The organism is Nitrospirota bacterium, from assembly GCA_040757335.1.
In the GTDB taxonomy this organism is placed as follows: domain Bacteria; phylum Nitrospirota; class Nitrospiria; order 2-01-FULL-66-17; family 2-01-FULL-66-17; genus JBFLXB01.
On the sequence record JBFLXB010000034.1, the window covers coordinates 1 to 40825 of the forward strand.

Sequence of the window (40825 nt, forward strand, 5' to 3'; positions counted from 1 at the left end):
CCACCTGCATGCCAGCGCCCGCCGTGTCCGCCGCTCGGGAGAGAAGCTCCGCTCATTTGTCCTCGCATCGGATCTCCCATCAGCCCCGTGGCAATAGATGTTCTATTACTTACGCAAAACTCAATAATTGTTAGTGATACGCGTGTTCCCCTCCCGCTTCTCGCGTATTACGGATGTCACGCCACTCGGGTGATCTCAGCGGCTTCGTACTCGGGGAACATGATGATCGCCGGTTGGACGCCGAGGGCCGTCGCCAATTGTTGGACGCTCTCTTTCCCGATTTCGAGCCGCTGTTCGTCGTTCCAGTCGGGATGCGCACATGGTACTCGATCATCTTGCGGGTATCCCGCCACAGTGCGAATCCGATCGCCAGACGCTTCCAAGGTTCCTTGCGACGCAAGACTTCGGCGATTGCATCGTCCAGTACTTCGATCTGTCCCTCGTCTAATTGCATGCCAGTCTCCGTAGGGCCTCACCCGAGTCGAGGGCGCGCCGGGCTAGATCCGCGGCCACCTGCAACGTCTCAGCTCGTCCCACCTGACGAAGAATCATCGCCGCAGCCAGCACCAGGCTGTCGCGCGTTGGACCTGGTTTGCCCTTGAGCGCTTCGAGGCCTGCTTCAGCGGCCGGAGCTGCGAGGCGGGACAGGTCGGGTTCCTGCGACGCGTCGTCGATGGCCTCGTCCGCAGTGCTTTGATCGGCCTTTGCGGCGATCGGAACCGATCGCCGCGTGGACTCGATGCCTGCGTCTTTGGGGTTGAGTTTCCACTCCTCGTCCGGTTTGCCGCTCTGGTACGAAACGACCCGCGTCTGCGCATTGAGCGACGGGATCACGCCGCCTTCGATGCCGCGGACCACGAGCGTAGATGCGTAGCCCACGTCTCGGCCGGCGAGCGTGATCGGGCGCTCGTAGCCGGGGTGGACGTAGCCCACGATCAAGTGATTTCTGCCGCGGGCGCGAACCGGGCCGCAGAGCTTCTCCCAGGTCGAGATGCACGGGCGTTTGATGATCAGGCGGCGCAGCTCGGTCAAGGCGTAGAGTTCCGGGTGGAATTGCGCTTGGTCTACGTAAGCCCAGCCGATATTCGGATCGGCGATGCGCGCGGCGGCCTCTTCCGGGGTCAGATCTACGCGCAGACAGGCGGTTTTGAGAATCTGGTGATGCGTCACGCCGTACTTGGGGCCGAGGGTTTGGCAGCCGTGCGACACGGTCGGTACGCCGCAGGCAGCCAGCACCGCAGGGAGAACGGGTGAGGCGGGGAGGTGCCGGGCGAAGCCGTCGTAGGGATCACCCAGGTCCACGAGGTCGTCCACGTCTGCAGTCGCGGCGTGCGTGGTCTCGCGCAGTGCGGTGAGCACGCCGAGATTTTCTTCGTCGGTCTCGCGTTTCATGCGCAACGCGACCAGGAACACCCCGGATCGCACGGGATCGACCGCGCGTCGCAACACCAGCAACATGCCGTCGCGCGCTTCTTCGCGCGACAGGTTCTTGCTCATCTCGGGTCCGGTGGCGATCCGTTTGACGTAGGAGGCCATGCGGTCGTCGGGAGGGAGGGAGGCGATGTCCGGGGTCATTGGGTCCTTTGAAACCGAACTGCAAATCCCCCCTGGCCCCCCTTTTTCAAAGGGGGGATCTTAATCAGACGACTTCCCACTGGAATACGACCCTCTTAGCCCCCCTTTAATAAAGGGGGGCTGGGGGGATTTGCCTTCGGTCCGCAGCCGCACGATTCTGCGGCGCGCATTGAGTTCGTCGCGCCAGGACCCGCCCTGGGTCTGGTCATCCGGGGAGGTGGTGGTCGGTCCTTTCAAGAGCGCATGCTCCACGCGTCTCGCAGTTTCGGCATCCAGATCCGGGGACACCTCGACTCCCGCACCTTGTCGCAAGCCAGCGAATCGTCCATTCAAATAGGCTACGCACGATCCGGCTTGAGCCGGCACCAGAGAGCCGGGCGTGATGATGCCGACCAGATTGGCAGGGTCGGTCGCCGAAACAACGACAGGGGTCGATTCCGCCGGGGCCTCTCGCAGTCTCCGCAGCGGTTCGACCGCTTCCGGTAACGCATACTGCTCGCCGCCCACGCCGGACACGAAGCGACCGCCGCGGATTTCTCCGCGTGATTCGAGTCGCCTGAACGCGGACACGAGGCGGGACCACGGCGGGGCCGCGTCCTCGCGGGTGATCAATTCGCGAAACACCACGCCGTAGCGCCGGAGGAGTTGCCGCGCCCAGGCTTCGAGGACCTCGTCGGAGATCCGATCGTCTGTGGGTGTGGGTCGCGAGAGCAGGCTCCAGCGACCCAGGCCGCGCGTCACGGTTCGCGGTTGACGATGCCGGCCGCGATGCTGGCGGCGCGGGTCCACCAGCGATCGCACTCCGGCGAAGCCGTCCTGCGTGGCCAAGCCCACGGCCGCCAGCTCCCACAACGCCACTGTCACCTCGGAGGGGAGCAGGCGCGTGGCGGATGACAGGTCGGAGAGAAACGAGGCACCGTGGCGGCTCAGTGCATCCAACGCGGTCCGCGCTTTCGGGCTGACCGAGGGGATCTCCTTCGACGCGGCGCGCCATCCCACCCAGGGCAGGGCCTCGCGAGCCAGCAACGAGAGCGGAATGGTGCGGGTCGCGGTTCTGCGAGGCGCGCGGCCGTCTGTCTCGTTGTTCGTACCCGCCGGCTGCGTCACGCGTGCCCACATCAACTCCCCGGACATGCACAGCTCGTCCAGCCAGTGGGAATCGTAGTCCGCGACGCGGGCGGGGAGGATGTCGCGTTCCCACGCGACCGCGGGCATGTCGAATCCCTGCAACTGATCCAAGACTTCACGCAAACCGTGGCGTCCGATAACGTGCGAGCCTGGGGCCAAGTGCGTCCACTGCAACAAGAATCGGATAAACGTCTCAGGCGTCGCGGGTTCGATCTGGCGCCGCAAGCCGTCGAGTGTCAGCCGGTGGATGCGGGCAAGCAAGCGTCTGGAACACCACTCCGTCTGGTTGCTCCCTGGCGTGAACGTGCCACGGAGCACGAAGCCTTCGTGTTCCAGTTGGAGGAGCGCCCGATCGATACGGGAGACGGGGATTCCCACGATGTGTGAGAGATCCGCCGGGACAACCGGGCCTGAGACTTCAAGCCGACCGCGGACGAGCACGAGATCGGACTCCTCCTCCGTAAATCCTTCCTTACCCCCCTTTGACAAAGGGGGGATGGGGGGATTTTCAACTCGCAGATCCTGGCGCGAGGCCTGGATCATCGGCCAGCGTTCGATGGCTACCCACAGTCGGTGTCCGCCCTGATCCGCGGCTTCGATCGCGCGCCCGGTCCTCACCAACTCATCGAATTGTAGAGCCCACGCTTGTCCCTCATCCGCCGAGATCATGCCGATCAGCATCAGCGCGTCGTAGAGCTCGTCGGCATCCCGCACCAGCGGCCAGGCTTCGCGCCGCACGCGCTCGATCGCCTCGGGGTCCAATGTCCCCAAGTCGCGGACCGACTCCAGGGTCAACGTCCTCCGCGTGGCCACGGCGCGGGCGCGCCGTTCTTCCAGCGGCGCGTCGTCCAGGAACGCGTACGGATTGGCGTTGAGAATCTCGTAGGCGAACGGCGACGGCTCACGCGTGTCGATCGCGGTGATCGCGAGCTGGCCCCACTCGATCCCGCGCAATAGTTCAACAAAACCTTTAAGGTCGCAGGCTTCATAGAGGCAGTCGTGCATGGTCTGGTTCACGAGCGGGTGATCAGGGATCGGGATATCTCCGCCCGGGAGATTCTCCGGGCACGCCATCTGCTGGGGGAACACCGAGACTATGAGGTCATCCGACCGCATGCGCTGCAAGGGCGGCGGCACGCGGCGCCCGTGCTGCTGGCGCGGCACGGCCAACGCGCGGTTGGCGTTCCAGCGCCAGCGCGTGGCGAAGATCGGCGAGCCCAGGACCGCTTGCGTCAAGACGTGCTCAGCCTGGCGGGACGGCAGCATCGCGGGCACGTCGGAAAGAGGAAAGCTCTGCTGGGGCCCCAGCGAGAGCACGATGCCGTCGTCGTCCGCGCTGGCCTGCAGCTCGAAGTCGAACGTGCGGCAAAAGCGTTTGCGGAGCGCCAGACCCCACGCCCGGTTGATCCGGCCGCCGTACGGCGAATGGATCACGAGCTGCATCCCCCCGGATTCGTCGAAAAAGCGCTCGATCAGGATGTGGTCTTGCGTGGGCAGCAGCCCCACGGCTGCGAGTTGCGCCTGCGTGTAGGCGATCATCTGGCGAGCGGCTGATTCGTCAACGAGACATTCTTCTGTCAGCCACGACACGGCCGTCTCGGGTTCCGTCACGCGTGTGGACAGGTCGCGTCGTAACTCGGACAGAGCGGCGGACAATTCGCGGGTGCGCGACGGGGCTTCCCCGCGCCAGAACGGAATCGTGGGGGGCGCTCCGTGCGCGTCTTCCACCACCACGTCGCCCGCGCGGACGTACTGGATGCGCCACGAGGTGTTGCCCAGCAGGAAGATGTCGCCGGACATGCTTTCCACCGCAAAGTCTTCATCCACTGATCCGACCACGGTCTGTTCGGATTCAGCCACCACCCGGTAGTCCGCGAGTTCCGGAATTGCGCCGCCCGAGGTGAGCGCGGTGAGTCGCGCAGCGCGCCTCGCCTTGAGACGCTTGCCGACCCGGTCGTGGTGAAGATAGGCGCCGGCGCGCCCGACCCGGGTGGCATAGCCATCCGCGAGCATGGTGACCACCTGGTCGAATCGATCGCGCGAGAGGTTCCGATACGGCCAGGCTGCGTGAAACCGTCGGAAGAGGTCGTCTTCCGGCCATTCCTCGCACGCGGTTTCGGCCACAATCTGTTGGGCCAGGATGTCGAGCGGCGCCTCCGGGATCACGACACGATCCAGGTCGCCGCGCCGGACCGATCGAAGCAACGCCGCGCACTCCATCAGTTCGTCGCGCGTCAACGGAAACAATCGTCCTTTGGGCACGTGGCCCAACGCGTGTCCTGATCGTCCCACCCGCTGGAGGAAGACGGCGATCGAGCGCGGGGAGCCGATCTGGATCACCAGGTCGATGAATCCCACGTCAATACCGAGCTCGAGCGACGCCGTGGCCACCACGGCCTTGAGGTCTCCGGATTTGAGGCGCAGCTCGGTGTTGCGTCGAATTTTCTTTGAAAGGCTCCCGTGGTGCGACAAGACCGCACCCTCGCCCAAGCGCTCGGTGAGGCGCAGAGTGACACGTTCGGCGAGGCGCCGCGTGTTGACGAACACGATTGTGCTCCGATGCGCCGCGATCAACTCGGCCACCCGCGCGTACACCTCTTCCCACTGCTCGTTGGAACAGACCGCGGCCAGCTCTAAGGGCGGGACCTCGATGGCCAAGTCCAGTTTCCGTCGGTGGCCGACATCGACGATCCGGCAATCCGGCGCGCCGTCCGGCCTCACGCGATCCGTGCCCACCAGGAAGCGCGCGATCTCGTCGATCGGCGCCTGGGTGGCGGAGAGGCCCACGCGGATCGCCCGCCGCTCGCACAGCGCATCGAGCCGAGCCAGCGACAAGGCCAGGTGTGAGCCGCGTTTGTCGCGCGCCACGGCGTGGATTTCGTCCACGATCACCGTCTCAACGGTCCGCAGCATCGCGCGACCTTTGGCCGACGTCAGCAGTAGGTAGAGCGACTCGGGCGTCGTCACCACAATGTGCGGCGGCTTGCGTACCATCCGCTGGCGCTCCGCGGCCGGGGTATCGCCCGTGCGGACCGCCACGCGGATCGGTGAAAGGCGCCGGTCAGCCCACGTGGATGCGGCCGCGCTGATCTCCTCAAGCGGGCCGGTGAGGTTTCGCTCCACGTCGTGGCTGAGCGCCTTGAGCGGCGAAACATAGAGTACGCGCGTTTCATCCGCCAGGCGTCCGTCAAGGGATCGTCTCAGCAGGCGGTCGATCGACGCCAAGAACGCGGCCAGGGTCTTCCCCGATCCGGTCGGCGCCGCGATGAGCGTATTCCGTCCCGCGACAATGTGCGGCCAACCCTGTTGCTGCGCGTCGGTCGGCGGGCCGAACCGGGTCTTAAACCAGTCGGCGACAACGGGATGAAAAGCTGAAAGGGGCATAACGACCCCTGTATCATACCGGCTTCGGGGTGGGAAAGGCACGGGCGGTAGGCATAGGATGGGGGGATTTGTGCCTCTTCGGTTGACACGGTCTCCCATGCCGACTACGATCGGCCCGCGTTTTTTGTTCGGTCGATCTATTCCAGCAGTTCACGATCGGAGGACGTATGAGCGACCTGTTGACGACGTTGTGCCCAATGTTCAAGGAAGAGGTCTACCGCCGGACGGCCCGCATCAGCAACATCGCGATATTCGGAGGAGCGGGGTTGGTCGGCGGCATGTTGTGGTACGCCATATGGGCCGACGAGTTCGGGGTGATGGAGCGCCTGTTGTGTGCGGCGGCGGTGGCGATCTTTATCGGTGCGTTGCTGTATCAGGTTTCGCGCGAGGCCGCGCGCTACGCGGGAGCCAAGGAAGCGCTCATCCGGATTGAGCGCGCGTTGGGCTTGTTCGAGCCCGGCCGACACATTCCCGCGGCGGCGATCTACCCCGAGACCTGGATGGTCCTGCCGCCCAAGTCCCGCTCGACGCGCGCGGCGTATGTTGTGCTGCCGTTGCTCGGGGTGCTGTTCGTCATCGAGATTCTCGTTGCCTAGCCTGAAGTGGCGGGGGCGGCGTGTTTGCGCCGCCCCCGCTTGCTCATCTTTGACGTGAAGTGATCCGGTTACGACCCGGCCGCGTGCACTTCCGTGGCCACAAGAGCGATGTTCAGACGGTCGATAATGGAGAGAAGTCGCAGTCGAGCCGTAATGACTCCTTCCACCGTGACGGTTTGGCCCTCCAATGCCGTGGAGAATTCCAGGCCTTCGTCGAATTCGGTGGACGCGGTCACCACTACCGTAATGTCGCCGCTCAACGGCCGTCCGTCGCGGTCACAGAAGAGTTCGGCGTTTGCCGCGACGGTCAAGACAAACGTGCCGATGCCGGGGTTGTCGGTGTTCGGCGTGACCGTTCCCACGGTTCCGGTGACCGTGGCCTGAGGGAGCACCACGATGATCCCGGTCGCGCCGCCGTGCCACGGCAGCACGGACCGGTTCACGACCAGGAAACGAACCGGGTTGGGGTCGGTGGCATCCGGCACGTGAGGCGTGAGGCGGCCCAAGACGCGAATCCGTACGCCATCGGCGACTCCATCGCAGGAAAATTCGCTCGGCAGATCAAGCCCGATCGTGTTCTCGGGCGACAGCGTGATCCCGGCCGCGGTAAACCGCGCCAGGATGTGCGCGGCCCTGATCTCCACCGACAAAGTGCCGGTGGCGCATCCACTGGCATCGACCACGGTGCCGGTCAGTCGATCGGGACGGATGCGGATCACGGCGGCGTGTACGATCGTGGGATCGGTGGTGTCGACTGATCCCCGTACATACACGATTTGACCGTTGGACAGGTCGGCGGTGTTCAGTGCTGTGCCCAGGAAAAAGACCTGGGTCGACGCGTCAAAGGTCACGGGCGTGGTGGTTTCGTCGCGGTGCAGCAGGGTGAACGTCCCCAGGGTGGGGTCGAGCTGGGTCACCAAGCCCCGCGTGAGTCGCCGGTCGACATCCACCTGGATCAGCGACGCCACAACGTGGCCCTCGGTGTCCAGCGTGCCCTCGACGTGGACGAACGTCCCCACGTTCAAGTCGGTGAACAGGACTGCGCTTCCGTCTTCGTCCACGATGACCGTGTCGTCGGTCGTCTCAACCACCACCTGGAGGAACCGACGGACGTTGAGCGTCAACGTGCGCTCTGTGTCGTCCCGGCTTGCGATCACGCCAGCTAGGTTGTCGATGGGCGGGGTGGTGCCGTCGTCGCTGGTGGGGGTGGTGCCGACGAAGATCTGCGGCCGGAGGATGAGGCGGCCGGAGCCCGTGGTCGTAAGCTTGATCGAGTCCGCCGCGGAGAAATCGAGTTGGATGGCGGTGGTCGAGTCCGAGGTGATGGTGATCGGGCCGCGGAAGTTCAGGTCAACCTTGCCGTTGGCGACCAGGTCGACCGATTGGGTGGTGCCGTCGGCAAAGGTCACGGTGGCCGCGGTGACCTGCAACCGCAGCTTGGCATAGGTGCCTTCAGGAATCGACGTAGTGGCCAGGATCTGGTTGATTCCGTCCAGGTCCAGCAGATCCACGGTAATGGGCTCACCGTCCGGGAACGGAATGTCGACGGAACCGGAGTCGCCGATCAACGCGGCCGACGACATCGTCACCGCGACCGCTTGGAACGCGTCACTGGGTGAGTCGGTTATGGCCAGGGTCACCGTGCCGGCGGCCGGTGAGTCTCCCCCGCCCGAATCGGCGCAGCCTGACAGGCCCACGAGGGCGAAGAGTCCGATGACGGCACCCAGCAGTCGGGCGCCTTTGCTGTTTAGTAGCTGTTTCATGGCGTGGTCTCCCGTGAAAAGGACGTTCGTCCCTTTCAACACCTCACGCGGGGAAAAGTTTCAGCGTCTGGGAGGGCGGTTCAGACGATTGAGCAGGCGCTGCTGGTCGCTGGGTGGGAGCTGCTGAAACCGGGGTGACCGTTCCAGGACCTGGCGGCGTTGCTCTGCGGGAAGCTGCCTGAGTCGTTCGAGTCGCTGCTGAATTCGCTCGCGCTGTTCAGGCGGCATGTTGCGCCAGGCCTGGAAGTTCTCTCGAATTCGAGTCTGCTCTTGGGGGGGGAGCTCTCGGAAGCGCTGATAGCGCTCGGCTAACTCCCGGCGCTCCCGGGGCGAGAGTTGCTGATACTTCCGCCATCGCTCGCGAAGAGCCTCGCGCTCAGCGGGAGAAAGACGCTCCCACCGTGCCCGGTTGCGTTCCAGGGCCGATGTGTCGCCTCCGCTGGCGGAGCCGCTGGCTTCCTGGGCGGAGGCCACACCGGATGGGAGCACCGGTCCCAGCGTCAGCACGCCGAGCATGCAAAGCAGCACGAGTATGCGACTCATATCAAAACTCCTCTTCAGGCGTGTTCGGCGTACCCACGGCGCCGAGCACGTCCACGGTGTCCAGCAAATCGAGATTTTCGATCAAGTCCAGGTTCTTGATGAGTTCGTCGTCCGCCGAAGGCTGCTCGCCTCCCCCGTGTTTCGTCGCGGCCGGACTCGCGTCGTCCGGCCTGGGCTGTGGCGCGGAAGACGAATCTGCTTCCGGCTTGGGTTGTGCGGCCGCCGGTGCCGCGGTTACGGTCCACGCGATCAGCACCACGAGCAGAACACGGCTTACCACGCGACATCCGTTCCGATGGCCAGCTTGTAAACCGGCTCCGGGTCCAGGTCAGTGCGGTAAAACGATCCTGGAACCAACACGTCGGCCTCGAGACGGGCGGTGAGCCAGTCCGTGAGCGCGTACGCCCATTCGGTGTCGATCTCCACTCCGTAGTGGCGGCCCGAACCGTCCGTGGCTGGAAATTCCGACCAGAGATCCGCGGCGACCACGCGCAGCGTCGCGCGTTCGATGGCCATGTTGGCCGTCAGCACCCCGGCCAACACGCCGCGGCCCAGCACGCCGGAAGCGGTGGGGGTGCCGGAGGTGAAGGCCGAGTCGATCCCGCCGTTGAAGAACAGGTTGGTGGCGTCGATCAGCGGGTAGATGCCGACGAAGGCCTCGTATCGTCGGTCGCGCAGCACGGCGATCGGCCCCCTGGAGTCGCCGCCGGTATACAGGCCCGTGGCGCCGAGGGTCAGACGATGGTTCACACGGTATGTGGCCGAGGCCTCGGCCGCTTTTCCCAGCAGGGTGATGGTTTCCTCGCGGGCCAGCTGCGGGATCGACGGGTTGACGACCCCGCTCAGCGTGCCGGTTTGCAGCACGGCGAGCGCATCGAAAGTCCAGTCACCGCTCCGCGCCGCGCCGTCCACGATCCAATACATCAGCGACCCATCGTCCGGCCGGAACGGTGCGTTGTCGAGGGCCAGGCGAATGTTGGTGGGCAACAGGGTGGGAATCGTGGCGTTCCGGTCCCACAATCGGGAAACGGACACGGATACGCGGCCTGCGAACGGGAACGACAGGTCGACGCGTCCTCCGGCATACAGGCTCTGGTCCTCGCGCAGGACGCCGTCTTCATCCAGCCCCGCGCTGAACGCCTTGACGTCAACGCGGGGGCTCGTTGTCCCGACCGCGAGGTTCCCGGCCACGGCGGGCTGATACGAATCCAGCACCAATCCGCGGCCGATCACCAGGCGCTGCTTGCCGGCTTTGATCCACGACGAGCCGCGACTGGCCTTGAGCCAAGCCTCGTCGATGAAGCGGGTGGTTCCCCACCGGTCTTCGACCGAGCCGTCATCCAGCGTCTCGCGCGAAATCTCGCGCGAGGCCAGGGTGAGGACCCCTTCAAGCGCGTCGAGGGGGCGGACCGACAGGGTGGCCGTGACATAGCCCAGGAGCCTGGACTCGTTGTGATCGAGTGATTGATCGAGCGCGGGGTTGATGTTCCACACCGCCTCGTAGCGACCTGCCAGCAGGCCGCTCACCGAGTACCACGACCGCTTCGGCTCGGCGGAGGGCGTTTCGGCGGCCGACTCGGTTCCGGTATAGATCAACATGAAGAGCGCGCCCATGGTCGCCAGCCGGCTACGGATCATCAAGCAGCAACAATACGTCGAGATCCTCGACGACCTCAATATCCGTCAGCATCTCTCGCGATTCCACGAGGTCCAACTGTGCGACCAACTCGGGGCGCTCGTGCCGGTCTTGTTGCCACACGACGACCGGGATCACGGCCGCGAGGGCAACGGCCAGGACTGCGGCGGCCCGTAGGGACCAGACCGGCAGGCGGCCCCAACCCAGACTTGGCGTACCGGGGGCCGCGGCAATCTTAGTCCAGACGCCTCGGGCAAATTGCGACGACGGTTGCGGTGGCTCAACGACCTTCAGCAGCGCCCAGGTAGCCCCCAGCCGATGCGCTTCAGCCCGGCAGGCCGTGCAACCCGCCAGATGCGCGGCCACATCGGGCGTCGGACTGTCCAATTCTGCGCCAAGTTGACGGCGTACCGCCCGACATTTGGGAGCCAAGGCAGCGTGGTGTTGATCAGGAGCCATTTTTCTGCATCCTTTCATGAGTCAGAACCCGCAAGTGCCCAAATAGTTTCATGGTTTCTCCCGAACGTAGGGGGCCAGGCGGTCGGCCAACAGCGCGTTGGCTCGGTGCACCCGCAGCTTGGCCGCGGTCACGGAACAGCCCAGAATGTCGGCGATCTCGTCATAACTGAGTTCCTCGTAGCGCCGGAGAATCACGGCAAAACGCAGGCGCTCGGGGAGAGCGGCCACCGCTCGAGCCACGACACGCTGGAGCTCCCGGCGTTCCAGGTCGGCTGCGGGATCCGGGAATCGAGTATCGGGTGGATCAGGGGCGGAATCTTGCGCGTCGGCGTCGTCGCCCGCAAAGGGAAGCCATCGTCGGAGTGCTTGTGCTCTCGCATGATTCAGGCACACCCTGCGGGCAATGGTGTATAGCCACGTGGAGAACTTCGCGTTCGGTTCATACCGCGTCGCGGCACGGTAGACCCGGACGAACACGTCCTGGGCCAGATCCTCGGCATCCGCGTCGCGACCGATGGTCCGGGCGATGACGTTCAGCAGCGGCCGTCGATACTTGTCGATCAACACATCAAACGCCGCGCGGTCTCCGTCGCGGACGCGCAACATGAGGACCACATCGGGATCGGAGAGAAATTCCATGCGCCGCAAGGATAGGGAAACGAGCCGGGTATGGCAAGCTGCTCCCTGCAGGCTGTTGAAAAAGTCCGTCCGCTGCGTTCTCGGACCCGTCGGAATCCTCACGTACGCACCCAGTACGCTCCGGTTCCGGCGGGTCCTGCGGCCTTGCGGCCGGAGCTTTTTGAACAGCCTGGACGCGTTGTCTCAACGCGCGCTAGAACAATCGTCCAGCGCCGTGGTAGGCTAGGCCCGCACACCCACCAGGAGAGACGTCATGGCTCAGGCGTACGGCATCCGAACGACAGTGAAGACATCCTACGACGACACCATTCCCCGCGTGACCGAGGCGCTCAAACAAGAGGGCTTCGGGATTCTCACGCAAATCGACGTGAAGGACACGCTGAAGAAAAAACTCAACGTGGATTTCCCCAAATACATCATCTTGGGCGCGTGCAACCCGCCGCTGGCCCACAAGGCGCTGTCGTCGGAGACGGAGATCGGCTTGTTGTTGCCGTGTAATGTCATCGTGTACGAGGGCAAGGACGGCCAGACGGTCGTGGCCGCGCAGGACCCCGATGCCGCGCTCGGGATCGTGGGCAACCCCGCGCTCGCGCCGATCGCCAAAGACGCGCGCGAGCGCCTGGCCCGGGTGATTGCATCGCTCAAAGCCTGAGCCGGCTAGGCCGGCTAGCGACAAATTTGTCTGACAAATTTGCCTGACAAGTTTGTCAAAACCCTGATTCTGACGCCAAACTCTCTGGCGCTCGATCGATCGACCAAAATCTGAAACCCACCGAACTTTGTGATTTAGAAAAGGAATATCCTCGCTAGGCCCACGGCGTTCGCGGCCCGTGGTTGGTGGCACATTGCTTGCGTTTTTTTTTAGAGCGTAGAGCGGGGTCAGCCCCTGACTTGTGACAAGTGTCGCATGTACGCGGTCGGCTGAAACTCGAATATAGATATGGCGAGACCACTGCGGATCGAGTACGAGGGAGCGTTCTACCACGTGACCTCGCGCGGCAACGATCGCCAGCCAGTTAGTTTCGGAGCGCGCGACGTCGCGCAGTGGCGGGAGTACCTCGGCGAGGCGATCGTGAGATACGACTGCCGCGTGCATGCCTACGTCTTCATGACCAACCACTACCACCTCGTGATCGAGACTCTGCGGCCGAATCTGAGCCGCGCCATGCACTTTCTCAATGGTTCGTACACGACGTACATCAACACCAAGCACCGGCGCAACGGGCACTTGTTTCAAGGGCGCTTCAAGGCGTTGGTGGTGGATCGCGACGCCTATCTGCTCGCCCTGTCGCGCTACGTGCATCTCAACCCGGTGCGGGCCGGGCTCGCGGCGCGGCCCGAGGCCTACCCCTTCAGCAGCTATCGCGAGTTCGTGACGGGGACAGGCGATGGATTGGTCACCACCGACGTGACCCTGGGCCTGATGCCGGGCGATCGGCACCGCGCGGCGGATCGCTACCGCCGGTTTGTGGAGGACGGGATGAAGCAGCCGCCGGCCGACCCATTGGCTCAGCGCCACGGCGGGCTCATCGTGGGCAGCGAGGCGTTCGTCCGCCAGGTGCTCGGCCGAGTGGACCGCGGGCGATTGGCGCGGACCGAGGTGTCAGGGCGACGCGCGTTGACGCGGGACGTGAACCGGGAGGAGGTCGTGCGGGCGGCGAGCGAGGTGTGTCAGGTGTCGCGGTCTGAGATCTTGGCCTCGCGAACACCGCGTGCCGACGCTCGGAGCGTGGCCATCTACGTCCTCAAAAGAACGACGGGCCTGACGAACCGTGATTTGGGGCAGTTCTTCGGCGGCGTCGGGCCCTCGGCGATCGCCCAGACCGCGCGACGAGTTGCGGCGCGTCTGGGTGGGGATCAGCGGCTGGCGGAGACGGTTGACCGCGTCCTGTCACAAGTCAAGGGCTGACCCCATTGAAGTCGGGATTCAGGTCTAGTATGGTTCGCGGTCTCACCTGCTGGAGTGCCCGTGGTGGAAGGCTTCCTCCCAGCCTCCCGGCCTTCGAAGGCGGTCAGCGTCGCGCACCTCGGCCTCGTCGGAGCGCTGCTGGGGGTCCTGCCGAACCCGGCGTGGGCTGGGACCTTCTCCTTGTTCCAGAAGACGTATACCCGGGGGACCGGCGCGCCGATCACCGAGGTCGATACGCTCGCGGTACGTGATCCCAGCACGACCTATCTCCTGAGGGTCTACAACGGCGGGCTGGTCGATGCGCCCACGGAGTTTGTCTCCAGCTCGGTGATCGCGATCAACGGCGCCACCGTGCTGGGGCCCAGCGAGTTCAATCAGAACGTCCAGTACATTGAGGAACCGGTCTCGCTGACCGCGTCCACGACCCTGAGCGTGGAAGTGCGGGGCAAGCCTGGCGGCCTGATCACCCTGGTCATCGAGGGCCGGGACGATACCCCACCGATGATCACCGCGAGCGTGACCCCCGGGCCCAACGCGGCGGGCTGGCACCGGATAGCGCCGACGGTCTCGTTCTCCTGCGTTGATGCCACATCAGGCGTCGCCTCGGTGACGGACCCGATCACGGTTGCGGCCGAGGGCGTCAACCAACCGATCACCGGCACCTGTACGGATGTGGCTGGAAACAGCGCGCAGGCTCAGGTGACGATCAACCTGGATCTCACCGCGCCGGTCATGAGTTTCGCGACCGATCCTGCTCCGAACGCAGCGGGCTGGCACCGGACCGATCCCACGGTGAGCTTTGGTGCGACCGACGCGCTCTCGGGTATCGACACGATCTCGCCGCCCGTGACCGTCACGACCGAGGCCGGCAATCAGGGGATCACGGGAACCGCGACCGACCGCGCGGGAAACTCGGCGTCGCTGACCGTACCCGTGTCCCTGGACAAGACGCCGCCTGGCGTGCAGATCGTCGCCCCCACCCAGGGCCAGTTCTTTGCCGCGTCGCCCATCACGGTGTCGGGGACCGCGAGCGACACCCTATCGAGCTCCACCGTCACGCTGAGTGGCCAGCCGGTCACCGTGGCCGGGGAGCAGTGGAACACGAGTATGGCGCTGGCGGGCGGGCTCAACACGATCACAGCGGTTGCGCAGGATGCGGCCGGCAACCAGGCCTCGGCCAGCGTGCTGGTCACGCTGGACAATGTGCCGCCGGTGATCACGCTCGATACGCCGGTGGATGGCAGCGCCACCAATCAGCCCACGCTGGCCGTACGCGGCACAATTACAGACAACGGCCTCTTGGCCTCGGCCGAGCTCCGGTGTCCTGGAGCGGCTGACAGCACGCCGTTGGACGTGCAGGCTGGCGACTTTACCGCCTCGTGCACGCGTTCCGACGATGGGCCCGCCGCGCTGACCATCGTGGCGGTGGACGCGGCAGGCAATCGCGCGGAACAGGGCGCGACCGTGACGCTGGATCGCGTGGCACCCGCGATCACCGCATCGATCACGCCGGCACCGAACGCGGCCGGCTGGCACCGCGCCGACGCCACGGTCACCTTTACGTGCACCGACGCGCTTTCGGGGATCGCCACCTGCCAGAATCCCGTTACGGTTTCGACTGCAGGCGCTGGCCAGATTATCTCCGGCACCGCGACTGATCGCGCGGGCAACAGCGCTTCAACCTCGATGACCGTCAACCTGGACCGCAAGCCTCCCACCATCACGGCCGCGGTCAGTCCTGCGGCCAATGCCGTGGGCTGGCATCGCACCGACCCAACCATCACTTTTACGTGTCTGGATGATCTGAGCGGTGTTGCCGTGTGCCCGCCGGCGCAGATCGTGGGCACCGAGGGAGCCGGTCAAACTGTGACTGGCACGGCGGAGGATGCGGCCGGCAATGCGGCCACCACCACGGTCAGCATTGCGCTGGACAAGACGCCTCCGGCGCTCACGGTCACCACGCCAGCGGATGGCCAGTTCGTAGCCAGTTCTCCGGTCACCATTTCGGGCACGGTGAGCGACGCGCTCTCCGCGCCAGTCGTCACCGTGAATAGCCAGCCGGTCTCGGTCACCAACGGGCAATGGACAGGCCAGGTCGCGTTGGCCGGTGGCGCGAACACCATCGCGATCGTGGCCACGGACGCGGCGGGCAACCAGACCACAGCCACGCGCACCGTGATCTTGGATCACACGCCGCCGGTCATCGCGCTCGACGCGCCGGCAGACGGCCTCATCACGAACCAATCCCCGGTGGCGGTGCGCGGGACGGTCAGCGACGATGGCCAGATCGCGTCGATTGAGCTTTCTTGCGCAGGCGCGCCGCAGGCAGTGCCCGCCCAGTCAGGAGCGTTCGTGGCGTCGTGCCCGCTGGGTGGGGAAGGCCCGAAGGTCCTGTCGCTGACCGTGCGTGATGCCGCGGGCAACCAGGCGTCGGTCGAGCGGCATCTGGTTTACGACACCACGCCGCCTGGTTTGACCGTGACCAGCCCTGCGAATAACCTGCTCACCAACAATCCCGCAGTGCGCGTTGCGGGCACGTTGGATGACCCCACTGCCAGCCTGGTGGTGGGCGGGGTCTCCGCGCCGGCCGCAGCCTCGTGGAGTGCGGATCGCCTGCTGAGCGACGGCCCGCACACCCTCGACATCGTGGCCACGGATCCGGCCGGCAACGCCAGTACTGTCACCCGCACCGTGACCATCGACACCGCACCGCCGGTGATCACGCTGGATGGAACGGATCGTGCGGTGACGGCCACAGCCGCTCTCACCGTGTCGGGAGGCGTGAACGAGGCCATCATGGCCATCACGGTGAACGGGGTGACGGCTGTTGTCAGCGGGTTGCGCTTTGAGGCGAGCGTCACGCTGACCGAGGGCGATAACTTGCTGACCGTCGTCGCCGCGGACGTGGCTGGCAACTCCGCCACCGCTATTCGGACCGTCACGCTGGACACCCAACCACCGCACCTGATCATCACGACTCCGGCCCCGGGCGCGCTGACCAACAGCCGCACGATCCGTGTGGCTGGAACCGTTGACGACCCCAGCGCCACTGTGACCGTGAACGGCCAGCCAGCGCCCATCACCGGGAGCGCCTGGGAATACACCGTGTCCCTGGCCGAGGGCGATAACGCGGTTGCCATCCGGGCGGTCGATGCGGTGGGCAACGGCGCGACGCGAGCTCTCTCCATCGTGGTGGACTCGATCCCTCCGGTCGTGCAGGCGAACGCGCCCGCCGACGTGGCCGCGGGGGAGAATGTCACCCTGGTCGGCTCGGCCGACGATGCGGGCGGGCTGGTGCGCCTCATCTTGGCGATCGGCAACGTGACCGTGGCCGACGCCACGCTGGCCGACCCGCACGCCTCGCGCCAGGGCGCGTACACCATCCCGGTTACGGCCGCGGTAGGGGACACCGTGACCTTGACCGTGACCGCCGTCGACCGCGCGGGAAATTCAGGCACGGCCACCGCCACGTTGCGGGTGACCGCCGCAGCCACGCTGCCAGGGTTTGTCCATGGGGAGGTGTTCGACGATTCGCTGGGGCTACCGATGGCCGGCGCGAACGCATCGGCCGCCGGAGCGACCACCTCGGTGGGTGACAACGGCATCTACCTGCTCACACAATCAGCCGGCAGCGTGGTCGTGCGAGTGACCAAGCCAGGCTATACCGCATCGGAGCGCAAGGGCACGGTTCAAGCCGGCCGCAAGCTCACGCTCCTGGATGCGCGCCTCACGCCCGTCGATCCCAACGAGGTCACCCTCGATGCAGGGGGCGGGGTGGCGCCCGGCGCGTCGGCGCCGATCCGACTCGACGTGCCGGCCGGCTTGTTCCAGGTCCCGACCGCGGTTCGGGTCACCACGCTCTCACGCCAAGGCCTCGTCGCACCCCTGCCATTGGGGTGGACGCCGATCGCAGCCGCCCAGATCGACGCGTCGATCACGACGTGGACCATTCCGGCGACGTTCGTCGTCTCGCGCGCCGTGCCCTCGACCGCGGCCGTTACGGTGGTGCGCTACGATGAGGCCAGCCACCAGTGGGTGGTCGTGGGGCCCGCGCGCTGGTCGGCGTCCACCCTGGACATCGATCTGTCCGGCCCGGGGCAGTTCGCGATGGTGCTGCCCGATTCCGGAACCGTGGCGCCGCCCGCACCCATCGCGGGGCAGCCGTTGGCCGGGAGCGTTAGCGCGGGCTATCCTGACGGCATCGCAGCCACGGGCAGCGTGGTGCCGCGCGCCGCGCCACCGAGTACGGAGGGGCCGATCCAGCCCGCAGCCCAGGGCACGGTGACGCTGACCCAGGCCGCAGGCACCGCGCCACTCCCCAGCGGGATGGTGCTGACCGCCGCAGTCACCGAGCGCTTCGATCCGCGCCAGGGCGAGGTCGTGATCGGCCCGGGCTACCGGGAAGATCTGATCCTCTACCGGATGACGGACGACGGCGTGCACGGCAACCTGACCGCGACGTTCCCCATCACGCCGTCGCAGCGCTATAGCTTGAGCGAGTTGCTCCTGGGCACGATCACGCTGGACATCCGCACCCACGAGGGCGACACGCCCGCGGCCGTGGTGGGGTCAGCCGGCGCCACCGTAACCACGCCCGAGGGCGCGTATCTGTCGATCCCGTCCCTGGCCCTGACAGCGGACATCCCCGTGGGGTTCACGGTGCTGCCCGCGCCCTCGGTGCCGGTCCCCAGCGAGTGGCAGGCCTTGGCCGCAGTGGCGTTGGACCTCCCGCAGACCGTGTTGGGCTCGCCGGCTACGTTGACGGTCCCAACCCCCGCGACGTACCAGCCGGGGAGCCAACTCCTCATCGCCCAGATCGTGCCGATCGGGGGCAGCCAACGCCTGCGTCTGGTGGCGGTGGGCCGGGTCAGCGGGGGACTGGTGACGACCGAGACCACCGTTTCCGGAATCACACTGCCCGGCATTCGGCAAGGCGGAGAATACGTGATCCTCCGACCGCCGGCACCCGTGGGGTTCATCAGCGGCGTGGTGCGCGGCAACGACCAGGCCGCGCGCGCGGGAGCGGTGGTTGACGCGAGCGGGCTCCCGCTGGTGGATCAGACCGGCGCGGATGGTCGCTACGTGGTGGTCGGGGTGGTGGGTGCGAACACGGTCACGGCCCAGGATCCGACCACCGCGGAACAGGCATCGGCCGCCATCGAGATCTCGCAGCAGGATGCGGTGGTGGTCCGCGACCTGACGCTGGCCGTGGTGCCCTTTGCCGTGACCACGATCGAGCCCGCGCAGGGCGCAACCGGCGTGTCGATCCGCGCCATTCTGCGGGTCACGTTCAACCGCGCCGTGGACACCGCCTCCCTCACCGCGACCGCCATCACGCTTCGGGATACCGCCTCCGACGTGGGCGTGCTGGCCATTGCCAGTGCGGATGGCACCCAACTCACCCTCTACCCCCGCGCCCTGGTGGGCAACACCACCTACACCCTGACGTTGACCACCGGTCTCAAGGACCGGCTCAGTCGCCCGCTGGCCGCGGCCGCGACCACATCCTTTGCCACCGCCAATGTCATCCCGCCGCCGCGGCCTGCGGCCGGGCGGATGAACGTGAGCTTCCCGGACGACGCCGGGATGATCACGGTGACCGCCACACAAGGCACCGTGGACCCGGTGTACCCCGTGGTGCTCTTGAACCTCGCCACCGGCGAGACCACGTCCGTCACCGTCTTGGCCGACGGCAGCTTTACTGCCCGCATCTTCGGCTCCATCGGCGACGAGCTGCAGCTCTTGATTCGGGATGCCGACGGCAACCAAACGGTTGCAGACCTCCCGCCCATGCGGGCAGCCGACGGCCGGACGTTCGTTGGCACTACCGGCGGCGAGGTGGGCGGCCCGGATGACTCTCGCCTCGTCATCCCTGCCCAAGCGCTCAAGGTCCCCGCAGTCTTTACTCTGACGCCTGTCTCGTTGTCTGATCCGAGCGCCCCCTCGCCCCCTCCCCCGCTCCCCCCATCGGTGTTGACGATCGGAGCCTGGCGCATCACCAGCCAGGGCATCCCGTGGCGGGTGGAGGCCACCTTTGCCGTACCCAAGCCGGCTGATTTTCCCACCGGCGCACGGCCGTTTGTCCTCAAACGGCTCACGTTGCCGGATGGGACGGAGCGCTGGGCCATGATCACCACGGCCAAGGTCGTGGGCAACGAGATCGTCACTGCGAGCCCGCCGTTCCCGGGCGTCACCAGCGAAGGCACCTATGCCGTGGTTGCCTATCCCGCGGGCGTACAAACGGTCGTGGTCTCGGGCATTGTCTTCCGGGACAGCAACTCCAACGGCGTGTACGACGGGGGCGACGTGGTGGCCGCCGGGGCCTATGTCGGCGAGGGCAGCTTTGCGAGCCTTGCCGCCGCGCCCTCGCCGCTGGCGGTGGCGCAGGCCGACGGCACCTATGCGCTGCTCTTGAGTGCGCCAGGCGGCAGCACCTCTTTCACCGCCCCCGTGACCGCGCTCGATCCGCGGGGCACCTTGAGCCGTACCGAAACCTTGCCCACCATTGACCCGACCACGACCAGTTCGTTGGCGGCCAATGTGCTGCTGGAAGACCTCGTGGTGAGTCGGCAACAAGATCAGGCTGCGCCGACACTGAGCCTCGCGGCCAAGGGGCCAGAGCTGTTCGCAGGCACCAGCCTGGTGAACAGCCCCCTCACGCTGAGCCTGACCGCCCAGGACGACCAGCTCGTGGCGAGCCTCGCGCTTACGCAGAACGGCCAGGTGCAGACCCTGGCACCGCAAGGCTTGGGCACGGAGCGAACCACGGCGGACGTGACCCTGACGCCGCTCGATCCCGGCCTGCTGACCTTGGTGGCGACCGTGGACGACCTCACCGGCAAGCGCGCGACGCAGCGGCTCACGCTCCGGATCGTGACCGCCAGCGAACGCAGCCAACTGCCGCCGCCGATCCCCAACACGCCGCCCACGGCCGTCACCGCCGGGATTTCCCCGCCGGATGGCTCCACGGATCTCACCATCGACACGGTGGTCCGGATCCCGTTCTCCGAGCCGGTGCAGGCCACGGCCACCGCTCTCTATCTCCAAGACCGGGCGACCGGCCAGACCGTGCCGGCTGAAATCGGTGGGACCGGGGCCGAGATCATTCTGACCCCCACCGGCTATCTGCACTACGGCGCGACCTACGACGTCGTGCTCACAGATCAGATTACCGACACCGAGGGCAAGCCGTTGGCCAACCCGCTCTCCGTGAGCTTTTCCACTATGCCGCTGAGCGTCGTGAGTCGCACCCCACTCGCCAACGGCCGCGGCGTGTCTCTCGACGGGACCACGCTCATCGGTCTGGAACAGACCCAGGGACTCGTGACCCTCGATGTCAGCGAGCCAGGCGCGCCCATGGCACTGGGACGCCTCGATCTCTTGGGCCAGACCAACAATGGGTTCGCGCTGGGCCAGGAAGCCGTGGTCGTCGCGCACAAGTACGGCACGCAGACCTTCGGGACGGGCGCGTTAAGTCTCGATACGTTTGACGCGGGGTTGGCGGCCGGCACGTTCGGCGGGTCGTCCGGCTTTCCCGTGGATGTGTCCTCCTCGGTCAGCGCCTCGGCGCTCTTCGGGCTCATTCGCCTGGTGGATGTCGGCACGCCGACGGCGCCGACCTTTGTGAAGGGGGCCGCCATCACCTGGCCGCCGAACCCCGAGATCGAGCAAGTCTTTGGCCGGAGCCCGGGCGAAGGGATCCCGTTGCGGGTCGCGGTGGTCGGGCCGACTGCGTATGTGGCCGTCGTGCCGACCGGCATCCAGGTGGTGGACCTCGCCACGCTCAAGACCCGCACCGACCGCCGCACCCCGATCGTGCAACAGACCGTGAGCATCGGCGGCGCCCCGCGCGACGTGGCCGCGGCGGGCGACCTGGTCCTGGCCGTGAGCAACCAAGGCCTGACCGTACTCAACGGCGCGGCCTTTGGCGAGCGCCTGGCCACGCTGCCCCTGCCCGGCGCCTTCCGCGTGAGCGCTGCCTCGGGGTACCGCGTGCTCGATCCGCTCACCGGCGCTGAGCAGGACAAGACCCTGGCCCTGGTCACCGCGGGCTCTGTGCTCCATGTCGTGGACGTGACCGCCCCCGCGTCGCCCACGGTGCTGGGCTCGCTCAATCTCGGCGAACCGCTGTTCAGCATCATCGGCATCCCCGGAAGGCGAATGGCCTTTGCAGGCAACGGGTTCAATACCCTGCATGCCATCGACCTGACCGATCCCACGAAGCCCAAGCGCATTGGCCTGCTCAAGGGCGAAGTGGCCCCGCGGTATTTGGCCGCGGATGAACAAACAGTGTTCCTGTCGGACGATGTGGTGGCCGTGCAGTATTGGGCGGAGGGGACGGTGAAGTTTGTGGATCCGACAAACGACCAGCAGACGTACGACGGGGCGGTGACAGATGGGGTGACACGGCTGAAGGTGCGGGTCACCGGCCAGGTCTTGGAGGGCCGCGACACGGTGTCGCTGCAGCTTAAGGACCCCGCGCACCGGAGCACCGACGTGGGCCTGGGCGGGCTCTGCGTGCTCGGCACGGCCGCCGGCCAGGCATGCGGGGCCACCCGCTTACCGGTCCCCGTCACACGACCTGCCGGCGAGCCGGCCTATGCCGAAGCCCTCTACCAGGTGCCGGAGACGTTCGTGCGGTTTGGGTCGGATGACCTCAAGGCCAAGGACGAGCCGGCGGCCAGCCGGTTTGTGGATGTCACGGTGTTGGACACCAGCAACATGGAGTTGGTGTCTCGGGTGCTGCGGCTCAAACGACCGCCGGTGCTGCTGGTGCATGGGGTGTGGGCGGATCCCACGACGTGGAGCTTCTTGGATACTTCCTTGAAGGAAGGCGGGAAGTTTCGAACGCTCCTGGCTGATTACAGTACTAACAACGCGGGTCATTTTAGCGAGAATTACGGCGTAATTGGTGAGTATTTAGAGCAACTGGTGGGCGACGTCACGGCTCAACGGCTCGCGGGGACCAAGGCCGACATCATTGGCCACAGCATGGGCGGTCTGCTGGTTCGTGAATATTGCCGAAACGAGTCGGATATCTGCAAGAGGCGTCTCCGCAAATTGATTACGATCGACACCCCCCATAAGGGCAGCGAAGCGGCCAAGGTCGTCCAGGCGGTCCGCGACCAGCGCGCTCCGACGAGTCTCGGCCTCCCTGATTTCACATACGATAATCCCACCTGCCGGCTTTTGATTCCCCTCCTACATAAGAACGGGATGGTCACCACGGGTGGCGCGGTGGATGATCTGGCCTCCGGAAGCTCAGCCTTACAAGCAAGTAACCAGGAGCGACTGGGCGTGCCAAGTCATGCCGTGGTTGGCCTCACCGACCCTGGAATCATCTCCCATAACCGGCAAGTCCGCGGTCTGTGGATTGGCCTGATGCTCTTCTGCGGATTGCGGGCGGACCCTGAGATGGGCGTGACAGCAGACCAGCTGCCCGTCTTTGCTCGGGACGTGGGCCGCGTGGTCGAAGACCTCATTACCGTGGGCCAGACGACGGTCGAAGTCGGCGGCATCATGTTTAACGCCCTACGAGATTGTGTCGGTGTGACGGCCGACTCGGGCGGGACGTTTCTAGGTCTCGTTCAAGCAGGGATTGTGTGCGCTGACAGCACCGCGTGGGCCGCGCTCAACGTCCCAGCGGCTATTGTGCAAAATGTTCGCGACTACTTGACGGCGGTGTCCCAAGGAGGGAATATCGGCCTCCCAACCCTATGGAACGAACCCAACGACCGTATCGTGTCGCGAACCAGCGAGCAGGGCGGACTGGCCTCCGGAGCAGTCCACGAAACTCCCAGCGTTGACCATCTCACGGTCCACCAATCTTCCGCGGTGGCGTCACATGTCCAACAGCGGTTAGAGGAACCTGCGACAATGGCAGCACCAGGATCGTTTGTGTTGGAAGGCTTCGGACCATAAGGAGCGATACATGCAAAAACGGATAGGGCCACTGGCGAGTGGCTTCCTTCTCTGGACGGTATGCTTCTGGCCAGTCGATGGGTGGGCCTTTCGGTTGACAAGCCCAGCAAGCGGAGCCCAGGTTGAAGCTGGCAGCACGGTCACGGCCCGGTTGGACCCAGAAGGTGCCGGCGTACTCATCGGTGTGCTGTTTAGCTCGTCGGGAAGGGGAACTAGCGTGGACGATCCGGCCAACAATTCGGAGGTCGACGTCCTGCCGCCGTACACCTGGACCTTTCAAGTCCCGCCCAACTACGTCGGCCCCCTCACGATTTCAGCAATCGGGCGCGTGCTGGGTCAGAAGACCGGTACGGCGCCTGAAGCGGAGGTGACGATTCAGGTGGTCCTGCCAGCCAACGTGACCTTAAACGCCATTCGCGTGCGGGATGATCAGCGGATCCTGTTCATGCGTGTTGGAGGCAAGCGGAAAAGTTATGTCTATGGCCAGTTCTCGGATGGGGTTGAGCGTCTGGTGTCGTCGACGACAAGTGGAACCCGATACGAAGTTGCCGATCCGAGTATTGCCGTCGTCGATGGCGAGGGTGTTGTGACCATGTTGGCGACCGGAACCACCACGATCACGATCACGAACGGCGACAAACGGCTACAGATTGAAGTGCGGCCGGCGCCCGCTCTGTAGCTATGCCAGGAACCGAAAAGGGAACCGGAACCAGAAAAGGAACCAGAAAAGGGGGAACCAGAAAAGGACCAGGGGACAGGACAGGCTACTTTTCTGGGGAGGGTTTATGAGGGCGACCGCGAGCGCGGAGCGTCGGGACCGAAAAGGGGACAGGCTACTTTTCGAGGTGTGGTTTGGGTGGCCTCCCGCGTGGGCGAATGGTGGGTTGCAGGCCAAGGGTGCGGGCGACCCGCGCGATCCAGTCGGGCGCGCCAAACGGGGCTTGGCGGTTCACGCAGGTGCGGAGTTGACTGAGGTCATCATCCGGGAGCGGGGTGGCGAGCCAGCGGAGCCCCCAGTCGTCGGGCGGGGTGACGGGCCACGGATCGGGGGGATACGCCGCATTCAGGCTGGACCAGGGCCAGTACGCGGCGTGGGTCACGAGCCCCGCCCGCACGGGGTTGAGTAGGACATAGCGGAGCACCGTGAGTACGTGAATGTCTTGTTGAATGGGAAAGCTCTTGAATCGCCCTTGCCAGACATGGCCGCTACTGTGGTCGTGCCGATGGTAGCGGCGGACGTGACTGGTCAGCCACCACGGCATCAGCGCACGGAGCGCGTCGGGCGTCTGGGGTTGCAGCACGAGGTGGAAGTGGTTCGGCATCACGCAGAAGCCGAGCAGCGCCACCTGGAACGTGTGCTTGGCAGCGTAGAGGAGGTCGCAGAACACGCGGTAGTCAGTGTCCTTGTGAAAAAGGGTGGCGCGACCGTTGCCGCGATTGAGGACATGGTAGGCGAGGCCGGGCATCTGCCCGCGGGGGATGCGAGGCATGGCCGGGATCGTACCGCATCACGGGATGGGGGGGCCAGAAAAAGTAGCCTGTCCCCTTTTCGGTCCCCTGGCCGGGATCGTACCGCATCACGGGATGGGGGGGCCAGAAAAAGTAGCCTGTCCCCTTTTCGGTCCCCGTTTGCCCAATTCCTAAGCGACGCGAGAGAGGAACTTGGGTACGAGCCATTTCTTGGGCCAGCCCACGATGAGCAGGCTGTCGGTAGCCAAGCGCTGCAAAGACTGGCAAGTTTCACACTCCCGATTCCGATGCATGCGGTAGTCGGTAAGACACCCGACAATCACTACGGATACAAGCTTGGTCTTATGTGGCATCTACTCTGGCAGTATTTCTACCTCGTTCCGGATGACTCTTTTCCGCTGACAGGTCAGAGGGTAATTGTGCCACCTGAGGGTCAGCCCGTAACCATAGATGTAGACTATAGGCCGGTCTTTCAGGTGATATGGGATCCGGATCACTTTCCAGTAGGTGGCGATCCGGATCACGGTCGAAGCGATCGGCTGGTCTCCATGAGAAGCCAGCGGGATGGGAGTCACGACCATGCATCAGTCATTGCGGGGGTAGATCATGTCACCTTACACGGCGACCCAGAGTATCCACTAAGAAGGAACCAGAAAAGGGGACAGGCTACTTTTCTGGGGAGGGTTTATGAGGGCGACCGCGAGCGCGGAGCGTCGAGTGCAGGCCGAGGGCGGTGGCCATGCGCGCGATCCAGTCGGGCGCACCGAACGGGGCTTGGCGATTCACGCAGGTGCGCACCTGCGTGAGGTCCTCCTCGGGCAACGGACTGGCGAGCCAGCGGAGGGCCCAGTCATCGGGCGGGACCAGCGGCCACGGATCGGGCGGATACGCGGGGTTGAGGCTGGACCAAAGCCACTGCGCGGCACGCGTGACCAGGCCCGCCCGAACCGGGTTGAGCAGCACGTAGCGGATGACCGTGAGTAAGTGGTCGTCTTGCTGGATCGGAAAGCTCTTGAACCGGCCTTGCCAGACATGCCCGCTACTGTGGTAGTGCCGATGGTAGCGACGGACATGGCTGGTGAGCCACCATTGCATCAGCGCACTCAGTGCCGACGGCGTCTTGGGTTGCACCACGAGGTGGAAGTGATTGGGCATCACACAAAAGCCGAGGACTTCCACCGGGACCTTCTTTTTGGCGGCGTAGAGCAGATCACAGAACGCGCGGTAGTCGGCGTCCTTGTGGAAGAGGGTGGCCCGACCGTTGCCGCGATTGAGGACATGATAGGCAAGGCCGGGTTGCTGCCCACGGGGGATGCGAGGCATGGCGGGGATCGTACCGCATCACGGGATGGGGGGCAAGAAAAAGTAGCCTGTCCCCTTTTCGGTCCCATGCAAAAACGGATAGGGCCACTGGCGAGTGGCTTCCTTCTCTGGACGGTATGCTTCTGGCCAGTCGATGGGTGGGCCTTTCGGTTGACAAGCCCAGCAAGCGGAGCCCAGGTTGAAGCTGGCAGCACGGTCACGGCCCGGTTGGACCCAGAAGGTGCCGGCGTACTCATCGGTGTGCTGTTTAGCTCGTCGGGAAGGGGAACTAGCGTGGACGATCCGGCCAACAATTCGGAGGTCGACGTCCTGCCGCCGTACACCTGGACCTTTCAAGTCCCGCCCAACTACGTCGGCCCCCTCACCATTTCAGCAATCGGACGCGTGCTGGGTCAGAAGACCGGTGCGGCGCCTGAAGCGGAGGTGACAATTCAAGTCTTGGTACCAGCCAACGTGACTTTACAGGCCCTCCGGGTACGTGAGGATCAACGCAGAATCCATCCGGCAGTTGGAGAGAAGCGAAAGCTATACGTTTATGGCCAATTCTCCGATGGGGTGGAGCGTCTCGTCTCGTCGACGAATAGCGGGACTCAATACGAGGTGGTCAACCCCAGCATTGCCTCGGTGGACACCGAAGGACTCATCACCGTACTCGCTCCCGGAACCACGGCGGTCAAGATCAAGAATGGCGACAAGCAGCTACAAATTGAAGTTAAAGCCCGGCCCGCACAGTGATCTAACGAGGAAGACCGAAAAGCAACTGTCTTGAGAGTCAACTCGTTTCTTAGGCATGACTGGTCCGCCACGGGGTGCGATGTTTGAGCATGGCATTGAGGATGGTGAGCAGTTTGCGCATACAGGCGACGAGCGCGACCTTGGGGGCTTTACCGGCGGCGCGCAGGTGTTGATAGAAGGCTTTGAGGACGGGATTGTGCCGCACCGCGACCAAGGTACACATGAACAACGGCGCACGGATCTGAGCCCGGCCGCCCCACACCGTGCGTTTGCCGCGCAGGGTGCCGCTATCGCGGTTGAGCGGGGCGACGCCGACCAGGGCCGCGACCTGTTTGCGATCGAGGGTGCCCAGTTCCGGCAGTTCCGCGAGCAGCGTGCGCGCCATCGTCGGGCCGATGCCCGGGGTGCTTCGCAGCAGCTGATCGTTGGCCCGCCACAGCGGACTCCGCTGAATGGTGTCGGCCAAGGTGTCATCCAGCCGCGCGAGGGCGGATTCCAGGAACCGGATGTGCCGACGGATCTCGGGGCGCACGGGTGGCGGGGCGGCGCTGAGGCGGTTCTTTTCCGCGACGAGCATCTCCACGACCTGGCGCCGGCGGGCCACCACGGCACTGAGCTCCTGGGTGAGCGCGTCGGGCAGGGCACGCGGCGCAGGCCGCACGGCGTGCCCAAACTGGGCCAAGATGGCCGCGTCCAAGCGATCGGTCTTGGCCAACTGCCCGGTGGCTTTGGCAAAGTCGCGGACCTGTCGGGGGTTCACGACCGCCACGGCGAGCTGCGCGGCTCCCAGCGCGCCCGCCAACGGCAGTTCCAAACCGCCTTTCGCTTCGAGCACGATCAGGGCAGGCCGCAGACTCTGGAGGCGCGCGACGAGTGTGGTGATGCCGGTCTCGGTATTCGCCTCGGTCCAGGGGGTGGCGGCTGGCCACACCGCGACGTCCAACGTGGCTTTCGACACATCAATTCCGACAAAGCATGCCCCTGGTTCCATACCGCCTCCTTCTCGATGGCCCGTCCTGGCGCGATGCGGGCTCGACTGCCCCGGGCAACTGTGCGGGCTGGGGGAGAAGACGACGTCACGACCCAAGCTTTTCTTCGGTCTCGGCGACCGTGGGGACAACGGCCTGTGACGTCGCGAAGATCCATCCGGCGTATTATGGCCGGAAGCAAAATCAAGATACCAAGGGACAGGCTACTTTTCTGGGGAAGGCTCGGAGGACTTGTGAGGTCGACCGCGGGGGCGCAGTGTGGAGTGCAGGCCGAGGGCGGTGGCCATGCGCGCGATCCAGTCGGGCGCCCCAAATGGGGCTTGGCGAATGGGCTTCGCGCCGTCAGGCGCTGGTCAAAGAGCCGTCGGCCACCCTGCACATGGCGCAGCATTGACGCACATGCGGACCTGTGTGAGGTCTTCCTCGGGCAGCGGCATAGCGAGCCAGTGGAGAGCCCAATCATCAGGCGGGGCGAGCGACCATGGATCGGGCGGATACGCAGGATTGAGGCTGGTCCACGGCTACTGTGCGGCCTGCGTCACGAGGCCGGCTCGTACCGGGTTGAGCAGCACGTAGTGGAGCACGGTGAGGAGGTGCTCGTCTTGTTGAATGGGAAAGCTCTTGAACCGGCCCTGCCAGAGATGGCCGCTGCTGTGGTAGTGCCGATGGTAGCGGCGGAGATGGCTGGTGAGCGACCACTGCATCATGGTACTGAAGGCGGATGGGGTCTGAGGTTGCACCACGAGGTGGAAATGATTCGGCATTACACAAAAGCCGAGCACCCGTACGGGGAACTTCATTTTGGCGGCGTCGAGCAGATCACAGAAGGCGCGGTAGTCGGCATCCTTGTGGAAGAGTGTGGCGCGACCGTTGCCGCGATTGAGAACGTGATAGGTGAGGCCGGGCATCTGCCCGCGGGGGATACGAGGCATGGCGGGGATCATACTCCAGACGGGGGATGAGCGGACAAGAAAAAGTAGCCTGTCCCCTGGCCTCAGGAACTGGTGCGATATGGTCCACCTTTTCTGTCCTGACACCTTTTCTGTCCATGAGAGCCTGATGTGAATAAATCCACTCGGCTAAGCATCTGGGGGCCACCATACTACCGATGGTTTCCCGATTCGCCGATATTTTGGACGATCATACTGATGACTCTTTTTCTCTCTACGTGTGTCGCGGCATTTCCTCCCATAGGTACGCCTCATCCGGTTTGGGCTAACTATCGTGGGCCCTTTGAAGGAAGAGTGGTTGACCAGGAAACATCGCTGCCTATCGAAGGGGCGGTCGTATTAGTGGAGTGGGTAAACGTCAATCGGTTCTCGTATCCGTTCTACGATACCTCGCTCTGGGATGTTGCTGAGGTCGTCACGAATTCTGAAGGTTCATTCTCAGTTCCCAAGCGTTCGATAGCAGATCCCCTGAGGAGCATTTTCATAGACGGCCACCTTATGATTCTGAAGGCCGGATATAGCGATGTTCAAATTATCTCCTGGCGAAGGTTGGACAATGTCGCCGCCTATCTCGATGGTCGCGCAAGATTGAAGGGAGGGTGCGAGGGCATGTTTTGTCCACCCAGACCGCATGGATTTCGGTTGCGCTTCGATAACGGGAAACCGATATTCGGCTTAAAACGCCTTCGGACTGCGCAGGACTGGTACGAGAATCGATCGGGGGCTGTGACCGCCGGTAATGTTATGGGACATCAGAAACCGTTGTTGCTTAGGGAACTCGCTGAAGACCATAGGCTTTTGGCACAGGCTCCGAATAATTCTGATCAATAGTAGAAAATGGGCAGACTTGACGGTAATCCATAAGGTAATCTGGTGAAATCCCGGCCTTGGCATAAGCTATTGGTGTTGACGGTACTGCTGGCCGGCCTCGCCACGCCCGCCTTCGCCCAGCAGCCATCTCCCTCCCTGGCCACGGTAGAGTTCTACCTGGTGGGGGGGCAGTTGGCGCCGCAGCCGGGTTACCAAGCTGTGCCCAAGAGCCTCACGACTCAGGTCGATGTCCCGTTTGTGCTGCCTGACCGGGTCACGTCCGCGGGTGTGACCTTTGCCGAACTGCAGCTTCTTCTTCCCCAAGACTTGATCGTCCGAGCCGAGTTGCGTGGGCCGGCGTTTGCCTCGCCCATACAGCTTTCGGCCTTGCCCAACCATCCGCTGGAACTGCCCACGTTGCCGGTGACCGGCATATATACCGTGGAGAATATTCGGATGGAGAGCGCGGGGCAGGTGGTGGCCGCGTCGCCGAACGTTGTCCAGGTGGAGTCGTTTGAGAAGGCGTTGGTCACCCAGGTCACCACCCGGCAGCTCACGGCGCAGGAGATCGCGGATCGCGGCATTGCCATTGATGCGAGCAACTTCAACGTGGTCAACTTCACGGCCGCGCTCTCGTTCCAATCCAGGCCGGTGCAACTGCAGATTCCCATTGCGGTGCCGGTCATCGGCCGCAGCGAAATCGAAGAACCGCCGCCCACCAACTTGGGCGATCTGGCGGCGGTGGTCCAGACCGGGCCGCAGGGGCAGCCCATCCCGGTGCTCAATCGCGATGAGGTCATCCCCAACCTGCAGATCCAGACCTTTCAGCTCGATAGCATCCAAGGCAGCGTGGACAAGGATCCGCAGTTCCCGCCGATCTCGGGCATCGTGGTCATCCCGGGGAGCATCGGGTACCTGCATCAGTTCTTCGAAGCCACCCTGCTCGTGACCAATGGCGCGCCGGCGTCCAGCGCGCTGTCGATCCGCGACGTGCAGGCCGCGATCGTGCTGCCGACCGGGTTGGACCGGATCGCAGGGACGGACGCGGCGCCGGGAGACGATCCCTTGCGCGCGGTGGGTACCACGGCCACAGGCGGAGTGCCGTTGCGCACGCTTCCGGTGAGGGCGCCGGGGCCGGATGGGCAGTTCGGCACGCCCGACGACGTGGAGGTGTTCGGGGCGCAGCAGACCGGACAGGTGGCGTTTACCCTGGAAGGGCTCAAGGAGGGGACGCACTCCATCGAGTTTGCGATCACTGCGACGCTGGAGGGGCTTCCGCGGGGACCGGTGCAGATTTCGGGCAAGGCCACGGGCGCGGTGCTGGTTCGCAACCCGAACTTCGCGATCACGCTCTCGCATCCCTCTACCGTGCGCGCGGGCGTGGAGTACACGCTGACCGCCACGGTGAGCAACACGTCGGATGTGGCCGCCAACCTGGTGCAGGTCACGCTCGACCCGCACGCGGTGAGCGGCGCGACGCTGCTCTCGGCGTCGACCGTGCAGATCCAGACCCTCGCGCCCCACACCGCGGGCACGGTGTCGTTCCGCTTGCGCTCGCAGGTGACGGGCAAGGTCACGGCCACGGTGTTCCCGACCGACGATCAGGTCAAGGGGAGCTTTATCCTGCGCGCGGGCGTGGGCGCCAACAACATTCCGCTCTCGCCGGACACCTTGGTCCTCTCCAGCTTCGCCGACTATCTGCCTGATCCGGTGCGCCTGGCAGCGGTGGGCTTTCTGGGCGAGGCCTACAGCGTGTCCACCGCGCCGGCCGGTTCCTTGCCCACAGGCATTGCGCGGATCGCGCGCAAGACGGTGCAGACCGGCGCGGCCAATGTCGGCGAGGGCGGCTTGCGGATCTTCTTGGGCGAAGCGCCGGAACAGTCGCTGCACACGCTGCTGTTGGACGTGTTGGGGAGCGATACGCCGGATCCTGCCCTCGACGGCCTGCGGAGGATCTCGCCGTTGGCCGAGGAATTGGCGGCTGCTGTGGGCGCGGAGCTGGCGCCCGCGGTGGCGGCACAGGGTGCGCTGGCGCTGCAGCGGGCGCTGGCCACGGGCGCGACGGATCGAGGGCCGTACTGGTCCATCATGACCGCGGGACTCGGCGGACCCGCGGCCGCGGTGCAGGTGCGCGACGCGTTCGGTCGGGTGCTGGGCGGCGAGACGACCGCGGATCCGGCCCCGGGGATTCCGTATGCCGAGCTGGTCCCGATCGGACCGCCGGATGCGCCCGACGCGGTGCTGGCGGTGCATTCCGCGCCAGCCAACGGGTCGTACCTGGTCGAATGGCGACCCACGGCCGACGGAGCGCTCGATCTTGGGATCGTCCTGCCCGGAGCCAACGGATTGGAGCAGGTGACCTTTGCCGGCGTCTCCGTCGCCGCGACCGACCGCCTGTTGCTGACGATCGCGATACCACGTACGGATCCTCCGACGATCGGGGTCGATCACGACGGCGACGGTGTGGCCGAGGTCACGCTGGCACCCACCGCGATCAGCGCCGTGCCCGACCCTGGGCCCATGCTGGAGGGCGCGGTCCAACTCTTTGACTTTGACGACACCAAGCTCGACAAATACGGCCGGCTGGTAGCGGTGCTGATGAGTAAGCGATTGGTCAAAGACCAGGCCCAGGCCCTGGCCACGTACGCGGTGGACGACAACGCCGTGCTCACCGCGCTGCTGCAACCCAGCGGCCGGGTCGTGTTCGTGGGGCTGCGCGACCCGATCGGCCCCTACATCGAGCGGCGCTTGACCGTCACGGGGTTGACCGACCGACGCGGCGTGGCCATGCAGCCCGCCTCGCAGTCGGCGATCATCCGTTCGACAGCGACCGAGCCCGGCGCCGTGGTCCAAGGCCGCGTGCTCACCGCAGACGGGCAACCCGTGACCACGGCGCGGATCTCCTTGGTCTACGCGGCCCAGTCGGGCAACCTCTTCGGCGACGTCAGCAACGTGCGGATCGGGACCAAACCGGTGGACGCGGACGGCGGCTACCACTACGACTACGCGAGCAGCCGGTTCAGCGAAGGGGGCACGGGCTTCCTCGTGCGCGCGGAAGATCCCGCCACCGGCCGGTTCGTGGAGCTCGCTACCCAAGAGCGGTTCGCGGGCCAGCGCATGACGCTGGACCTGATCTTCCCGGGGCAGGGCACGGTCACCGGCGTGGTGCGCGACGACCAAGGGCGGCTCCTGTCCGGCGCCGCGGTGACGGTACGCTCCACGGTGTCGGGCCTCGGGGCGCTGACCACGACCGATCCCTCGGGCCGCTACACGGTTGGGAACATTCCGGTCGGCAATGTCCTGGTGGCGGCAACCGCCTCCGGCGGCTACTACGGGGCGGTCAACGGCACCCTCACGGGGGACGGCGGGACCGCGGTGGTGGACGTGGTGCTCTTTCCCCCGCTGGCCAGGCCCGAAGGCCGGGTCATCGGGACCGTGTATGCCGACGACGGCATCACCCCGCTGGGCAATATCCCGGTGGTGGTCACCGTCGCCGCGGTCAGCTATCAGAACTTCGTCCGGACCGCTGCCGATGGCACGTTTGCGTTCGAGCGCGTGCCCACCGGCGGGTTGGTGGTGGAGGCGATCGACCCCGCCACCGGCAATCGCGCCCGGGCAGCCTCCACGCTGGCTGCGGGCGAGACCGCCAGCCTCACCGTCATCTTCAACGCGCTGGGGTCGATCTCAGGGACGGTGTACACGCAGTTCGGAGTGCCGGTCTCAGGCGCCCTGGTGGTGGCCAATGGCAAGAGCTTTGCCTTCACCGGCGCGGACGGCACGTACACGATCGCAGGGGTGCCGCTCGGCAGCGTGTCGGTCAGGGCGGAGGATTCGCAAGGCCGCACCGGGTCAGCCTCCACCAGCCTGAGCTTCCCAGGCCAGGCCGCCACCGCCGTCATCTATCTGACCAGCGGGCTGCGCGCGTCGATCGTGGGAACGGTCTACGAACGGGACGGCGTCACGGTCGCACCGAACCTTCCGGTCCGGGTCATCGTGGACATCGAGTACAACTGCCTGGCCGCGGCCTCCTGCCCCCCGACCTATAAGGTGCTGCAGACCACGACCGATGCCCAGGGCGGCTATCGCATCGACGGGATCCCGATTCCGCCGCGGGTGTCAACCGCGATCGCGGTCCGCGGCAGCAATGCCGAGGTCGGCAACGCCGCGTTTCGGTTGGTTTCCGAGGGCCAGGTGGTCAAGACCGATATCGTGCTCACCGGGCCCGGTACCGTGACCGGCACGGTGCGCGATCAAGGCTCGGCCAACCAGCCCACCGGCGCCAATGTGATCGTGCGCGGGGTGAAGCCCAACGAGGCCGGGCTGTTCGAGCAGCGGCTGATCGGCACCACGCAAGCCGACGCGCAGACCGGCCGGTTCTCGGTGGCTGGGGCCTGGCCGGGCGGCTTTTCGGTGGAAGCCTCCAACACCTTCCGCCCGAACCCGGCGCGGGCCTCCGGAGCGATCCGCTTCGCCGGCGACGTGCAGGACGTGACGCTCACCCTCATCCCCAACGCGGGCTCGATCAGCGGCGTGGTGAACAAGCCCGACGGCACGCCGGTCGGCGAAGGCGTCCAGGTACGCCTCACGCTCGCGGGCTCACCGGTCACGGTCACCACCGGACCCGATGGGCGGTTTCAGTTTGCGCCCATCTTGCCGGCCAGCACGTATCCGCTGACGGCAGAGGACCCGGTGTCTGGCCTCAGGGGCATCGGATCGGCGGTGGTGCAAGGCGGGCAGGATACCCCCGTGACATTGCGTCTGTTGGGTCTCGGCTCGGTGGTCGCGCAGGTCAGAAACGCGGACGGGTCGCCAACGAGCCAGGCCAGCGTCAATCTGCGGCGCACCAGCTTCCCGTACGATACGGCGTCGGCGACCCTCGGACCAGCCGACGGCGGCAACGTCGCCTTCTCCAATATCACCGAGGGGGATTTCTCGGTCGAGGCGGTTGATCCCAACGGCCTGGGAGCGCGCGCCTCGGGTCGCGTGCCGGGCGAGGGGCAGACGGCCACGGTGACGCTCACGCTCTCGCCCTCCGGCGTGGTCACGGGCCGTCTGCTGACGCCGGACGGTCGCACCCCGATCGGCAACGGCCAGATCCAGTTGACCCAGTACGGCCGTGCCATCGGCTTTCTGACCACGTCGACGGATCCGGCCACGCTCGGCGCGTACCGGTTCGAGCACGTCCCGCTGGGGCCGATCGTGGTGGAGGGGTTCGACCCCGTGACGTCGCGGCGCGGCAAGGGCTTTGGTCAGCTCGCATCCAACGGCCAGACGTTGGTGGTCGACGTCCTGCAAATCGCGCGTGGCACGGTCACCGGACGGGCGCTCTCGGCCGACGGGACGCGGCCCGTCGAGGGTGGAAAGATGACGCTCCAGGTCTCGGGCGTGTTCTCGGAGTCGTTCCAGGGACTCACCACCCCGGATGGCGGGTTTGCCTTCCCCGGGGTGCCGGCGGGCAACTTCACCGTGCGGTTGGAAGACCCGCTGACCGGGCTGACCGGGTCGGCCAGCGGCAAGGTGGTACTCGAGGGCGAGACCGTGACGACCGAGGTGCGGCTTGAACCCACCGGGACCGTGTCCGCGACCGTGGTCAAATTTGACGGAGTCACTCCGGCGAGCGGCGCCACCGTGGTGCTGCGAGGCCCGCGGACCACACACACGATCCAGGCCGATCCCGAGGGTCGAATCAGCCGGTCGCTCTCGCCGCTCGGTCACTACACCCTGACCGCCACATCCCCCAACGGGCTTGACGGCGGGACCGCGAACGCGGACCTTGCGACGGAGGGCCAGGTCGCGGACGTGCTGGTCCGCTTGAACGGTGTGGGGTCGGTCGAGGGCACGGTGTATGAGTCCGACGGTCTCACGCCTGCGGTGGGCGCGCTGGTCACGCTCGCCGTCCGGGGCGTGGTGTCCGCCAACTTCTCGTTCCAGACCGGCAGCGACGGGCGATACCTCTTTGCGAGCGTGCCGGCTGGGACCCTGTCCCTTTCGGTCAAGAGCCCGGACGGGCTGCTCGGGGGATCGGCGTCTGGAACGCTCGCGCGCGACGGCGAGACCGTGACCATCGACCTTTCGTACCAGGCCGCGGGGACGGTGATGGGTCAGGTGATCGCGCCGGACGGCGTGACCCCGTCGGCGGGCGCGATTCTCACGGTGCGGGTTGGCTCCATCACGCTCTCGATCGTCGCCGCCAATGACGGCCGGTTCACGGTGGAGTCGATCCCGCTGGGGACCGTATCCATCGACGTGATCGAAGCGTTTGGGCAGGGCGTGGCATACCGGACGCAGGCGTTGACGGCGAACGGCCAGGTGATCGACGTTGGGGCGATCGTCCTGGACAACGCGCCGATCCGCGTGGCGGAGGTGCAGCCGGTGGACGGCGCGGTGAACGTCGGGGTGACGGCCCCGCTGTCGATTGTCTTCAGCGAAGCGGCTGATCCGGCGACGATCACCACCAGCACGGTCCGGCTCTTCGAGGGCAGCACCACGCTGGGTCTCAGCCGCACGCTCTCCGCAGATCACACTCGCCTGACGCTCACGCCCACCCAGGCGCTGAAGGGCTCGACCCGCTACACCCTGGTCGTGACCACTGGCGTGCGGGACTTCGCGCGCCACCCCCTGCCGGTCGAGGTCCGCACCACGTTCGTGACGCTCGACAACGTTCCGCCCACCGTGGTCTCGATCTCGCCGGCCCACAACACGATCCAGGTGGATCCTAGCGCGGTGGTCCGCGTGGTCTTCTCCGAACCCGTGGATCCCGCGACGGTGTCACTGGCGCTCGCGCGCTCGGGGCTGTCGATTGCCGGGCGGGTGGACCTCGCGCAGAACAACACGGTCGCGATCTTCACGCCCGCGGACGTGCTGGCGACCAACGCCACGTACACCGCGAGCGTGTCGGGCGTCATCGACCTGGCCGGCAACGTGCTGGCCGCGCCCGTGAGCGCGACATTCGACACGCTGGACATTGTTCCGCCCACGGTCACGGGGTTGTCGCTGCCTTCCGGCGTGAGTCTGATCCGGGGCCGAACCGTGACCGCGACCGCAACCGTGGCGGACGGGGACGTGGCATCGGTGGAGTTCACGGTCGACGACCGGTTGGTCGCAACCGACACCGCGGCGCCGTTCGCCGCAGCCGTGTCGCTGACCCCGCTCTCCGGGGACACGCTCGTGCTCAAGGCGATTGCGGTGGACCGCGTGGGCAACCGGAGCGCACCCCTGTTCCTGTCCGTCACGGTCCTGCCGGATGAGCTGCCCAGCGCGACCATGAGTGCACCGACCACGGCGGAAGTCGGCGCCACGGTGTCGGTGACCGTGACCGCGCAGGACGATGTGGGGATCGCGAGCGTGAAGCTCGTGGCCTCGGGCGCCGCGACCAGCACCCAAACCCGGACCTTTGCGACCCAGAACCCGGTGAGTGCCACGTTCTCGTTGGCCGTCCCAGCGTCGGCTGCGCCTGGGACCGGGATTTCGCTGGTGGCGACCGCCACCGATTCCGCCGGTGGGACCGCGAATGCTTCAGCCTCCTTGACCGTGGTCGACACCAAGGCGCCCACGGTCACCATCACGGCTCCGACCACGACCCAGGTGGTGACCGGGTCAACCATCACCGTCACGGTGAACGCAGCGGATACCGTGGGCGTGAGCCGGATCGAGCTGGCTGCATCGGCCGGCACGATCACGTCGCCCAACCCGGTGATGGTCTCACCAGCAGCCACCACCGCGAGCGCCAGCTTCACCCTGGTGATCGATGCCGGCGTGCCGGTGGGCCAGGCGGTCACGCTCACGGCAAAGGCTGACGACACGTCTGGGAACCGCAGCGCAGGGACGACCAGGTCCTTGACCGTGGTGCCGGTTGTGCCGAGTTTGACGGCGATCGAAGCGGCGCCTGCGTCGGGGACAGCGGCCCAGGCAGCCCCGGCGACCAATCTGGGGCAGACGATCTCGATCGTGGGCTCGGATCTGCGCCCAGACGTTCGGGTGCGGTTCACGACCCGCACCGATACCGGCAACGCGAGCACCCAGGACGTGTCGGTGGTCGACGGGAGCGTGTCGGCTGATCAGACGCGCGCCCAGGTCGTGGTGCCGGCAGCGAGCGCCGTGGCCACGGGACCAGTGGTTCTGTACGATCCCGCGTCCGGGATGCTGTCGCAGAGCGTCCACTTGCAGGTCGTGCCAACGGTCACGATCTTGGATGCGCCGGTGTTTGCGCCGGAGCAGCCGATGACGATCAGGGGCTCAGGCTTTGCCGAGAACCGCGGCACCGTGGTCTTCCAGCCGGCGGCCGGCAACCCGGTGTCGGTTGTCGATGTCGCTGCGGAGATCGACGTCCAGGCGACCAACGGCGCCATGGTGCTGACGATCCCCAATGGAGCGGGCAGCGGCGACCTCGTCGTGACGACCGATGGTGGCAGCAGCGCACCGTTTGCGTTCGTGGTACCCACGCTGACCGCGCTGTCGGCGACCGCGGCGACCGGCACGCCAGCCGATCCCGCGCGACGCTCGGCCAATGTGGGCCAGACCGTGGGGGTGGTGGGCGAAGGGCTGAGCGGGACGGTCGCGCTGCGCGTGCCCACGTTGTCCGATACCAAGGTCGCAGGCACGCTCAACCTTCCGCTGACCCAGGTCTCCACCGACGGCGCGTCGGCCCAGGCGGTGCTGGATCCCCAAGGGTCCGTGACCACGGGTTCGGTCCGCCTCATCGATACGGCCACGGGTGTGGGATCGGCCGAGTCGGTCTGGCTGCAGATCGTGCCCACGCTCGATCCGCCGTCCGCTGCGACGTTCGGGACCGCGCAGCCGCTCACCCTGACCGGTAGCGGGCTCATTGAGGACGGTCTGACGCTGCACTTCCCCAAGGTCGGAGGCGGTGTCATCGATGTGGCGGATACGGGCGCCAACATGGATGTCACGAACAAGAACCGCGCAGTGAGTTTGCTGTCGCCCTCGGGTGTGGGGCCGGGATCGCTCACCGTGACCACGGCGGGGGGGACCAGCGCCCCGGTGACGATCGCTGGCTCATCCGCTGGGGCCTCGTCGCTAGCCATCAGCCCCAACCCGCTCTCGGTCGCGCCCGGCGGGACGGCCTCGATCACCGTGGGCGTGCCAACAGCCGACTCGTTCGATCGCACCGTCGCGTTGAGCACGGCAGACCCATCGGTCGCGACCGTGCCCGCGAGCGTGGTCCTGCCCGGCGGGACCACCCAGACCGCGGTGTTGGTCAGCGGCGTGGCTCAAGGGTCCACCACCCTGAGGGCTGATCTGAGCAATGCCGATGGCAGTGTGGTGAGCGCGAGCGCCCCGGTCTATGTCGCCCCGCCCTTTGCCGGCTCGGCGCTCGCATACACGGAGGTGGGGGTGTATGTGGAGGAGTTGGCGCCCGGGTCGTCTTCGGTCTCAATCCGGTCCGCGCCAGTGGGTGTCGTCCTTTCAGCACGCGACCCAGCCGGGGCCAGCAGCGTGCGGGCGGCGGACGTGGGCGTCACGCTCGTCCAGCCCGAGGGGACCAGCGCGGTCGCGGTGCTGGGACCGCCGGTGGGCCTGGCCGTGGCTGAAACCGTCACCGGAGTGTCCCACGCCACACTCGCCCAAGGTGAGTCCGTGACCTTCCGGGTGGTGGGGACGGACTTGAGTCGCGTCACCACGCTGGCGTTCGATCCACCCACCGGTCTCACCGTGGTCAATCCTCCGGTGATCGACGCGGATGGCCGCGGACTGTCCGCAACGGTCACGGTCTCGTCGACCGCGGCCGAGGGGCTGCGCAAGGTCCAGGTGCTGACCGCCACCGGCCCCATTCGCCCCGCTGTGCCCGAGGCGGCAACCGTGACCATCACCAAACCGGCTCCCGAGATCACCGCGGTCACGCCGGGAACGGCGATGCCTGGCGACACCATCACGCTGACCATTACCGGCCGACGATTGACCGGCGCGATCTCGGTCACGATTGCGCCCGCCACGGGTTTTACGGTGCAGAACCCTCCGGACGTGAGCCCGGATGGCACGCAGGCAACGGTCACGGTGACAGTCGATTCTTCGGTTGCGGCCGGTACGTATCGGGTGTCGATCTCCACGCCGGTCGGCAGTTCATCCGGCACAATGACCGAGGCGAACGATTTGGTGGTGACCGCACCGTAGAGGCAATCTATAGACGTGATTTTTGATGATCGCTTGGGCAAATCGGACAAACCTAGGATGGATGTGACGGAGGTTGTTATGAAGACGATGCGACGACTGGTTGGCGGCGCTCTCGGAGCGCTGATGGTTGGGTGGTTTCCGGGCCATGCCCTGGCCGCTCCGTTTGTGAGCGGCAGCACCGGCGCTGACGGCGTGTTTGCGCCGCAAACTTCGATGCAGGTTCAGCTCCCGGAGAGCGGCATGTTGAACTTCACCACCGTGAACATTCCGTCCGGAGTCACGGTGACGTTCAAGAAGAACTCCACCAATGCCCCGGTGACGATCTTGGCAACGGGCGACGTGATCATCAACGGGACCCTTGACGTGAGCGGTGCGGACGGAGCGTCGGTGGTGGACGCCATCTCGGCCGACGACACGCTGCCTGGTGTCGGAGGACCTGGCGGATTTGCCGGTGGTTTCGGAGCGAGTAAGTCTGTTCCTGGGAGTCTGGGAGGCGGTGGTCTGGGGCCTGGCGGAGGCAAGCCAGGGCCTGGGTATTTTGGCGGGAGCACCACGTTTGCAATGGGCGGCGGCGGGGGAGGATTCGGCGCGGATGGGACGGACTCGTCCGGAACCAGCGGCTTGAAAGGCTTGGCGTACGGCACGGCGTCGCTGTTGCCCATGATCGGTGGATCAGGCGGTGGAGGAGGCGCATCCACGGCTAGCTACAACGGAAGCGGCGGGGGCGGAGGTGGCGGCGCCGTGCTCATTGCCTCGTCGGGCAGCATCCAGGTAGCCGGTGCGATTCGCGCCAATGGCGGCAAAGGTGGCTACGCCTACTCGAACAACTGTGGTGGGAGTGCTGGCGGGGGCGGCGGGGGAAGC

Annotated in this window: 21 protein-coding genes; 8 read left to right on the forward strand and 13 right to left on the reverse strand. The window is 65.8% G+C overall.

Annotated features, from left to right (window positions below; genetic code table 11):
• Positions 1-176: 176 nt before the first annotated feature.
• From AB1451_14700 to AB1451_14710, 3 genes are all read right to left on the reverse strand, one after another.
• A complete protein-coding gene (locus AB1451_14700; protein MEW6684145.1) occupies positions 177-353 on the reverse strand; it encodes a hypothetical protein in 177 nt (58 codons plus the stop codon).
• Between the two features lie 91 nt (positions 354-444).
• Positions 445-1575 (reverse strand): anthranilate phosphoribosyltransferase, encoded by a 1131-nt coding sequence (locus AB1451_14705; GenBank protein ID MEW6684146.1) that lies wholly within the window; start codon positions 1573-1575, stop codon positions 445-447.
• Positions 1576-1635: 60 nt separating this feature from the next.
• Positions 1636-6087 carry a DEAD/DEAH box helicase gene (locus AB1451_14710; GenBank protein MEW6684147.1) on the reverse strand — a complete coding sequence of 1484 codons (4452 nt, stop codon included), beginning with the start codon at positions 6085-6087 and terminating at the stop codon, positions 1636-1638.
• A 167-nt stretch (positions 6088-6254) separates the two neighbouring features.
• Here AB1451_14710 and AB1451_14715 point away from each other — a divergent pair, with 167 nt between their 5' ends.
• Positions 6255-6683, forward strand: a complete 429-nt coding sequence (locus tag AB1451_14715; protein ID MEW6684148.1) for a hypothetical protein — start codon at positions 6255-6257, stop codon at positions 6681-6683.
• Between the two features lie 68 nt (positions 6684-6751).
• On the opposite strand, the gene AB1451_14720 is transcribed toward AB1451_14715, so the two are convergent.
• From AB1451_14720 to AB1451_14745, 6 genes are read right to left on the reverse strand one after another with little or no spacing between them, the layout of a single operon-like run.
• Positions 6752-8446, reverse strand: a complete 1695-nt coding sequence (locus AB1451_14720) for a DUF4382 domain-containing protein (GenBank protein ID MEW6684149.1) — start codon at positions 8444-8446, stop codon at positions 6752-6754.
• A 60-nt stretch (positions 8447-8506) separates the two neighbouring features.
• The gene (locus AB1451_14725) at positions 8507-8989 is read right to left on the reverse strand and encodes a DUF3106 domain-containing protein (GenBank protein MEW6684150.1); all 483 of its coding nucleotides are present in this window, start codon (positions 8987-8989) and stop codon (positions 8507-8509) included.
• 1 nt (position 8990) lies between these two features.
• Entirely contained in the window at positions 8991-9269 is a 279-nt protein-coding gene (locus tag AB1451_14730) for a hypothetical protein (GenBank protein ID MEW6684151.1), read from the reverse strand.
• Positions 9263-10627 (reverse strand): hypothetical protein, encoded by a 1365-nt coding sequence (locus tag AB1451_14735; GenBank protein ID MEW6684152.1) that lies wholly within the window; start codon positions 10625-10627, stop codon positions 9263-9265. Before AB1451_14735 ends, AB1451_14730 begins: the two co-directional genes overlap by 7 nt.
• On the reverse strand, positions 10617-11084 hold the full coding sequence (locus AB1451_14740; protein MEW6684153.1) for a hypothetical protein: 468 nt from the start codon (positions 11082-11084) through the stop codon (positions 10617-10619). Before AB1451_14740 ends, AB1451_14735 begins: the two co-directional genes overlap by 11 nt.
• A 48-nt stretch (positions 11085-11132) precedes the next feature.
• The gene (locus AB1451_14745; protein MEW6684154.1) at positions 11133-11723 is read right to left on the reverse strand and encodes a sigma-70 family RNA polymerase sigma factor; all 591 of its coding nucleotides are present in this window, start codon (positions 11721-11723) and stop codon (positions 11133-11135) included.
• A 253-nt stretch (positions 11724-11976) separates the two neighbouring features.
• On the opposite strand from AB1451_14745, the gene AB1451_14750 reads away from it, so the two are divergent.
• The 4 genes from AB1451_14750 (at position 11977) to AB1451_14765 (ending at position 24232) form a co-directional block, all read left to right on the forward strand.
• Positions 11977-12375 carry a DUF302 domain-containing protein gene (locus AB1451_14750; protein ID MEW6684155.1) on the forward strand — a complete coding sequence of 133 codons (399 nt, stop codon included), beginning with the start codon at positions 11977-11979 and terminating at the stop codon, positions 12373-12375.
• A gap of 288 nt (positions 12376-12663) precedes the next feature.
• Positions 12664-13632, forward strand: coding sequence for a transposase (locus AB1451_14755; protein MEW6684156.1), 969 nt, complete (start codon positions 12664-12666; stop codon positions 13630-13632).
• Between the two features lie 63 nt (positions 13633-13695).
• Entirely contained in the window at positions 13696-23553 is a 9858-nt protein-coding gene (locus AB1451_14760) for an Ig-like domain-containing protein (GenBank protein ID MEW6684157.1), read from the forward strand.
• A 217-nt stretch (positions 23554-23770) separates the two neighbouring features.
• Positions 23771-24232: an Ig-like domain-containing protein gene (locus tag AB1451_14765; GenBank protein MEW6684158.1), complete on the forward strand. Its 462-nt coding sequence runs from the start codon at positions 23771-23773 to the stop codon at positions 24230-24232.
• A gap of 154 nt (positions 24233-24386) precedes the next feature.
• Here AB1451_14765 and AB1451_14770 read toward each other — a convergent pair whose 3' ends face one another.
• On the reverse strand, positions 24387-25043 hold the full coding sequence (locus AB1451_14770) for a transposase (protein ID MEW6684159.1): 657 nt from the start codon (positions 25041-25043) through the stop codon (positions 24387-24389).
• A 646-nt stretch (positions 25044-25689) separates the two neighbouring features.
• Positions 25690-26346 carry a transposase gene (locus tag AB1451_14775; protein MEW6684160.1) on the reverse strand — a complete coding sequence of 219 codons (657 nt, stop codon included), beginning with the start codon at positions 26344-26346 and terminating at the stop codon, positions 25690-25692.
• A 273-nt stretch (positions 26347-26619) separates the two neighbouring features.
• Here AB1451_14775 and AB1451_14780 point away from each other — a divergent pair, with 273 nt between their 5' ends.
• A complete protein-coding gene (locus AB1451_14780; protein ID MEW6684161.1) occupies positions 26620-27081 on the forward strand; it encodes an Ig-like domain-containing protein in 462 nt (153 codons plus the stop codon).
• A 49-nt stretch (positions 27082-27130) separates the two neighbouring features.
• On the opposite strand, the gene AB1451_14785 is transcribed toward AB1451_14780, so the two are convergent.
• The gene (locus AB1451_14785; GenBank protein ID MEW6684162.1) at positions 27131-28072 is read right to left on the reverse strand and encodes an IS110 family transposase; all 942 of its coding nucleotides are present in this window, start codon (positions 28070-28072) and stop codon (positions 27131-27133) included.
• Between the two features lie 519 nt (positions 28073-28591).
• Entirely contained in the window at positions 28592-29002 is a 411-nt protein-coding gene (locus tag AB1451_14790; GenBank protein ID MEW6684163.1) for a transposase, read from the reverse strand.
• Positions 29003-29923: 921 nt separating this feature from the next.
• On the opposite strand from AB1451_14790, the gene AB1451_14795 reads away from it, so the two are divergent.
• Positions 29924-39961 carry a carboxypeptidase regulatory-like domain-containing protein gene (locus AB1451_14795; GenBank protein ID MEW6684164.1) on the forward strand — a complete coding sequence of 3346 codons (10038 nt, stop codon included), beginning with the start codon at positions 29924-29926 and terminating at the stop codon, positions 39959-39961.
• A gap of 78 nt (positions 39962-40039) precedes the next feature.
• On the forward strand, positions 40040-40825 hold a 786-nt coding region (locus AB1451_14800; protein ID MEW6684165.1), incomplete at its 3' end, for a hypothetical protein.

Excerpts from the sequence above, each read along its gene's own strand:
- AB1451_14740 (MEW6684153.1), bottom strand. The coding sequence starts at position 11,084 with ATGGCTCCTGATCAACACCACGCTGCCTTGGCTCCCAAATGTCGGGCG.
- AB1451_14750 (MEW6684155.1), top strand. The coding sequence starts at position 11,977 with ATGGCTCAGGCGTACGGCATCCGAACGACAGTGAAGACATCCTACGAC.
- AB1451_14720 (MEW6684149.1), bottom strand. The coding sequence starts at position 8,446 with ATGAAACAGCTACTAAACAGCAAAGGCGCCCGACTGCTGGGTGCCGTC.
- AB1451_14705 (MEW6684146.1), bottom strand. The coding sequence starts at position 1,575 with ATGACCCCGGACATCGCCTCCCTCCCTCCCGACGACCGCATGGCCTCC.
- AB1451_14785 (MEW6684162.1), bottom strand. The coding sequence starts at position 28,072 with ATGGAACCAGGGGCATGCTTTGTCGGAATTGATGTGTCGAAAGCCACG.
- AB1451_14725 (MEW6684150.1), bottom strand. The coding sequence starts at position 8,989 with ATGAGTCGCATACTCGTGCTGCTTTGCATGCTCGGCGTGCTGACGCTG.
- AB1451_14790 (MEW6684163.1), bottom strand. The coding sequence starts at position 29,002 with ATGCCTCGTATCCCCCGCGGGCAGATGCCCGGCCTCACCTATCACGTT.
- AB1451_14775 (MEW6684160.1), bottom strand. The coding sequence starts at position 26,346 with ATGCCTCGCATCCCCCGTGGGCAGCAACCCGGCCTTGCCTATCATGTC.
- AB1451_14715 (MEW6684148.1), top strand. The coding sequence starts at position 6,255 with ATGAGCGACCTGTTGACGACGTTGTGCCCAATGTTCAAGGAAGAGGTC.
- AB1451_14735 (MEW6684152.1), bottom strand. The coding sequence starts at position 10,627 with ATGATCCGTAGCCGGCTGGCGACCATGGGCGCGCTCTTCATGTTGATC.
- AB1451_14770 (MEW6684159.1), bottom strand. The coding sequence starts at position 25,043 with ATGCCTCGCATCCCCCGCGGGCAGATGCCCGGCCTCGCCTACCATGTC.
- AB1451_14710 (MEW6684147.1), bottom strand. The coding sequence starts at position 6,087 with ATGCCCCTTTCAGCTTTTCATCCCGTTGTCGCCGACTGGTTTAAGACC.
- AB1451_14745 (MEW6684154.1), bottom strand. The coding sequence starts at position 11,723 with ATGGAATTTCTCTCCGATCCCGATGTGGTCCTCATGTTGCGCGTCCGC.
- AB1451_14755 (MEW6684156.1), top strand. The coding sequence starts at position 12,664 with ATGGCGAGACCACTGCGGATCGAGTACGAGGGAGCGTTCTACCACGTG.